This is a genomic window from Prescottella equi, assembly GCF_020171745.1.
Lineage (GTDB): Bacteria > Actinomycetota > Actinomycetes > Mycobacteriales > Mycobacteriaceae > Prescottella > Prescottella equi_A.
Map to the genome: position 1 here is coordinate 114,913 of NZ_JAIVAH010000018.1, position 57,671 is coordinate 172,583.

The 57,671-nt window shown below is 68.5% G+C and carries 48 protein-coding genes and 1 pseudogene (2 of these 49 only partly in view); 22 read left to right on the forward strand and 27 right to left on the reverse strand.

What is annotated here, in order from left to right:
• The 8 genes and pseudogenes from LCL87_RS15385 to LCL87_RS15420 all read right to left on the reverse strand — a co-directional run.
• A protein-coding gene (locus LCL87_RS15385) for an AI-2E family transporter (protein ID WP_225021076.1) crosses the window boundary here: on the reverse strand, positions 1–228 show its 5' portion. It extends 966 nt beyond the left edge of the window; the window shows 228 of its 1,194 coding nt (coding positions 1–228); its start codon is at positions 226–228; its stop codon lies beyond the left edge, outside the window.
• A gap of 30 nt (positions 229–258) precedes the next feature.
• Positions 259–747 carry a DUF1269 domain-containing protein gene (locus LCL87_RS15390; protein ID WP_225021077.1) on the reverse strand — a complete coding sequence of 163 codons (489 nt, stop codon included), beginning with the start codon at positions 745–747 and terminating at the stop codon, positions 259–261.
• 134 nt (positions 748–881) lie between these two features.
• Positions 882–1,505 (reverse strand): class I SAM-dependent methyltransferase, encoded by a 624-nt coding sequence (locus tag LCL87_RS15395; RefSeq protein WP_225021080.1) that lies wholly within the window; start codon positions 1,503–1,505, stop codon positions 882–884.
• Between the two features lie 23 nt (positions 1,506–1,528).
• On the reverse strand, positions 1,529–2,683 hold the full coding sequence (locus LCL87_RS15400) for an amidohydrolase (protein ID WP_225021082.1): 1,155 nt from the start codon (positions 2,681–2,683) through the stop codon (positions 1,529–1,531).
• A gap of 16 nt (positions 2,684–2,699) precedes the next feature.
• Positions 2,700–4,583: an alpha/beta fold hydrolase gene (locus tag LCL87_RS15405; RefSeq protein ID WP_225021084.1), complete on the reverse strand. Its 1,884-nt coding sequence runs from the start codon at positions 4,581–4,583 to the stop codon at positions 2,700–2,702.
• Positions 4,580–6,364, reverse strand: a complete 1,785-nt coding sequence (locus LCL87_RS15410) for an N-acetylglutaminylglutamine amidotransferase (RefSeq protein WP_225021085.1) — start codon at positions 6,362–6,364, stop codon at positions 4,580–4,582. The genes LCL87_RS15405 and LCL87_RS15410 overlap by 4 nt, the downstream gene beginning before the upstream one ends.
• A 55-nt stretch (positions 6,365–6,419) precedes the next feature.
• Positions 6,420–7,505: pseudogene (locus LCL87_RS15415) on the reverse strand (carboxylate-amine ligase); the annotation flags it as partial.
• 211 nt (positions 7,506–7,716) lie between these two features.
• Positions 7,717–8,085 (reverse strand): Rv2640c family ArsR-like transcriptional regulator, encoded by a 369-nt coding sequence (locus tag LCL87_RS15420; RefSeq protein ID WP_225021087.1) that lies wholly within the window; start codon positions 8,083–8,085, stop codon positions 7,717–7,719.
• Between the two features lie 97 nt (positions 8,086–8,182).
• Here LCL87_RS15420 and LCL87_RS15425 point away from each other — a divergent pair, with 97 nt between their 5' ends.
• Positions 8,183–8,659, forward strand: a complete 477-nt coding sequence (locus tag LCL87_RS15425; RefSeq protein ID WP_225021090.1) for an ArsI/CadI family heavy metal resistance metalloenzyme — start codon at positions 8,183–8,185, stop codon at positions 8,657–8,659.
• A 21-nt stretch (positions 8,660–8,680) separates the two neighbouring features.
• On the opposite strand, the gene LCL87_RS15430 is transcribed toward LCL87_RS15425, so the two are convergent.
• From LCL87_RS15430 to LCL87_RS15445, 4 genes are read right to left on the reverse strand one after another with little or no spacing between them, the layout of a single operon-like run.
• The gene (locus tag LCL87_RS15430; protein WP_225021092.1) at positions 8,681–9,079 is read right to left on the reverse strand and encodes an arsenate reductase ArsC; all 399 of its coding nucleotides are present in this window, start codon (positions 9,077–9,079) and stop codon (positions 8,681–8,683) included.
• A gap of 3 nt (positions 9,080–9,082) precedes the next feature.
• A complete protein-coding gene (gene arsB / locus LCL87_RS15435) occupies positions 9,083–10,177 on the reverse strand; it encodes an ACR3 family arsenite efflux transporter (RefSeq protein WP_225021094.1) in 1,095 nt (364 codons plus the stop codon).
• A complete protein-coding gene (locus LCL87_RS15440; protein ID WP_225021097.1) occupies positions 10,174–10,554 on the reverse strand; it encodes an ArsR/SmtB family transcription factor in 381 nt (126 codons plus the stop codon). Before LCL87_RS15440 ends, arsB begins: the two co-directional genes overlap by 4 nt.
• A gap of 42 nt (positions 10,555–10,596) precedes the next feature.
• On the reverse strand, positions 10,597–12,438 hold the full coding sequence (locus tag LCL87_RS15445) for a multicopper oxidase domain-containing protein (RefSeq protein ID WP_225021099.1): 1,842 nt from the start codon (positions 12,436–12,438) through the stop codon (positions 10,597–10,599).
• A 239-nt stretch (positions 12,439–12,677) separates the two neighbouring features.
• Between LCL87_RS15445 and LCL87_RS15450 the strand changes: the two genes are divergently transcribed.
• On the forward strand, positions 12,678–13,544 hold the full coding sequence (locus tag LCL87_RS15450; RefSeq protein ID WP_225021100.1) for an alpha/beta fold hydrolase: 867 nt from the start codon (positions 12,678–12,680) through the stop codon (positions 13,542–13,544).
• A gap of 21 nt (positions 13,545–13,565) precedes the next feature.
• Here the strand turns inward: LCL87_RS15450 and LCL87_RS15455 are convergent, their stop codons facing one another.
• Positions 13,566–14,834: an ion channel protein gene (locus LCL87_RS15455; RefSeq protein ID WP_225021102.1), complete on the reverse strand. Its 1,269-nt coding sequence runs from the start codon at positions 14,832–14,834 to the stop codon at positions 13,566–13,568.
• Between the two features lie 166 nt (positions 14,835–15,000).
• Between LCL87_RS15455 and LCL87_RS15460 the strand changes: the two genes are divergently transcribed.
• From LCL87_RS15460 to LCL87_RS15470, 3 genes are all read left to right on the forward strand, one after another.
• The gene (locus LCL87_RS15460) at positions 15,001–15,897 is read left to right on the forward strand and encodes a hypothetical protein (protein ID WP_225021104.1); all 897 of its coding nucleotides are present in this window, start codon (positions 15,001–15,003) and stop codon (positions 15,895–15,897) included.
• Positions 15,898–15,933: 36 nt separating this feature from the next.
• Positions 15,934–16,509, forward strand: a complete 576-nt coding sequence (locus tag LCL87_RS15465) for a sigma-70 family RNA polymerase sigma factor (RefSeq protein ID WP_225021105.1) — start codon at positions 15,934–15,936, stop codon at positions 16,507–16,509.
• 284 nt (positions 16,510–16,793) lie between these two features.
• Positions 16,794–17,375, forward strand: a complete 582-nt coding sequence (locus LCL87_RS15470) for a hypothetical protein (RefSeq protein WP_225021107.1) — start codon at positions 16,794–16,796, stop codon at positions 17,373–17,375.
• 84 nt (positions 17,376–17,459) lie between these two features.
• Here the strand turns inward: LCL87_RS15470 and LCL87_RS15475 are convergent, their stop codons facing one another.
• A complete protein-coding gene (locus LCL87_RS15475) occupies positions 17,460–18,128 on the reverse strand; it encodes a hypothetical protein (protein ID WP_225021108.1) in 669 nt (222 codons plus the stop codon).
• A 306-nt stretch (positions 18,129–18,434) separates the two neighbouring features.
• On the opposite strand from LCL87_RS15475, the gene LCL87_RS15480 reads away from it, so the two are divergent.
• Positions 18,435–18,902 (forward strand): DUF6069 family protein, encoded by a 468-nt coding sequence (locus tag LCL87_RS15480; protein ID WP_225021110.1) that lies wholly within the window; start codon positions 18,435–18,437, stop codon positions 18,900–18,902.
• A 46-nt stretch (positions 18,903–18,948) separates the two neighbouring features.
• Here LCL87_RS15480 and LCL87_RS15485 read toward each other — a convergent pair whose 3' ends face one another.
• From LCL87_RS15485 to LCL87_RS15510, 6 genes are all read right to left on the reverse strand, one after another.
• On the reverse strand, positions 18,949–20,445 hold the full coding sequence (locus LCL87_RS15485) for a hypothetical protein (protein ID WP_225021112.1): 1,497 nt from the start codon (positions 20,443–20,445) through the stop codon (positions 18,949–18,951).
• Positions 20,446–20,516: 71 nt separating this feature from the next.
• Positions 20,517–20,885 carry a RidA family protein gene (locus LCL87_RS15490; RefSeq protein WP_225021114.1) on the reverse strand — a complete coding sequence of 123 codons (369 nt, stop codon included), beginning with the start codon at positions 20,883–20,885 and terminating at the stop codon, positions 20,517–20,519.
• Between the two features lie 23 nt (positions 20,886–20,908).
• On the reverse strand, positions 20,909–22,429 hold the full coding sequence (locus tag LCL87_RS15495; protein ID WP_225021116.1) for a carboxyl transferase domain-containing protein: 1,521 nt from the start codon (positions 22,427–22,429) through the stop codon (positions 20,909–20,911).
• 130 nt (positions 22,430–22,559) lie between these two features.
• Positions 22,560–23,471 carry a coiled-coil domain-containing protein gene (locus LCL87_RS15500; RefSeq protein ID WP_225021118.1) on the reverse strand — a complete coding sequence of 304 codons (912 nt, stop codon included), beginning with the start codon at positions 23,469–23,471 and terminating at the stop codon, positions 22,560–22,562.
• Between the two features lie 727 nt (positions 23,472–24,198).
• The gene (locus tag LCL87_RS15505; RefSeq protein ID WP_225021119.1) at positions 24,199–25,230 is read right to left on the reverse strand and encodes an aspartate-semialdehyde dehydrogenase; all 1,032 of its coding nucleotides are present in this window, start codon (positions 25,228–25,230) and stop codon (positions 24,199–24,201) included.
• 6 nt (positions 25,231–25,236) lie between these two features.
• Positions 25,237–26,502 carry an aspartate kinase gene (locus LCL87_RS15510; protein ID WP_225021122.1) on the reverse strand — a complete coding sequence of 422 codons (1,266 nt, stop codon included), beginning with the start codon at positions 26,500–26,502 and terminating at the stop codon, positions 25,237–25,239.
• 135 nt (positions 26,503–26,637) lie between these two features.
• Between LCL87_RS15510 and LCL87_RS15515 the strand changes: the two genes are divergently transcribed.
• Positions 26,638–27,834 carry a low temperature requirement protein A gene (locus tag LCL87_RS15515; RefSeq protein WP_225021123.1) on the forward strand — a complete coding sequence of 399 codons (1,197 nt, stop codon included), beginning with the start codon at positions 26,638–26,640 and terminating at the stop codon, positions 27,832–27,834.
• A 3-nt stretch (positions 27,835–27,837) separates the two neighbouring features.
• Here the strand turns inward: LCL87_RS15515 and LCL87_RS15520 are convergent, their stop codons facing one another.
• The 3 genes from LCL87_RS15520 to LCL87_RS15530 are packed head-to-tail and all read right to left on the reverse strand — an operon-like array spanning position 27,838 to position 31,851.
• Positions 27,838–28,491, reverse strand: coding sequence for a GAP family protein (locus LCL87_RS15520; protein WP_225021126.1), 654 nt, complete (start codon positions 28,489–28,491; stop codon positions 27,838–27,840).
• Between the two features lie 34 nt (positions 28,492–28,525).
• Positions 28,526–30,193 (reverse strand): SulP family inorganic anion transporter, encoded by a 1,668-nt coding sequence (locus LCL87_RS15525; RefSeq protein ID WP_225021128.1) that lies wholly within the window; start codon positions 30,191–30,193, stop codon positions 28,526–28,528.
• Entirely contained in the window at positions 30,190–31,851 is a 1,662-nt protein-coding gene (locus LCL87_RS15530) for a SulP family inorganic anion transporter (RefSeq protein ID WP_225021130.1), read from the reverse strand. The genes LCL87_RS15525 and LCL87_RS15530 overlap by 4 nt, the downstream gene beginning before the upstream one ends.
• A 185-nt stretch (positions 31,852–32,036) precedes the next feature.
• On the opposite strand from LCL87_RS15530, the gene LCL87_RS15535 reads away from it, so the two are divergent.
• From LCL87_RS15535 to LCL87_RS15545, 3 genes are all read left to right on the forward strand, one after another.
• The gene (locus LCL87_RS15535; RefSeq protein ID WP_225021132.1) at positions 32,037–34,382 is read left to right on the forward strand and encodes an arylsulfatase; all 2,346 of its coding nucleotides are present in this window, start codon (positions 32,037–32,039) and stop codon (positions 34,380–34,382) included.
• Positions 34,383–34,557: 175 nt separating this feature from the next.
• Complete coding sequence (locus LCL87_RS15540) at positions 34,558–37,017, forward strand: winged helix-turn-helix domain-containing protein (protein WP_225021134.1); 2,460 nt, start codon at positions 34,558–34,560, stop codon at positions 37,015–37,017.
• A gap of 96 nt (positions 37,018–37,113) precedes the next feature.
• Complete coding sequence (locus tag LCL87_RS15545) at positions 37,114–37,347, forward strand: DUF8691 family protein (protein WP_225021137.1); 234 nt, start codon at positions 37,114–37,116, stop codon at positions 37,345–37,347.
• 20 nt (positions 37,348–37,367) lie between these two features.
• Here the strand turns inward: LCL87_RS15545 and LCL87_RS15550 are convergent, their stop codons facing one another.
• Positions 37,368–37,739, reverse strand: coding sequence for a DUF8021 domain-containing protein (locus LCL87_RS15550; protein ID WP_225021139.1), 372 nt, complete (start codon positions 37,737–37,739; stop codon positions 37,368–37,370).
• A 229-nt stretch (positions 37,740–37,968) separates the two neighbouring features.
• Here LCL87_RS15550 and leuA point away from each other — a divergent pair, with 229 nt between their 5' ends.
• The 3 genes from leuA to LCL87_RS15565 all read left to right on the forward strand — a co-directional run bounded on the left by leuA (position 37,969) and on the right by LCL87_RS15565 (position 43,521).
• A complete protein-coding gene (gene leuA, locus LCL87_RS15555; protein ID WP_225021141.1) occupies positions 37,969–39,777 on the forward strand; it encodes a 2-isopropylmalate synthase in 1,809 nt (602 codons plus the stop codon).
• Positions 39,778–39,892: 115 nt separating this feature from the next.
• On the forward strand, positions 39,893–41,344 hold the full coding sequence (locus tag LCL87_RS25915) for an AlkA N-terminal domain-containing protein (protein ID WP_510850780.1): 1,452 nt from the start codon (positions 39,893–39,895) through the stop codon (positions 41,342–41,344).
• A gap of 47 nt (positions 41,345–41,391) precedes the next feature.
• Positions 41,392–43,521, forward strand: coding sequence for an oxidoreductase (locus LCL87_RS15565; RefSeq protein WP_225021143.1), 2,130 nt, complete (start codon positions 41,392–41,394; stop codon positions 43,519–43,521).
• Between the two features lie 68 nt (positions 43,522–43,589).
• On the opposite strand, the gene LCL87_RS15570 is transcribed toward LCL87_RS15565, so the two are convergent.
• Positions 43,590–44,348, reverse strand: coding sequence for a glucose 1-dehydrogenase (locus tag LCL87_RS15570; protein WP_225021145.1), 759 nt, complete (start codon positions 44,346–44,348; stop codon positions 43,590–43,592).
• Positions 44,349–44,526: 178 nt separating this feature from the next.
• On the opposite strand from LCL87_RS15570, the gene LCL87_RS15575 reads away from it, so the two are divergent.
• A complete protein-coding gene (locus LCL87_RS15575; RefSeq protein ID WP_225021147.1) occupies positions 44,527–45,009 on the forward strand; it encodes a nuclear transport factor 2 family protein in 483 nt (160 codons plus the stop codon).
• A gap of 15 nt (positions 45,010–45,024) precedes the next feature.
• On the opposite strand, the gene LCL87_RS15580 is transcribed toward LCL87_RS15575, so the two are convergent.
• Complete coding sequence (locus tag LCL87_RS15580; RefSeq protein WP_225021149.1) at positions 45,025–45,984, reverse strand: tellurite resistance/C4-dicarboxylate transporter family protein; 960 nt, start codon at positions 45,982–45,984, stop codon at positions 45,025–45,027.
• A 128-nt stretch (positions 45,985–46,112) separates the two neighbouring features.
• Between LCL87_RS15580 and LCL87_RS15585 the strand changes: the two genes are divergently transcribed.
• The 8 genes from LCL87_RS15585 to LCL87_RS15620 all read left to right on the forward strand — a co-directional run bounded on the left by LCL87_RS15585 (position 46,113) and on the right by LCL87_RS15620 (position 56,610).
• Positions 46,113–49,832 (forward strand): nitrate reductase subunit alpha, encoded by a 3,720-nt coding sequence (locus LCL87_RS15585; protein WP_225021152.1) that lies wholly within the window; start codon positions 46,113–46,115, stop codon positions 49,830–49,832.
• Complete coding sequence (narH, locus tag LCL87_RS15590) at positions 49,832–51,499, forward strand: nitrate reductase subunit beta (RefSeq protein ID WP_225021154.1); 1,668 nt, start codon at positions 49,832–49,834, stop codon at positions 51,497–51,499. Before LCL87_RS15585 ends, narH begins: the two co-directional genes overlap by 1 nt.
• Entirely contained in the window at positions 51,496–52,101 is a 606-nt protein-coding gene (gene narJ, locus LCL87_RS15595; protein WP_225021155.1) for a nitrate reductase molybdenum cofactor assembly chaperone, read from the forward strand. The genes narH and narJ overlap by 4 nt, the downstream gene beginning before the upstream one ends.
• A complete protein-coding gene (narI, locus tag LCL87_RS15600; protein ID WP_225021158.1) occupies positions 52,098–52,865 on the forward strand; it encodes a respiratory nitrate reductase subunit gamma in 768 nt (255 codons plus the stop codon). The genes narJ and narI overlap by 4 nt, the downstream gene beginning before the upstream one ends.
• 173 nt (positions 52,866–53,038) lie before the next feature.
• Complete coding sequence (locus LCL87_RS15605) at positions 53,039–53,419, forward strand: PLDc N-terminal domain-containing protein (RefSeq protein WP_225021160.1); 381 nt, start codon at positions 53,039–53,041, stop codon at positions 53,417–53,419.
• Between the two features lie 126 nt (positions 53,420–53,545).
• Complete coding sequence (locus tag LCL87_RS15610) at positions 53,546–54,802, forward strand: MurT ligase domain-containing protein (protein ID WP_225021161.1); 1,257 nt, start codon at positions 53,546–53,548, stop codon at positions 54,800–54,802.
• Positions 54,795–55,508, forward strand: a complete 714-nt coding sequence (locus LCL87_RS15615) for a glutamine amidotransferase (protein WP_225021163.1) — start codon at positions 54,795–54,797, stop codon at positions 55,506–55,508. The genes LCL87_RS15610 and LCL87_RS15615 overlap by 8 nt, the downstream gene beginning before the upstream one ends.
• Before the next feature lie 100 nt (positions 55,509–55,608).
• Positions 55,609–56,610, forward strand: coding sequence for a hypothetical protein (locus LCL87_RS15620; protein ID WP_225021165.1), 1,002 nt, complete (start codon positions 55,609–55,611; stop codon positions 56,608–56,610).
• Between the two features lie 194 nt (positions 56,611–56,804).
• On the opposite strand, the gene LCL87_RS15625 is transcribed toward LCL87_RS15620, so the two are convergent.
• Positions 56,805–57,671, reverse strand: the 3' portion of a protein-coding gene (locus tag LCL87_RS15625) for an oxygenase MpaB family protein (RefSeq protein ID WP_225021166.1). The gene runs 36 nt beyond the window's last position; 867 of the gene's 903 nt are visible here — the last part of the coding sequence; the start codon falls outside the window, past its right edge — the gene reads right to left on this strand; it ends in the stop codon at positions 56,805–56,807.

The window sequence follows — 57,671 nt, forward strand, 5'->3', positions numbered from 1 at the left end:
CTGCACCCACGACTGGATCGGCTGAACAGCGATCGTGAGCATCAACGCAAGGAACACCGGACCGAGAATTCCGGCGAAGAGCTTGATCCCGGCGATCGAAATCACCGCGCCCGCGCCGGCGAGCAACACGATCAGTCCTCGGGGTATCGCCCACGGCGCCGGCGTCAGCGTAGGCACCGGCTCCGTGGGCACCGCCCGGCCGGATCGTGATCTTGGTGAGCCCGTCATCGTCCCTCCCGGACCGAGATCGACTACCGATCAGTCCGCGAACACCTCACGCAGGTGCGCTTCCTGTTCGTGGGACAGATTCGTGGAGATCAACTCCGCATGCTGGCCGTGGAACTCCTCGTGCACCCGGTCGAGGGTCGCGTCGGAGGTCAGCACGAACAGGGCCGAGGTGCCCGGGGTGATCCGTTCCTTGAGACTCTTGATGAAGTCGTCGTCGATCCCGACGTCGGTCAGGGCCCCGCCCACGGCTCCCACCGCGGCACCGACGGCGACACCGATCAGCGGGATGAAGAACAGAATCCCGAACAGCAACCCCCAGAACGCACCACCGAGGGCGCCGGCGCCGGCAAGGTTGGTGAGCTGATGGGTCTTCGGCCTCTTCCGCCCGTCCGGCCAGCTCACCACGGCAGCGTCCCGGACGGTGATCAGTGCCTGCTTCTGCAAGTCCTCCAGCGTCGCGATCGCGGTGTCCGCGCCGGTCGGGGATGCGAACTTCCAGACGGTCAGTGTTCCTGCCATGGTCATCTCCTCGATTCGGTGCTCCACATCTCCTTCACAAGCACCGTAGGAGGCGGATCGGCAGGAGAACTCACACCTTCCGGATGAACTGTCGACGAGCCGAGAGATGTACTCACCGTCTGCGACACCGCGGATCACATACCGCGGGGCTCCGTGATGCCCAGCGACAGGGCACCCATGATCCTCGGCGCGCCCTCCTCGTAGAAGGTATCGAGATCACTGATCTCGAACCCGGCAGCACGAACGAGGGCGGGGATGTCACGTGTGAGATGACACCCGCCCGCGACGGTCTTCTGAATCGGCTCGAATCTGCGCTGCCAGCGCTGCACCTTCGGATGGGGCGCGAGCCCGTGTTCGACGAAGTGCAGGGTCCCGCCCGGCTTCAGGACTCGCCGCACCTCGCGCAGCGCGGCGTGGGCATCGGGAATGGTGCACATCGTCCAGGTGGACAGGGCGGTGTCGAAGGTGTTGTCGGGGAACGGCAGTGCTTGACCGTCGAGCCCGGATCGTTCGACCGGAACGCGGGATCGGGCCAGGCGCTTACCGGCGAGTTTCCATGCCTCGTCGGCAGGTTCGACCGCGCTGACGGTCTCCACCGCGTCCGGATAGAAGGGGACGTTGAGCCCCGACCCGAACCCGATCTCGAGCACGCGTCCGTGGAGGCCCGCGCACACCCTCCTCCGGGACGCCTCGGTCAACGACATCCCGCACGACATCTCCACCAGGTGCGGGACGATCCGCTCCGTGTAGAACCCCATGGCTACCCCCCTGATCCGTTCCTTCACTCCCCCGACATTCCGCCGGCGTCACCACCGTAGGCGAGGGCGAGGAAGGTACGCACCCCGTCCACGAGGGCGCGCTCGTCCAGATCGAAATCAGGCATGTGTAGGTCGCGGCGCGGGCCGACCCCGTCCCAGACACCGAGGCGCGCCATCGCGCCCGGGACGTGCTCGAGATACCACGCGAAGTCCTCGCCGCCACTCGACTGCTTGGCCTCGGCCAGATTCTCGAGACCGACGACGGACTGGATCGCCGAGATCATCTCGGCCGTCGCCTCCGGGTCGTTGACCACCGGCGGCACGCCCTGCACGTAGTCCAGTTCGTGGTCGACGCCGAAGGGCGCCAGCAACTCTGCGACGCTGCGCCGTACCAGCGGCTCCACCGTGGCCCATGTCCGGTGCGACGCGCTGCGAAGCGTGCCCACCAACTCCCCCGATTCCGGTATGGCGTTGTGGACCCGGCCGGCCCGGATCCGCCCCCACGTCAGGACGGTGGCGGTACGCGCGTCGACCCGGCGATCGAGCACCGCCGCCAGCCCGGTCACCAGTACGGCGGCCGCGTAGATCAGATCGCCCGTCAGGTGCGGACGCGCCGAATGCCCACCCGGAGAGAACAACCGCACCGTGAGCATGGCACCGGACGACGTGATCGGGCCCGCCCGCGTCGCGAGTTTGCCGGCCTCGAGTTGTGGCGCGCAGTGCAGCGCGAAGATTCGCGAGACGCCCTCGAGCGCGCCGGCGGCGACGACCCCGAGAGAACCTCCGGGCGTCGTCTCCTCGCCGGGCTGGAAGATCAACCGCACGCGTTGCCGGGGCGGCTCGGCCGCGAGCACGGTCGCGGCCTCGAGCAGCATCGCGGTGTGCGCGTCGTGCCCGCACGCATGACACACCCCCTCGACCGTGGATGCGTACGGCGCCCCGGTGATCTCCGTGAGTGGGAGCGCGTCGAGGTCGGCGCGCAGCGCCACGCACGTCGGGGCGGGCGGGCCGACGTCGCACCACAGTCCGGTCCCGCTCGGCAGGACCACCGGATCGAGCCCGAGCGAGCGCAGGTGATCGTTGACGAGCGCGGTCGTCCGGAACTCCTCGAAGGACAGTTCGGGGTGCGCATGCAGATCCCGTCGCCACGCGACGAGTCGGTCGTGGTCGACTGGCATCGCCAGGGCACCTCCGTCAGATCGCCGAGACCGGGGTGGCAGCGCTCGCCAGCCGGCTCGTCAGCCAGTTCACCATGGTCCTCGCAAGCGTGTCCCGGTTCTCGCGCTTGACGATGTCGTGGCCCTCGTCGCCGAACAACAGGAGTTCGGCGACCCCGCCTCGGGCCCGCACGGACGCCACCACCTGCTCGGACTCGCTCACCGGCACGTTCGTGTCGTGCGCGCCGTGGACCACGAGGACCGGCGCCTTCAGGGCGTCGACGCGGTGGATCGGCGACAGCTCGGCCAGTAGTTCCCGGTCGTGCTCGGGGTGCCCGTATTTGGGGTACGCGGCGGCCGCGATCCACGGTTCGGTGTTGGCGTAGAAGGTTTCGAGGCTGCTCATTCCGCAGACGGCGATGCCCGTCGCGAACAGATCCGGGTGGAACGTGAGTGCGGCGAGCGTCAGGTAGCCGCCGTACGAATGTCCGGCGCACGCGATGCGCGCGGGGTCGCCGACTCCGTTGTCGACGACATACCGCACACAGTCCGCGACGTCATCGATTCCGGCGAAGCGGCCGTACCGCTCGTCTGCGTGCACGAAGGTACGGCCGAATCCACCCGAACCGCGCACATTCGGCGCGAAGACCGTGATGCCCGCATCGACGAGGGCGGGAAAGTAGTCGCTGTAACCCGGGCGTTCCTGCAACTCCGGTCCGCCGTGGAACCACAGCATCACCGGCCCGGGCCCCTCCCCCGCCGCCGGGTACAGCCAACCGGTGAGGGGTAGCCCGTCGCGCGCGGTGAACTCGGCGAGTATCGGGGCGTCGGCCCGGGCGATCCGCGTCCGGGCCGGTTCCACCGGTCCCCACTCGCCGGTCCGCGGGTCGACGATCTCCACCGACGGCGGCATCCCCGGGCCCTCGACCGTGACCGCCAGCAACGAGCCGTCCGCGCTGATGCTCAGCTCCGACGCCACCAGGCCCGGCAGTTGGATCGGCGAATCGAGCGTGCCGTCCGCGAGATGCAGGATCTGCAACTCGCTCAGTCCCTTGTAGTTCCACAGCAGCGCCACGGTGGTGTGGTCGTCGCTGACGACGAACTCGTCGAGTCCGCAGTAGTCCCGTTCGGCCAGGACCCGGTAGGAGACGCCCTCCTCGGAGACGGCCACTCCCAGCAGACGGGCGAACTCCGCACCGTTGTCGCTGCGCACCAGCGCGCGGATGTACTGCGCCGGCTCGCCCTCGCTCGACGCCCAGGGCGATCGGTACCGGCCGAGCACACCGCGCAGCCGATGGTCGTCGAGCAGGACGCCCATGTCGGTGGTCGACCCGAAGTCCGACGGCAGCAAGGGGATCCGACTTCCGTCGTCCCGCTGCAGCAGCAGTTCACGGTGCCCGCGCGGACCCACCCGCAGCAGCGCCGATCCGGCCCACGAATCGACGAGAAACGAACCGACGCGACGATCGAGCGTGACGGAGTCCTGGGTCTGCGGATCGACCAGCCGGGCCTCGGCCACGCCCTCCTCGTCGGTTGCCGTGAGGGCCAGCCGATTCCCGTCCCAGCCGATCAGCTCGGTCGAGCACGCATGTTGCGCGCCGACGATGCGGGCCGACCGATCCTGTGGGTCGGTTCGCACGACCCACACCTGGGTGCGGTTGCCGCCGTGGGGTGCGACCTGACACGCGAGCCATCCGCTGTCCGCGGAATGCACGATCCGCGTGACCGGACCCGGCACGGGCAGTTCCACCCGACGGTCCGTGCTGCCGTGCCGGCCGGACAGGAACCGCTGGACGGCCCAGGGATAGCCGCCGTCGTCGACGAGGTGCGCGAATCCGGTCGCGTCCGGGGAAACCGACGCGCCCGATGTGAAGCGGATGTGCTGTCCGCCTCGAGGTTCCGTCGACTCCTCGGTGGTCACAACCGTTCCATCGCCTGCAGCCACATCTCCAGCAGCCCTACCTGCCACAGGGTGTTCACGCCGCGGGCGGTGCGGATGCCGTTGGGAGAAGCGAACAGCGCGTCGAGTGCCTCCGGCCGGTACAGGTGACGCTCGCGGGCGCTGCGGCTGCGCAACGCGTCCTGTACGAGGTCGAGGACGCCACCCTCGAGGTGCCGGATTCCGGGCACCGGGAAGTATCCCTTGGTCCGGTCGATCACCGCGTTCGGAAGCAGGCCGCGGCTGGCCTCCTTGAGCACACCCTTGCCGTCGCCGGCCAGCTTGAGATCCGGCGGGCAGCTCGCCGCCAACTCCACGAAGTCGTGGTCCAGGAACGGCACCCGGGCCTCGAGCCCCCACGCCATCGTCATCGTGTCGACACGCTTGACCGGGTCCTCGACCAGCATCACCGTGGTGTCGAGCCGCAACGCGGCGTCGACGGCGGTGTCGGCGCCCGGCGCGCTGTGGTGCCGGACCACGAATTCCGTGCTGACGTCACGATCGACGCAGTAGTCGGGGTGGAGCAACAGCGCGATGTCGTCGTGGGTGCGGTCGAAGTACACCTTGGCGTAGGCCTCGGCGGACTGTTCGCGGGCCACACCGACCAGGGGCGGATACCAGTGGTAGCCACCGAGGATCTCGTCCGCGCCCTGACCGGACTGCACCACCTTGACCGACTTGGAGACCTCTTCCGACAGGAGGAAGAACGCCACGCAGTCGTGGCTGAGCATCGGTTCGCTCATCGCTGCGATCGCCTTCGGGACCGCCGCCGGGAGCCGCGACGGATCGATGTGGATCTGCCGGTGATCGGTACCGAACGTCCGCGCGATCAGGTCGGAGTACACGTACTCGTTTCCGGATTCCCCTCCCGCCGAGTCGAATCCGATACTGAAGGTGGCGAGATCCCGCTGCCCCTGTTCGGCCAGCAGTGCCACGAGCAGACTCGAATCGATGCCGCCCGACAGCAACACCCCGACCGGTACGTCGGCGACCATCCGGCGCGACACCGCCGTGCGCAGCGAGTCCATCAGGGCCTGCTGCCAATTCCCCGGCGTCCACGCCGCCCGTTCCGGATCCGGTTCGAACCGAGGTTCCCAGTAGCGCCTTTCGGTGGCGGATCCGTCCGGCTGCACCACCCGGATCGTCGCCGGCGGCAGCTTGCGCACACCCGCGAACATGGTGTGCGGTGCCGGGACCGCGGCAGCGAAGCTCAGATAGTGGTGCAGCGCAACCCGATCGACCGTGGTGTCGATGCCGCCGCCGCGCAACAGCGCCTGCACCGTCGAGGCGAACCGCAGCCGCTCCGGCTGCTCCGCGAAGTACAGGGGTTTGATCCCCAGACGATCCCGGACGAACGTCACCACGCCCGAGTCGATGTCGTGCACCGCGAACGCGAACATGCCCTTGAAGCGGTGCACGCAATCCGCGCCCCAGCGGTGGAAGCTCTTGAGCACCACCTCGCTGTCCGCCGTCGAGAAGAAGCGGTAGCCGGCCTGCTGCAGTTCCTCGCGCAGTTCCTTGTAGTTGTAGATGCAGCCGTTGAACACCAGCGACAGCCGGAGCTCGCTGTCGACCATCGGCTGACCACCGCGCGCGGACAGGTCGATGATGCACAATCGGCGATGGCCGAACGCCACCGACTGCTGGGCGTACGCGCCGGCCGCATCCGGCCCGCGCGTCACCATCGCGTCGGTCATCCGGGCCACCGCACCTACGTCGGGCGACGTCCCGTCGAAACGAAGCTCACCGCATATGCCACACATGCTCGGCAACTCCTCCCGGGATGTCGTCCCCGGTCAAGGTCCAAGGATCCTCGGTGCCGGCGGTCTCGGCCACCAACAGATCCACGACATCGGTCAGCCGGCCGCGACGGTGCAGGGTCCGCCGCTGCCGCGCCGACGAGCTTCCGAGCCACAGGGTCCTGGCCGCCAGCGCGGAGACCACGTCCCAGTCCCCGGCGTCCTCGAGGTGGGGTCGCAGCGACCCGATCAGCCCCTCGACGACCTGCGGGGCCGGAAGCGGCGTCACCGCTTCCACATCGACCAGGTCACCCTCGAGGCCGGAACGCGCCGCCCGCCACATGGCGGCGCGTACCAGCGTGGGCGAGACCTCCAGTGGCGGCCTCCCCTTGCGCAGTGCCTCCGCCTCGCGGTCGACGAGGGCGCGGAACAGTCCGGCGACGAGTGCGATCGTGTCCAGCGACGGGCAGCTGTCACACACCCGCAGCTCGAGCGTCGAGTACCGATCGGACGGTCGCAGATCGAAATAGACCATTCCGGGGCCGCTGATCACCCCGCTCGCGACGAGGTCGGCGATCAGTCGGTCGTACTCCGCGGCGGAGTGCACCGGCGCCGCAGGACCCGTGGTGGGCCATCGGCTCCACACCAGGGATCGCATGCTGGCGTACCCGGTGTCGGTGCCGTCGGCCCAGAACGGCGAGCTCGCGCTCAGGGCCAGGAAGATCGGCAGATACGGGGCGACACGGTTGGCGATCCGCACGGCCTCGTCGCGGTCCGCCACGTCGACGTGCACCTGGGTGCCGCAGATCAGCTGCTCGCGGGCGAGGAGCTGATAGTCGGCCAGCATGCGCCGGTACCGGGGCGTCTCGGTGACGGCCATCTCGGCGGGCACCGAGAGCGGCACCGCCCCCGCGGCCACCACCCCGACACCGAGTTCGGCGGCGGTGTCGACGAGTACCCGTCGCCGATGGGTCAGGTCGGCGCGCAGGTCGGCCAGGCGCGGGAAGACACCGCTGTTGACCTCGACGACACAGCGCTGCAGTTCCTCGACGTAGACGTCACCGGGTAGTCGCCGGAGCAGATCCGGCGCGCGTGTGACGAGTCGCCGGGTCTCGGCATCGATGAGGTGGAATTCCTCTTCGACACCGAGCTTGCGCCCGCTCATACAGGGTCCTCCCTGTCCGTCGACGAGTGATCCGGGTAGTGCGCGACGTTCCGCACGCGACCGACTCGTCGATCGCTTACCCCGGCCGCCAGGATTTCAACCAGGCGCCCGAATCAGTGTTCGCACCCTCGCGACCGCCGACACGCATGTTTCGGCGTTCGTTGGCATGTTGATACCCAGCCGCGACCTTGCGGCACCGCGACGCACGGAGCTATCGAGACCCGCCGCAGCAGTTCGGGTCGAGCACCAGGCGGAGCGCGTCCAGCGATTCACCGCGCGCCCGGTAGTAGACGTTCATGCCGCGGCGCTCGGACTCGACCATGCCGGCTTTCCGAAGTTGGCCGAGGTGGTGGCTGACGGTCGACTCCGCGAGGCCTACACCGGTGGCGAGGTCGCATGTGCAGACTTCACCGGCGTCCGTGGTGAGCAGGATCGACACGAGCTTGATCCGGACCGGATCCGCGAGCGCTTTCAGCCGGAGCGCGACCTGGAGCGCGGCGTCGTCGCTCATCGGCGCAGCCGATACCGGCGCGCAGCAGATCGGTGCGCTGACGTCGACGATGGGCAGGGACTTCGGCATGCCGCCGATCCTAACCAGCTCCTTGACTTATGTCGAAAAGGTGGCACCCTGAACTCCGCAAGGAATTCGATATATGTCGCATAGCCCGGAGGCTCTCATGTCACGCGCCCAGCTCGCACTCAACGTCGACGACCTGCAGGAGGCGGTCGACTTCTACTCCAAACTGTTCGGCACGCAGCCCGCCAAGCTGAAGCCCGGCTACGCCAACTTCGCGATCGCCGAACCGCCGCTGAAACTCGTACTGCTCGAGAACCCCGGCAAGGGCGGCACGATCAACCACCTCGGCGTCGAGGTCGAATCGAGCGCGAAGGTACACGCGGAGATCGCCCGCCTCACCGACGAGGGCCTGTTCACCGACGAGGAAATCGGCACCACGTGCTGCTTCGCGACCCAGGACAAGGTGTGGGTCACCGGCCCGGCCGGCGAGAAGTGGGAGGTCTACACCGTGCTCGCCGACTCCGAGACGTTCGGCTCCAGCCCGCAGCACCTCGAGGACGAGACGTCCGGTGGCGGAGTGTGCTGCGGAACAGCCGCTCCGGGCGAATCCGAACCGACCGGATCGTCCTGCTGCTGAGCAGAACTCCCCTCCTGCCGGCTACGGCAGGAGCTCGGCGATCAACGCCTCCACCCGCGTACGGATCTCGTCGCGAATGGGTCGCACGGCGTCGAGCCCCTGTCCGGCCGGATCGTCGAGAACCCAGTCGCGGTAGGACTTTCCGGGGAAGACCGGGCAGGTGTCGCCGCAGCCCATCGTGATCACGACGTCGGAGGCCTGCACCGCGTCGACGGTGAGGATCTTCGGGGACTGCGTCGAGATATCGATTCCGAGTTCCGACATCGCCACGACCGCGGCGGGGTTGACGGCGTCGGCCGGAGCACTGCCGGCGGAACGAACCTCGATTCGGCCACCGGCCAGCGCCGCGAGGAAACCGGCCGCCATCTGGGATCGGCCGGCGTTGTGGATGCAGACGAAGAGCACGCTGGGGATCGACACGACTCAGGACTCCTTCGACGCCGACATGGCGGTCGGCATTCTTCGATCGAAACGCTTACGCAGCGCGAGGGACACGTAGACCAGGCCGACCAGCACCGGCACCTCGATCAACGGCCCGACCACTCCTGCGAGCGCCTGTCCGGAGGTGACGCCGTAGGTGGCGATCGCGACGGCGATCGCGAGCTCGAAGTTGTTGCCCGCCGCGGTGAACGCGAGTGTGGTGGTGCGCTCGTATCCCAGCCCCATCGCCGCGCCGAGCAGATAGCCGCCGCCCCACATGATCGCGAAGTACGCCAGCAGCGGGATCGCGATCCGTACGACATCGAGTGGCTGCGAGGTGATCTGGTCGCCCTGTAGCGCGAACAGGATCACGATCGTGAACAGCAGGCCGTAGAGCGCCCACGGGCCGATCCTCGGCAGGAACGTCGACTCGTACCACTCACGCCCCCTGGCCTTCTCACCGAAGTGGCGAGTGAGGAACCCGGCGAGCAGCGGGATGCCGAGGAAGATCAGTACCGACTTCGCGATCTGCCACGGCGAGGTGTCGATCGTCGTCTGCTCGAGACCCAGCCAGCCGGGCAGCACCGAGAGGTAGAACCAGCCGAGGACTGCGAACATGATCACCTGGAAGACGGAGTTGATCGCCACCAGGACCGCGGCCGCCTCCCGGTCGCCGCAGGCGAGGTCGTTCCAGATGATCACCATCGCGATGCAGCGTGCGAGGCCGACGATGATCAGACCGGTCCGGTACTCGGGCAGATCCGACAGGAAGATCCAGGCGAGCGCGAACATCAGCGCCGGCCCGAGGACCCAGTTCAGCAGCAGCGAACCGGCCAGCAGTCTGCGGTCGCCGGTGACGGTGTCGAGACGGTCGTAGCGCACCTTCGCCAGCACCGGGTACATCATGATCAGCAGACCGAGCGCGATCGGCAGCGAGATGCCGTCGAGTTCGACGGCACCGAGTGCGTCGCCGAGTCCCGGGATCGTCCGGCCGAGGAGCAGTCCGGCGATCATTGCGACACCGATCCACACCGGCAGGAAGCGATCCAGTGTCGAGAGCTTGCCGACGACAGCCGGGGACACGTTCGCGGCGCTCACAGCGCGGCCTCGACGGTCGGCGCGCAGGCCGAGCCCGCGACGACGCCTACAGTCGGCGACAGTACCGACGAAAGCTGTTCCAGCGCAGACGGAATCACCCGATAGTACACCCAGGTTCCGCGTCGCTCGGAGTCGAGCAGGCCCGCCTCCCGCAGCACCTTCAGGTGGTGGGAGATCGTCGGCTGGGACAGGTCGAAGGCGGGCGAGATGTCACAGACACAGCTCTCCCCGCCCTCGTGTGCGGCGATCAGGCTCAGCATCCGCAGCCGCACCGGATCGCCGAGCGCCTTGAACATCCGGGCCAGATCGGCCGCCCGGCCCTCCGCGAGGGGCTGCCCCCCGATCGGTGCACAGCACTCCGCGCCTTGATTCGACATACATCTATATTGACATCTATCGAATCAGTGCGATCCGGCGGGTCACTCCGCGACCGTCCGGAAGCCGAGCATCATGTCGTGATCCTCGTGGTCGAGCATGTGGCAGTGCCACACGTAGCCCTGCAGCGGGCCGGATGCGGCCGGCGCCGGGTCGTGCCCGGCGTGTGCAGGCGTGCCGTGGCCGGAGTGATCGGGGGCCGGCGCCGCCACCTCGCCGACACCGAAGGTCGCGTCCGGGTCGAACCCCAACCGGTCCGCGGTCGGGAACACCGCGACGATCCGGGTGACCGTCCCCGGGTTGGCGACGACAGTGTCCTTGCGCCCGGTTTCCCACGGTTCCGGCGGGATCAGCGGGCCGGTGACGAAGGCGTCGATCGGCGGCGCCCACTTGGTGCCGACCGGCGGGGCCGGGTTCTCCCGGGTGTAGCGATCCAGGTCGAAGTCCTGCCGACCGAGAACCCGAAAGTTCACCAGGTGCAGGTGGATCGGATGCGGTTCGGGCGTGACGTTGACGATGTCCCACTGTTCGACGGTGCCCTGCCGCGGCATCTCGATGTCGGGGTCGCCGAACCGGAGGTTGTTGAGCGACATGAGCACGCTGCCGGTCGACGGGTCCGGCAACTGCATCACCGTGACGGTCCGGTGCACCTGCGGGGTCGGGACGGGCTCCAGGTCGGCGGGCTGTCCCGTGCCGCCCCGCAACGTCTCTGGGACGGCGCCGGCGAAGCCGCGCCCGTCGGCCACCCGGAACCGACAGAACAGCGGCATCGCCCGCGCCCCGCGCTGCGACGCAGCGAGCGGCGGCGGCTCGTCGTTGCACAGCTCCACCGTCCCGCCGGGCTCGAGAGCACCGAAATCCACGAGCAGGTCTACGCGCTCGCCGGGGGCGAGCCGCACCCGCGTCGTGGGTACCGGCGCGTCGAGCATGCCGCTCTCCATCCCGAGCACCCAGAAGCGCATCCGGTTGCCGAAGAACAGATTCCACACGCTGAACGATGCCGCGTTCACCACCCGCAGGCGATACATCCCGCGCGCGACCTCGAGTTCCGGCCAGATCTTGCCGTTCACCACGCCGACGTCGCCGGGGGTGCCGCCGTCCCAGCGGCCCTGCGGCACGACCGGTGTGGCCCGGATGCTCTGCCGTCCGTCCGCGGTGAAGATCTTCTCCTGCAGGACCAGCGGCAGCTCGAACTCGCCGGACGGCAGTCCCCATGCGTTACCGGTTGTCCCCGTGTCGAATTCGTCGCGCAGCAGGAACATGCCGGCAAGCCCGGCGTACACGTTGAGCCGGGTTATCCCCATCGCGTGGTCGTGGTACCAGAACTGGGTGGCCTCGTGGACGTTCGGGAACTGGTGCACGTGCCCCTGCCCGGGCCGCTGCAGGAACGCCGGGTGTCCGTCGTGTTCGGGCGGGGTGACCGACCCGTGCAGGTGCATCGACGTCGGCACCGCCGTCCGGTCCTGCTCGGTGACGCCGTGCAGCGTGGTGTCGAAGTCCGCGGCGAGCGGGTGGACGCCGATCTCGTTGCGGTAGGCGACGGTCAGCGCGTCACCGGCGTGCGCCTCGACCGTGGGACCCAGGTAGTCCATCCCGCCGTACGCGAGGGCCGGCGACGGCTCCAGGTCGCGGTGGAACCGATGCGTGGTGCTCGCGGCCCGCAGTTCGAGCTGCGAACCGGTCAGCACCGGGATCCGGGGCAACGGATCGACGAACGGCTCGAGCTTCGGCGACGCGAACAGCAGCGGGCGGGTCGGGTCGATGTCCCCGAGACTGCCGAAATCCTGGGCCCGCACCGCGGCCATCCCCGCCGCACCGGCCCCGATCGCCCCGGCCGTCCAGGCGAGTCCACGATTGAACGCGCGTCGCGAGATCCGTCCGCTCATGTCACGTCACACTCCCCCGTGGTCGCCCTGCCGGAGCACGCTCGCCCGACGGTACGCCGGAACCGTCTGCCGCCCTGACCCTTTGCGGGCATCCACCCGGATTCCCCCTCCCGTTCCCGGCGAGCCGGACGAATCACCTCGTGGAACGTTTCCATTTCGCGGGAAGTCATGTGGCGAGTGGCAGCGACTCGAGACAGGCTGGTGACCCGGATGACATTTGCGACAACCAGAGGCGGACGATGACTACTGAGATCAGTTACGAGGACTCCAAGCGGGAACTGCACACCGATCAGGGTGTGCTCCGGTACCACCAGGCCGGCGACGGTCCGCCGCTGCTGCTGCTGCACGGTTCCGGCCCCGGCGTCACCGGCTGGCGCAACTACCGCGGCGTCCTCGCGGACTTCGCGGAGCACTTCACCTGCTACGTCCTCGAGTTCCCCGGCTTCGGCGTGTCCGATCCGTGCGACGGCCACCCGATGGTCGAGGCCGTCAACGCGGTCCCCGTCTTCCTCGAGGGCCTGGGCCTGGGTCCGGTCGACATCATCGGCAACTCGATGGGCGGCGGCGTCGGCGCGAACATCGCGATCTCGCACCCCGAGCTCGTCAACAAGCTCGTCTCGATCGGCGGCATCGGCAAGAACGTCCTCTCCCCCTTCCCGGGTGAGGGCATCAAGCTGCTCACCGAGTTCACCGACAACCCGTCCCGCGAGAGCCTGATCCGCTGGTTGCAGTCGATGGTCTACAACCCCGCCATGGTGACCGAGCAGCTCATCGAGGAGCGTTGGGCGCTCGCGACCGAGCCGAAGACGCTCGAGATCGCCCGCCGCATGTACAGCAGCAATGCGATGAAGGCGATGGCTGCCGCTGCCGCGCAGGCCGACGTCACCCCGTACTGGGCGAAGCTCGGCAAGATCAAGGCTCCGACCCTGATCACGTGGGGGCGGGACGACCGCGTCAGCCCCGTCGACATGGGTCTGCTGCCGATGCGCGACATCCCCAACGCCGAGTTCCACGTGTTCCCGAACTGCGGCCACTGGACCATGATCGAGGCCCGCGACGCCTGGCTGGCGTCGGTGCTCTCCTTCCTCCTGCGCGACCGCAAGTGAGCTGACGGCGATCTCCGCGGGTCACCGGGCGTCCGGTGACCCGCGGAGATCGCGAATCGTCATCGTCGGGCGATTCATCACCAGCAGATACACCGGCAGCACCGCGAGGCACAGGATCGGCAGCACCGACACCGAGCCCACCATCGCCACCGGAATGAAGATCCCGAGCCAGTAGCTCCGCACCGCGACCACCACCGCGCCGAGCACCCCGCACGCGATCGCGAGCGTCACCGGCACACTCGGAACGAGCGCGTGCCCGATCAGGCCGGCGGTCACGCCGAGGGCGGCCGACGCGATCACGCGGCCGCCGCGGAATCCGCTCGCGGCGGCCACCGCGAAGGCGGCGAGACTGCACCCGCCCAGCACGAGCAGTCGCGGAATGGACGCGTCCGGCGCCGACGCCGCGAGGTCCCGCATCGTGCCGACGTCCTTGAACATCGACTCGCGCCCACCGAGCGCACCCAGCAGACCCAGGACCACACCACCGAGCCCCGTCATCAGCACCGGGTTGCGGATGCGGTGGAACGACCCGTGCAGGACGCGATAGGCGTACACCGCGCCGAGCACTGCCGCGGCGGAGGCCGTCGCGATCACGACACCACCGAGCACGTCCCGCAACGTCATCGTCGAGTAGCCGGGCACGTCGAGCGCCAGGACCGGCCGGTCGAGGACCGCCATCGTGACCGCTCCGGCACCGGCCGCGACCAGCGGCGCCAGGATCGCGTCCCACAGGTTGCCCCGCACCCGCCGCCCGGTGAGTTCGAGGTACGCGAGCGGGGCCGCGACTGGGGTACCGAACTGCACCCCGATCGTCGCGGCCGTCGCGAGCACGGCGACCCGGTCCGACGCGATCGAGGGCACCACTCGCGCGACCAGCCACACCGACAGGGCCGCGTTGACCGAGACCAGGACGTTCTCGGGACTCAGGCTGACACCGGCACCGAGCGCGACGACCAATGCGAACAGCAGGCTCGGAAGCACCCGCAGAGGCACCGGCGGCCCGATCAGACCCGCGGTCGCCGTATCCCGCCCGCCGTGTCCGGGCACCAGCCACACGATCAGGCCGACGGCGATGCCCGCGGACGTCAGCACGATCGCGATCCACCAGCGGGCGTCGCCCGGGAACCCCAATGCGCGCGGGAGACTGCCGTAGAGAACATCGGCGAGCACCCGCGCGGCCGCGAGGACGGCGATCGGCATCACCGTCGCACCGATACCGACGAGCAGAGCGAGCACCGCCTCGCGCGCGATCACGCGGGCGTCCGGATGCTCCTCGTCCTTCAACGGCACCTCCGACTGCTCGGGGTGGGCGCCCCGTCACCGTACTGCGCGAATGCGGTGCCCGGGCGCGTCATCCGATTCGCCTGACCGCCGGCAACGGCCGGTTCGCCTACGCTGTCGGAATCCGTCGGGGTGGCGACCGCCTCCCGGCGCTGTGTGTTTCGAAGGGGATGCCGTGCGGTCGTCGAGGTTCAATGTCGCGCTGGCGCGGGAGGCGCTCGCCGCCCGATCGGAGTCCGCACAGGGTTGGCTGCGGGGAACCGCACCCGGCCGGACGGTACAGCGCGCGCTGTCCGGTTTCATCGACGTCGAATGGGCGGACCGGTCCATGACGCTGGCCGCCCAGTCGTTCACGTCGGTCCTGCCGGTGGTGATCGTGGCGTCGACGATCGGCAGTCACGACACCTTCACCAAGGGGTTCTTCGACCAGTTCGGCATCGACATGGACAGCGTCGACGTGAGCACGGACGGCCTCGGCGTCGACGACCCGTCGTTCGCCGCGTTCGGGATCGTCGGCCTGCTGATGGTTCTGCTCGGCGGCACCTCCTTCGCCCGCGCACTGGGCCGGATGTACGGACGGGTGTGGCACGTCCCGACGCTGAAGTTCGCGAGTTGGTGGCGGTGGATCGCGGTGCTGCTGTCGGTGGCGGCGTGCGCCGCTCTGATCGGCGCCACCCGGGTGTTGCTCGGCGTGCCGTACCTGGGCGGTTCCCTGGTCCTGGTCGCCCAGTTCGTCGTGTGGGCGGGGCTGTGGACGCTGGTGCCGTACCTGCTCACCGAGCGCCGCCTGTCGGCCCGCGTGTTGTGGTCGACCGGTGCGATCACCGCCGCGGGGCTGACAGTTCTTCGGATCGGCGGCAACGTCGTCCTGCCGCGGACGGTCGTCGCGGCCGAATCCAAGTTCGGGGATCTGGGCCTGGTCTTCACCGCGATCGGCTGGATGTTCGTCGCGTGCGGCATCGTCGTCGGCGCCTCGGTGATCACGAAGGCACTCGCGCTGGACGAAGGGCCGATCGGGCGATACCTGCGCGGACCAGAGGAGCCACTCACAGAAACCTCCATGATTCGCTGAAGGAACGCGCCAGCTTTCCCGGGTTACCTGTTCCGTGTGAGTTCCAGCTTCGCCCCCTCCCCCGTCACTGCCGGTGACATCAACGGCATCGCTGTCTCCGCTTCCGCCGGGCACACCGACGCGTTGGCGGACCTGATGGCGCACATCCGCCCGATGGTGCTGGGCTTCTGCAGGTCGCGGTTGCGCTCGTCGCGGTGCCTGTCGGCCGAGGACGTGACGCAGGAGGTGTGCATCGCGGTGATGCGCGCGCTGCCCCGCTACGAGGACCGCGGCCGATTCACGGCGTTCGTGTTCGGGATCGCGTCCCACAAGATCGTCGACGCGCTGCGGGCGGTCCACCGGGACAAGTCCGTTCCGGTCGACGTCGTCCCGGATGTCGTGACGACGGACGACTCGGCGGACGGACGCCTACTCCGCTCCGACGACCTCCGCAGGATCGAGTCCGTCCTCGGCGTTCTCTCCGCGCGCGAACGGACCATCCTCCACCTGCGGATCATCGAGGAGCGGAGCGCGGCCGAGACTGCCGACGTGTTGCACACGACCGCCGGCGCCGTCCGCGTCGCACAGCATCGGGCGCTGAACAAGCTACGCGCGGAGCTCCCGCCGATCTGATCGACGAAAACGCAAGCGTCACAATGGCTGATCGAGCGTCCAGGTCAGACCGTTGCAGCATCGTTACCTAGCAGTCGGACCGCTCGGTTCGCCCTGTTCATGGCGCCGGACGGGCGAATCCGGCACCGCCCCGACACCCGTCTCCGCGTCCCCTTTTTCGTATTTGACCGGCTTTGCTGTTGCAGCCCCGGCGTCCAGCGTCAATGGTGGGAGGGTGATCTTGGTCGGGAGATTGCGTCAACCTGGATCACGTTCCGATGGTTCACATTTGGAAGGGGATGAACATGCAGTTGCGTAATCGGAAGACACTCGGTCACGCGGTCGGTGGGGCTGCGATCGTCGCCGCGGCAGCGCTCGCGGCACCGGCTCTGGCCTCGGCCGAACCGGTCGAGCTGGCCAGCCCGACGGTGACGACCGGCGTCGAGGGCAACACGCTCTCGGTCACCGTCGCCAACACGAACGAAGATCCCACCACCAGCTGCGGCGCCTTCGCGCTCGAGGCCACCAAGCTGCCCGCGCTGCAGGAGGATCCAACCAAGATCACGGAACCGGGATTCCTGTCGTGGCAGACGGATGTGGCCCAGCGGGTCGGCCCGGGTGCCGAGGAGACGTTCACGACCGATCTCGAAAACGGCGTGTACGCGGTTGTGGGCGAGTGCATTTCGCTGACCAACCCGGAACTGCCCGCTGTGGGTGACCCGCAGATCGTGCCCGTGGGCGGCCTGCTCGGCAGTGTCGACCTCGGCAGCCTGCAGGACATCCTGCCGGTCGACCTCGACCTGGGCAGCCTGCAGGATCTGCTGCCCGCCGACCTCGGCGATCTGCTCGCGGGCCTGCCCCTCGGTTCCACGGGCCCGGACGCGTAACGCAGAGTTTCTTCGCGCTTCCCCGGGCGGCGCCGACACCCGATCGGGTGTCGGCGCCGTTTCCCTCCCCAGGGAATCCAGTGGTCAGCTACCGAAGGCGAAGCCGGAGAAGACGCTCTGGAACGAACCCGCGTACTGCGGGACGAGCTGGAAGTCGACGAGGCTCGCGTTGCCCAGGTCCAGGTCGATCGAACGGGTCGCGTCGTCGGCGCCGCAGCCGGCCGGCGGAACAACCTCGACGGTGTAGTCGGTCTTGGCCTCGAGCCACTGGACGAAGTAGAAGCCGAACTCGTTGGTCTCGGTGGTCGCAAGGAGGCCGCTGTCGTCGCTCACATTCACGGTGACGCCGGGTGTACCCACACCCTCGCGCTCGGGGCACCCGGTCACAGTCCCGGTGATGTCGTGGATGGTGGTGACACGGAAGTCGACGTCGTAGACCGGGCCGTTCGCGGTGTCCACTGCTCGGGTTCCGGGGAACGCGCCGCAGCCGGCACCGATGTACGGCTTGACCACGTAGCTACCGGGAGCCTTGTCGACGAATTTGTAGTAGCCCTCGGCGTTGGTGGTCACCGAATCGATCTGCCCCGAGTCATTCCACAGCTCCACCCAGATACCGGCAGCGTTACCCGCCGGGTCGCAGGTGTTGACCAGCGTTCCCGCGACCGAGTCGTCGGACCGCGCCGACGCGATACCCGGAAGGGCCGCGACCAGACCCACGCCCAGTGTCAGTGATGCCAGAGCGATGCGCTTCATGTCGAGTGTTCTCGCTTCGATCGAAGAGATGCCACACGGTGGCAGGCGCGTCCCCGTCGTTCGCGCCGATGCAAAAGTTTGCACGGGTCACGATTGTCGCGTCAATGCGATTCGGCCAAGCGGGGCAATGATTTTCGATCCCACCCAAACGCGCGAACAGGACAGATTTCACCCTCCGATTTCACCCACCGGCGATGTTCGGTTCGGTCCGGCCACGATTCTCACCGAGCCCGCCCGCAAACCACAGCTCCCGGCCTAGCCTGAACAGCACGGCACATCCGGTTCGAGATCCGTAAGGAGTACTCGATGAGCCACTCGACGAGCGCGGAACCGACGGTGCGAGTCACCCGGACTTCGGTCAACTGGAGACGACTCTGGGCGGGCGGTGTCGCCACCGCGATCGTCGCGGCATTGGCCGGCGTGGTGGGGGTGCTGGCCGTGCGCGGCCCGATCGACACCCCGGTGATCACGCCGCCGCACACGCCGTGGGATTCGCAGGTCACCACCGTGGCCGTCTACTCCGCGATCGCAGCGCTGATCGCGACCGGACTGTTGCACCTGCTGTTGATCTCGACGCCGCGCGCGTCCATCTTCTTCGCGTGGATCGGCATTCTGGCGACGGCAGCGACGGCACTGTGGCCGTTCAGCGTCGACGCCACCACCAAGTCTCAGGTCGCCAGCGGCGCCATCTACCTCGTCGTCGGCATCGCGATCGTGTCGCTGCTGTCGGGGGTCGCGGCGTCCGCGCAGAGCACGTTCACCGCGCGACCGTGACCGACACTCACGGTGGACTGGCCCACCGTGAGTGCGAACATTTCGGTCATCCCCGCTCCTCGTCGAGCAGCGCCGCCACGTCGATCTGTTCGGGCCACCGCATCGTCTCACCGGGGATGACGCGAACGCCGTCGGCGATCAGCAGGACGGTGCCGTGGTCGTCGATGGTCACACGTGGATGCGTCGTGAAGACCGGTGTGCTGCTGACAGGTTCGAGAGTGCGTCCGTCCAGGAGTGTGAACAGCCAGAACTGACGTGTGCTCTCGCACGTGGCGGGCTCGGCCAGCGGCCACCACCCCGATCGCCCGGTTCCGTCCGGCGGATGACCGGTGAACCACACGAACGGCCCCACCCTGCCGCCGCCCCACAGCGCCTTCGGCAGCGTGTGGGACGCCCCGAGCGTCAGGTCCTCTCGGACGAGAGTCGCCCGGTCTCCGCCGAACAGTCGCAGCGGCGCCCCTGCAAGAAACATCCGATACCCCCGACCGGTCACGGTGAGAGCCGAGCCGATGGTCACCCGGCCATCCGGGGAGATGCTCACGAGTCGCAACGCCGAGCCCTCGACCCGCACGGCGGCAACGAAACGATCGTCCTCCGCGACAACGGATATGACATGCCCTTCGGGTCCTGCGACGTCGATCCGATCGCGGTCGGGTTCGTGCACGACCCATCCGCCGTCCGGACGGCAGACCAATAGCGTCTCCCCCAGCACCGCCGCCACCTGCACGTCGGTGTCGTCGACCTGGGTCGGGGATTCGCCCTGCTCGCAACGGAACACCCCGTCAGCGCCGGTGACCCAGCATCCGCTGGGGGTAGCCCAGATCTGGCGCGCCATCCCGATCGCGGCCGGCAGGACGTGCTCGCCCACAACGTGATCGGCGCCGATACTCACCACCAGCGGCAGCGAACTGTCGGCCACCCAGAGCACCCCGCCGGCCGCGGACACGTCGCCGGGGACGATGCTCGGTCGAGCCGGCAACTCCGGGACGTCGTCGAGGTCGAGGTCGACCAGGGCCCCGACGTCACCGTCGGCCTCGTCGCTCTCGCTCTCGCTCTCGAACAGCGCGTCCCGGTCGAAGAACCGCGGCGCCGCGTCGACGTCCCGCAGCCGCCGATGTCCCGGCACGATCTCCCAGCCGCCCGGAGTCCTGCGGCGGAAACGTGCGCTGACGATCCGGACACGGGTGACACGGCCGCGAACCCGGCCGTCGTCGTTCCCCAGGACTCCGTAGAACCTTCCGGTGAGTTCGACCCGCCCGGTCAGCAGCCGAAAACCCCGCCACGACGCGGTCCAGCCGTCGCCGCGCAATAGCCCGGACCATTCCCAGCCGCGCGGGGTGTCCTCGCCCGTGTACTGCCGGATCGGGGGCCGGGTACTCGGTTCCAACGGCACCCGCACCGTCACCACGTCACCGGCGGACTCGGGCAGTTCGACGAATCGAAGCGGGAACGACATCACCTCCCCGACCCGCGGGGGCGCAATCTCACCGTCCTCGATCGCGATCTCTTCGATCTGAACGACAAGCGTTCGACGGCTCGTCATGAGCCTTTCTGCACTGTAGCCATGTGGCCGATGGTAGCGGCTGTCGGCGCCGCGCAAAGGACGCTTCCGGGTCAGGCCCCGCGAATCCGGGCCGTCGCCTTCACCTCCACGAGAACGCCGGGCATACCGAGGGCCGCCACGCCCACCGCGGTCCACGCGGGCCGGGCGCCGTTCTGGAAGCGTGCCTTCGCGGCCATGAACTCGGTCATGTGCTGTGGGAAGTCGACGTGGAAGCTCGTGAGTTCCACCAGATCCGCCGGCCCCGCACCGTGTTCGGCGAGCAATTTGCCGATCGTCTCGAACGCGAGGTCGTACTGCCGCGTCGGATCGGCGGGGGCGCTCCCGTCCGCCTCGAGCCCGACCTGGCCGGAGCAGAACAGCAGGTCGCCGCTGCGCACCGCGTTCGAGTAGCCGTACTCTTCTTCCCAATTCTTCGACACGTCGTGTTCCTTTCGATTCCAGGTCAGCGCAGATAGCCGTGGTGCGTGACGGGTTCGGCCGCGCCGTCCCGGACACTCGAGTGCAGCCCGCGGATCAGGATGTTCCGCAGTTCCCGCGGGTCGATGACGTCGTCGTAGAACAACGTCTGCGCCAGCGCCCACGGGCCCGACGCCTCGTTCTCGACAAGGGCCCGGCGGGTGTCGTCGTCCTCCTTGGCGGTGCGACCGCCGACGTCCGCGGGGATGCCGCCGAGGGTGACCGCGGGAAAGGCGAGCGTCATGGTCTGGTTGTCGTACGGGTTGGCGCCCATCACCGAACTGCCGAACCCGAACGCCTTGCGCACCGTCACGTGGAACTTCGGGGTCCGCAGTCGGTGCTGCGCCGCGAACATGCGCGCGCTGGCCTTGAGGATGCCGGCCTTCTCGGATGCACTGCCCGCCATCACGCCCGGGTTGTCGGCGAGGAACAGCACCGGCAGGTGGAAAGCCCCCGCCAGTTGCACGAACGCCGCGGCCTTGTCTGCGGCCGCCACCGTCACCGCGCCCGCCATCACGGTCGGCTGGTTGGCGACGACGGCGACGGAGTGTCCACCGATGCGCGCGAGCGCGGTGATGATCGACGTCCCGTAGGTGGGCTGGATCTCGGTGACGGTGCCGGCGTCGGCCAGGGCGCCGAGCATCGTCCGCATGTCGTAGGGACGCTTCTGGTTCACCGGGATCAGGTCGAGGAGCTCCGGCAGGGACCGCTCGCCGACGTCGTGGTTGCCGCCGTCCGGGCCGACCCATGGCGGACGCTGCCACGCGCTGCTCGGGAAGTACGACAGGTAGCGGCGGGCCAGGGCCAGCGCGGCCTCGTCCGACTCGGCGAGGTTGTGCGCGACACCCGAGGTGTCGATGGCGACCTGCGGCCCGCCGAGTGTTTGTTTGTCGGTCTGTTCGCCGGTGGACGCCGCGACGAGCGGCGGGCCGGCGGTGAACAGCGCACCGTGCCCGTCGACCATGATCACGAAATCGGAGAGCGGTGCCGCGAGTGCGCCGTGGCCGGCGGACGGGCCGGTCACGATCGCCACGGTGGGCACAAGTCCCGACAGGTCGGCCATCGCCTGAAGGTCGTTGGGCGCCGGACGGTTCCGCTCCAGCGCGTTGGTGGCGCGATGCCCGGCGCCCTCGAGCATCATCACCAGCGGTATCCGGTTGCGCAGCGCGAGTTGCGCGGCACGGGCACGCTTGGACGCCGCCGCGGTGCCGATCGACCCGCCGGCGACGGTGAAATCCTCGCCGCCGACCATCACCGGACGGCCGTCGATCGTCCCGGATCCGGCGACGAACGCATCGGCGGGAATCGCGGGATCACCTGTGAGCGGCCCCAACTCGACGAACGACCCGGGATCCAGCAGACCGGCAACCCGGGCGCGGGCGTCCAATCGCCCGGTGCTGCGGTAGCGCGCGACCTTATCCGCACCACCCATCACGCGGGCCGCGACCTTCCGCTCGGCGAGGCGCTCCAGGAGCGGCGCCCAGTCCCGACTGTTCCCAGCCTCCACGTCGATGCCCTCCTCGATCCGCGCGTGAGCCGGATCACATCGGCCACCGTCCAGCCGAATGTACGAAGGAAGACGCTCGACCGCAACAATGCCCACCACTGATCGAGACTGGCGGCGAACGCGGGTCAGATCAGACGTAAACCGCCTGGTCCACCCTCGGCTCCAATTCGGGAACACCGCGAATCTGACCGCACGAGCGGATCAATCCCTCCAATGAATCCCTCAGCGCAGACATCTGCGACACCGAGGCGTTCCGCGACAGTTCGAAGCGCTCGAATTCACGTCGATAGTTCTCCACGAAGAAATGCGCTTTCTGCATGAGCGCAGCGGCTTCCACCTTCGCCGTTGCGACGATTTCCTCCGCTGCGCGGAGTGCCTCGTCTTCCTGCTCGCGCATCAGCGTTTCGGCTTGCTGCCGATTCCGCTCCACTTCCGATCGCAGCATGGCGTCCATGTGCTCGCGCCGAAACTTCGTCTCGGCTTCGATTTCGTCCCTCAGTCTCGCAGCGTCTGCGGCAATGCCCCGAGCCGCTTCGCGAGCGTCGCCGACCAACCTGAGGCACTCGCTCTCCGCTTCCTCCAACTTGCTGTCAGCGGCTGCCAGGCGATCCTTGGAAGTCTTGATCAGTTCGCGGGACTCTTCGGTGGCGGCCGCCGCAATTCCGTCGGCAACGCTTTGCGCTTCGTGCACCACCGACCGCGCTTCTTCCTCTGCGAGAGTCAGCATCTTCTGGATTCGCGTGCCCGGGGCGACATTCGAAGCCACGGGTCGTTCCAGATCGCTCAGCTCTTCGGTGAGCTGCGCGATCCGATTCTGGAGGGAATCGATCTGATTCTTCCGATCCGTGGACAGCTGGCACTCCCAGTCACGTTGCCGCACCAGCAGGGTCATCTCGTGCTCGAGTTGACGAATCCTCGACAGGTGACTTCTCTCCCGGGTATCGATCTCCCTCAGGCGATCCTCGACCTGTCGAGTCGAATACCCCCGGCGTTCCCTCTCGAAAAGGCCTCCGCCGTCGACGAACTTGCTACCGATCCTCATCTCGTCCTTCTACCCGTACCATTCGACACCTCCGGAAACCCCACGAACAGTGAGGATCATGGCGCTCAGCCGCAGTGCGCGTCATCGCCGAAGAATTCGGCTCGCGCTCTACTGATCGCCGGTTCTGACATTGGGACACGGCGTCGGATCCGCCTCGAAGGCGTCCGACATTCACATCCGCGAATCGCCCAATGTCGTTGGAAACACTGGTTTCAGCGATCGGGGTGAGTTCGTGCTCTACAGGGTGCGCACCGCCGAGGTGGCCCGCACAGTCGTGCGACCGAAATCGGTACCCGCTCTACTTCGCATCCAGCCCGAGAGCGTCACATCGTGGGGATGCGGAGCTCATCCCGGTGGCGTCGGGGCCCGACGGAGGGAACGTCTCAGCCGCGGGTACCCGCCGGGGCGACCGGTAACCCGGTCGTCGCTGCCGGCGCAACGCGATCAGAGAACGAACCCATCACTTGACTCCTCGAGGCGAAAAAGGTTGCACGGCAGAACTCGCCGCGTACCGACACGAATGTTAGCGCCCGACCAGGCAGAGAGCGACCGGTCGTTACGTGAGGAGTATCATCAGAGCTCGCTACAGGCCCAGGACCTGGAAACCTCGCCGGTGGCGGCTGGTGTCGGAATCCGTGAGAAGTTCCGTTCAACGGCAAACGGTCCGGTGCCCGACACTATGAGCAGTGTCGCGCACCGGACCGCCGGGCAAACCGAAGACGTGCTTCTAGACGAGCAGCTCCGCGATCTGAATGGTGTTGAGCGCCGCACCCTTACGCAGGTTGTCGCCCGAGACGAACAGTGCCAGGCCGCGACCCTCGGGGGCACCCGGGTCCTGACGGATCCGGCCGACGAGGGACACGTCGCCGCCGGCGGCCGCGAGCGGGTTCGGCACGTCCACCAGCTCGACGCCGGGGGCGTCGGCGAGCAGTTCCTTGGCGCGCTCCACCGACAGCGGGCGCTCGAACTCGGCGTTGATCGCGAGCGAGTGGCCGGTGACGACCGGGACGCGCACGCACGTGCCCGACACCAGCAGATCCGGGAGGCCGAGGATCTTGCGGCTCTCGTTGCGGAGCTTCTGGTCCTCGTCGGTCTCGCCACTGCCGTCGTCGACGAGCGCACCGGCGAGCGGCACGACGTTGAACGCGATCGGCGCGACGTACTTGTCCGGCGCCGGGAAGTCCACGGCCGAGCCGGAGTGCACCAGCTTCTCGGCGTCGGCGGCGACGGCGCGCACCTGGCCGACGAGCTCCTCGACACCGGCGATGCCGCTGCCGGAGACCGCCTGGTAGCTGCTGACGATCAGGCGCTGCAGGCCCGCCTCGTCGTGCAGCACCTTGAGGACCGGCATCGCGGCCATCGTGGTGCAGTTGGGGTTGGCGATGATGCCCTTCGGCGGGTTCTTCGTCGCCTCCGGGTTCACCTCGCTGACGACGAGCGGAACCTCGGGATCCTTGCGCCACGCCGACGAGTTGTCGACGACGATCGCACCGGCAGCCGCGAAGCGCGGGGCCTGCGCACGCGAGAGCGTCGCACCGGCCGAGAACAGCGCGATGTCGATGCCCTTCAGGTCCTCGTCGGAGGTCGCGGAGGCGTCCTCGACCACGATGTCCTCACCGCGGAACGGCAGCGTCTTGCCGGCCGAGCGCGCGGACGCGAAGAAGCGGACCTTGTCGGCCGGGAAGTTGCGCTCCTCGAGCAGGGTGCGCATGACGATGCCGACCTGGCCGGTGGCACCGACGACAGCGATGGTGGTCATCTCGAATTACCGTCCCGTTCCTGCGTGTACGACGGCCTCTTCCTCGCCGCCGAGTTCGAAAGCTGCGTGGATCGCGCGCACGGCGTCGTCCAGATCGGTGTCCTTGACGAGCACCGAGATGCGGATCTCCGACGTCGAGATCAGGTCGATGTTGACGTCCGCCTCGGCCAGCGCCTCGCAGAACTTGGCGGTGACGCCCGGGTGGCTCTTCATGCCGGCGCCGACGAGCGACACCTTGCCGATGAGGTCGTCGAACAGGATCTGGGTGAAGCCGATCTCCGACTGCAGGGCCGTGAGCTTCTCCACCGCGCGCGGGCCGTCGGACTTGGGCAGCGTGAAGGTGATGTCGGTCTTGCCGGTCTCGACCTTGGAGATGTTCTGCAGCACCATGTCGATGTTGATCTCGGCGTCCGCGACGGCCCGGAAGAGCTTGGCGGCGTGGCCCGGGGTATCGGGCATACCGACGACGGTGACCTTGGCTTCGCCGCGGTCGTGGGCGACACCGGTGATCAGGGCTTCTTCCACGGGAATGTCCTCCATCGATCCGGACACGATCGTTCCGGGCTTGGTCGTGTATGACGAGCGGACGTGCACGGGCACGTTGTAGCGGCGGGCGTACTCGACGCAGCGCAGCATGAGCACCTTGGCGCCGCACGCGGCCATCTCCAGCATCTCCTCGAAGGAGACGGTGTCGAGGCGCTGGGCGTCGGGCACGATGCGCGGGTCGGCGGTGAAGACGCCGTCGACGTCGGTGTAGATCTCGCAGACGTCGGCCTTCAGGGCCGCGGCGAGGGCGACGGCGGTGGTGTCGGAGCCGCCACGGCCGAGCGTGGTGACGTCCTTGCTGTCCTGGCTCACGCCCTGGAAGCCGGCGACCAGGACGATCGAGCCCTCGTCGAGCGCGGTGCGGACGCGGCCCGGGGTGACGTCGATGATCTTGGCGTTGCCGTGGCTGCCGGTCGTGATGACACCGGCCTGCGAGCCGGTGAACGACCGCGCCTTCGCGCCGAGGGAATGGATCGCCATCGCGACGAGCGCGTTGGAGATGCGCTCACCCGAGGTGAGCAGCATGTCCATCTCGCGGGCCGGCGGCACCGGGCACACCTGCTGTGCGAGGTCGAGCAGCTCGTCGGTGGTGTCACCCATCGCCGAGACGACCACGACGACGTCGTTGCCCGCCTTCTTCGTCTCGACGATCCGTTCAGCGACGCGCCGGATGCGCTCGGCGCTCGAGACCGAGGATCCCCCGTACTTCTGGACGACGAGAGCCACGCGTGTGTACCTCCGAATAGATGGATTGATGCAGTCCAGTTGTCGAGCTTACCGAGGGGTGTCCGCGTCAGTGCAGGGCGTCCTCACCGAGCGTTCGTCCGACGAGTCACCCGGACGGGTGGCAGCATCGGCGCCGTGGACATCACCCGTCGGTTGACTACCCGCCCCACCGAGGAACGCGCTTCGGTCTCCCCGCTCGAGCTCTTCTTCGACCTGGTGTTCGTCTTCGCGCTCACCCGGGTCACCGACCTCATGGCCGACGATCCCACAGGGATCAATCTCCTGCACGGCATCCTGGTGATGGCGGTGCTGTGGTGGAGCTGGGTCGGCTACTCGTGGCTGGCGAATCTGGTACGCGCCGACGAGGGCGTCGTGCGGGTGGTGATGCTTGCGGCGATGTCCGCGGTGTTCGTCGTCGCACTCACGATCCCGGAGGCGTTCGACGACCTGCCCGGCGGGCTCGACGGTCCCATGATCTTCGCGCTCGGCTACTTCACCGTCCGACTGCTGCACATCCTGATGTTCCTGGTGATCAGCAAGGACGACCCGCAACTGCGCGGCCAGGTGATGCGGTTCGTGCCGTCGATGCTGACGGGCACGACGTTCCTGCTCATCGCGTCCCAGCTGACGGGCCCGTGGCAGACGGTGATGTGGTTCCTCGCTCTGGCCGGGGACTACCTGGGCACGCTCTTCGGGGGCACCAACTGGCGGCTGCGCTCGGTGAGCCATTTCGCCGAGCGGCACGGGCTGTTCGTCATCATCGCGCTGGGCGAGTCGATCGTCTCGATCGGCATCGGCGTCGCGACGCTGCCGATCACGTGGGCGATCATCGTCGCGTCGCTGCTCGGGCTGGCGGTGACGTCACTGCTGTGGTGGGCGTACTTCGACGTCACCTCACTGATGGTCGAGCACGCCTTCGAGGAGGCTCGGGGCCGGCGCCGCATCCAGATCGCGCAGCGCTGCTACAGCTACGCGCACCTGCCGATGGTGATCGGCATCGTCATGCTCTCCCTCGGGCTGAAGAAGATCCTGTTCTACGTCGGCGACGGCAACCATCATCGGCTCACCGACCCGCTGCAGGGCTGGCCGCTGGTGGCGCTGTTCGGGGGCGCGGCGCTGTACCTGGCGGCGCTGGTCGTCTTCAAGCTGTTCGGCGTCGGCGCGTTCAGCGCCCCCCGCACCGTCACCGTCGTCGTGCTGGTGGCGCTGATTCCGGTGGCCTGGCAGCTGCCCGCACTCGTCACGCTCGGCATTCTCACCGCGGTACTGCTCGCGCTGATCGCCTACGAGACACGCGCGTTCGCGGAACACCGGCGCCGCATCCGCGCCTGACGGTCACACCAGCGCCACCACGTTCCGGATCACGAACAGCGCACCGAACCCGAAGAAGACAGCGAGTGTGAGCGGCCGCTCGTGCGTGAGCATCCAGTCCTTCGCCGTGGCGAGGATGGTCTTCGCCCTGTCGCCGAACGCCAGGTACACCCCGATCGGCACCAGGAAGTCGAGAGCCGCGGCCAGGAGCAGCAGCACCGTCCCGAACACCGCGGATCCGGGTGAGGTGTCGGAGGCCGCGATGACCGTCATGCCGGAGATCATGATCGCGAGATTCGGGTTCACGATCGACAGCGCGGCCCCCATCACGAACGCACCCCTCGGCTTCGCGTTCGTGAGCTGCTGCATCCACTCCGGCCCGGTGTCGGACGGCACCCGCCGCCGGATCAACTGGGCGATACCGAACGCGACGAACACCAGTCCGACGGCCAGGCCCGCCCAGTGGCTGACGACATTCGACCGGGTGCCGTGGGCGGCGCCACCGAGCAGCGCCGCCACCCCTATCGCCGTGTACGCGACCATGAACGCTCCGAAGAACGCGAATGCGTTCGGGAGTGCCCGTTTGGTCTGCAACAGCAGCACACACCCCGCGATCGCGGCCGGAGTGACTGCCATACCCGCCAGCTCCGGAAGTAGTTGCAGCAACAGCTCTCCCATGAACGAAGTCAACTCGTCCGGCGTGGCGACGTCCTCACCCGCGAGGAATGAAGTGCAACACCGCGGACTCCACGTCCGGGAAAACCCTTCCTCGGGACTCGTATTCGCGTCCGAGCGTGGTGCGCCGCACGGTCGCGAGATTGCGGCGCGGCAGCGCGGCGAAGTACACCTCGACGCCGGTGTCCGACAGTTCCTTGGTGAGGTCGAGGAAGCTGCGCATCACCGTCGTCGTCACCTGGGTGAGACGCGAGCAGTCGATCACGAGGCGCGACGGCCCGATCTCCGCGACCCGCCGCGACACCTCGCGGGTGTTGGCACGCACGTTCGCGGTGTAGAGACCGGTGTCGATCCGCAGCACCAACGGATCCGACGGCACCGGAGCCTCGTCCGGGTCCAGTGCCCGCCAGCCGTCCGAATCCCCTCGAACGAGTTGGGAGACGTGCGCGCGATCCAGTTCGCGCAGCACCAGATACAGCGTCAACAGCACACCCGCCAGCACCGCGGGCAGCAGGCCTGCCGTCAAACCGATCACTGCAGTCGCGGACGCGATCCAGAACTCGATGCGATTCACCCGCCAGTACCGGGCGAACGCACCGAGATCCACGAGCCCCAGCGTCGCGACCACCACCATCGCCCCGAGTGTCGCCTGCGGCAGGTCGCCGAGGACCGGGGCGAGGAACAGCGCCACCAGCACCGCGAGCAGCGCGGTCACGATGCCGCTCAGTTGGGTTCGTGCCCCGGCCCGCAGCGCGACCGCGGTCTGTGAGAAGCCGCCGGCCGGTGGGAGCGTCTGGAAGAACGAACCCGCGACCGACGCCACGCCGTTCGCGAGCAGTTCGCGGTCGCTGTCGATCTGCGGCTCCTCCGACCGGCGCACCCCGCGGGCCACCGCGACCGTCTCGAGGAACGCCATCACCGAGATCGCCAGCGCACCCGGCAGCAGTGCTCCGATGTCGTGCAGGGAGGGCAGGCCGGGAAGGGGAATACCCTGGGGCACTTCCGCGATCAGCGCGACTCCGCGATCCCGGAGTCCGGTGAACGCGATGAGCACGATGCCGGCGGCCACCACGACGAGCGGCCCCGGAATGCGCGGCACCAAGCGGCCCATCACCAGCAGGGCGCCGATCGATGCGATCGACAGCACGACGGTCGCCGTGTTCGCGTCACCGAGCTGGCGCAGGACACCGTTCAGGACGTGGAAGAAGCCGGTGGCATCCGGGTCGCCGGGGACGCCGAGCAGTTTCGGCAGCTGACTCGCCGCGACGGTCAGCCCGACGCCGGCCTTGATCCCGGACATCGTTGCTTCGCTGATGTTCTCGATGATCGCCCCGAGCCGCAGCAGCCGTGCCGCGACAAGGATGAGACCGACCATCAGCGTCAACGTCGTGAGGGCCGACAGCGCGTCGTCGGATCCGGCCGCGATACCGGCCCCGATCAGCGTCGATGCAGTCAGCGTCGCGATCGTCGAGGTCGTGCTGACACTGGCGGTGCGGGATCCGCCGAGCAGCGCGTACACGATCATCGGCACCATGCAGGTGTAGAGGCCGATCTGCACGGGCAGGTTCGCGATCGTCGCGTAGGCCATCGCCTGCGGGATCACCACGGCGCCCGCGCTGACCCCGGCCACGACGTCGGCCCGCAGCCAGGCCTTCCGATAGCCGACGAGCGTCGGCGCGAACACTGCTTCCCTGACGGCCGTCATGCGCCCTCACCGACCGGACTGTCGGCGACCGCCTCGGCGACCGTCGGGTAGACCTCGACCGAGTCGGTGTGCCGGAGAGTGTCCCGGAACTGCCCGATATCGCGAGCGACACGCAGTGCAATTCCACGTTCCGACAGCGTGTTCCGCAGCTGCACCAGCATCTCCGCGGCCGTCACGTCCACGTAGGGGGACGTCTCGGCGTCCAGCACCACCATTCGTGTCCGATCGGTGCAAAACTCCTCGATCCGCGACTTCACGTGGTCGGAGTTCGCGAAGAACAGTCCTGCCTCCACCCGCACGACGAGTACGTCCGGACGGGTCGGCAACTCCGGGTGTCGTTCGGCGTCGACCCACAGCGTGTCCTGCTTCGCGAGCGACGCGACGTGTGGACGCGACGCCCGGTAGAGCAGGAGCAGCATCGACACTCCGATCCCGATCACGAGCCCGGGCAGGGTGTCGAAGAACAGCACCCCGGCCATCGCCGCGATCGCGGCCGCGAAATCCGCCCGGGCGGCGCGCCCGTAGATGCGGCCCAGCCGCTCGGTCCACACCCCGTACAGCCGCCGCAGTGCCGCGATGTCGACCAGTTCGACGACGGCCGCGATCACCACGGCGGCGAGTGTCGCCTCGGGCAGTTTCTCGAACAGCCCCGTCAGGAACAGCAACGTGACGATCGTCAGAGCCGCCACGACCAGCCCGCTGACCTGTGTCTTCGCACCGGCGCCGCCGTTGACCGCGGTCTTGGAGAGGCTGCCGTTGACCACCATGCCCGACGCCGTTCCGGCGCCGAGGTTCGCCGCCCCCAAACCGAGGAGTTCCCGGTTGGCGTCCACCTCGTAGCCGGCCTTCGCCGCGTACGTCTTGGCCGCGCCGAGGCCCTCCGCGAACCCGATCAGCAACACGCCGACGGCCGGCCCGAGCAGATCGACGTAGTCGTCGAAGCCGATGCCGTCGGGCAGTCCGACGGCGGGCAGCCCGGAGTCGATGTGCCCGACGATGGCGACGCCCTTGTCGTCGAGTCCGAGCAGGGACACGGCACCGATCCCCAGCAGCACCGCGAGCAGCGAGCCGGGGATCAGCGGCAGCCACCGTTTGAACGCGAGGACCACCGCCAGGCTCAGCGCACCGACCGCCAGCGTGCGCCAGTGGGTGTCGCCGAGGTGGCCGATCACGCCCCATGCCTGTTCGAAGAAGTTCCCGCTCGTCTTCTCGACCCCGAACAGCTTGGGCACCTGCCCGATCACGATCGTGAGCGCCAATCCGACGATGAAGCCCTTGAGGACCGGTTCCGAGATGAACGATGCGATGAACCCGAGCCGGAGCAGGCCCGCGAGCAGACCCACCAGCCCGGTCGCGATCGCGAGCACCGCCGACAGCGCAACGAACCTGCCACCGTCCGCACCGGCGAGCGGGGCGACGATCGCCGCGGACAGCGCGGCCGTCGCCGACATCGGGCCCACCACCAGATGGCGCGAACTGCCCACCGCGGCATAGAGAATCAACGACGGAATCGCGGCATACAACCCGACGACCGGCGGTACACCGGCGATCGTCGCGTACGCCAACGCCTCCGGCACGAGAACTGCCCAGACCGTCAGCCCTGCAATCACATCGGGACGGATCCATCCACTCCGATAGCCCTGGAGGGAGCCGAACACAGGCCAGGGCCTGTGGGTCTTCGAGGTTGCACTCACCTGTCGCCGATTCCCTTCCGCTCGGGGACCACCGGCCTCATTGTCGATGCTCGACGGCGCATCGGATTCACCTGACGCGGGTGAGTCGAAGAGCACCCCTCTACGCCGACCATGGGACGACTGGAGATCTGAGTGGCGAAGGAGTAATCGTGGCCAAGGAATTCGAAGGCACCATCAACCTCGATGTGCGTGACTCGGTCTCGGACTGGGACGCGTTCCTGCCGGACAAAGCACCTGCAGGCGCACCGAATGTGCTGGTGGTCCTCTACGACGACACGGGCCAGGCGTCCTGGTCGCCCTACGGCGGCCGGATAAACATGCCGACGATGGACCGTCTCGCCGAGAACGGGCTGACGTACACGCAGTGGCACACGACGGCCCTGTGTTCGCCTACCCGTTCCACGTTCCTCACCGGGCGCAATCACCACCTCAACGGATTTGCCTCCATCTCGGAGTCGTCCACGGGCTTCCCCGGTTACAACTCGCACATCCCACCGTCGAACGTCACGATGGCAAACCTGTTGCGCGACGCCGGGTGGGCGACGTTCTGGGTGGGCAAGAACCACAACGTCCCGATCGACGAGTGGACGGCCGGCGCATCGAAGAAGAACTGGCCGCTCGCGCAGGGTTACGACCGCTTCTACGGGTTCATCGGCGGCGAGACCAACAACTGGTTCCCGTCGCTGGCCGAGGACAACCACTACATCGAACAGCCGTACACGCCCGACGAGGGCTACCACCTGTCGAAGGACCTCGCGGACCAGGCACTCAAGATGATTCGCGACGTCAAGCAGACCGAGCCGGAGAAGCCCTGGTACCTGTGGTTCTGCCCCGGCGCCAACCATGCACCGCACCACGCCCCGCAGGAGTACATCGCCAAGTACGAGGGCATGTTCGACGACGGATACGAGGCCTACCGCGAGTGGGTCCTGGCCCGGATGGTCGAGAAGGGCATCCTCCCCGCCGACACCGACCTCACCCCGCTGAACCCGATGCCCGAGGGCACGTTCTCGCCCACCGACGAGGTGCGGCCGTGGGACGAACTGAACGACGAAGAGAAGCGGATGTTCAGCCGCATGGCCGAGGTGTTCGCGGGCTTCTCCGAGTACACCGACGCCCAGGTCGGGCGGATCGTCGACTACCTCGAGGAGTCCGGCCAGCTCGACAACACGCTGATCGTCTACTGCGCCGACAACGGGGCGTCCGGTGAGGGCAGCCCCAACGGTTCGGTGAACGAGGGCAAGATCTTCGGCGGCTACCCGGACGACGAGGCACAGAACCTCACGATGGTGGACAAGCTCGGCAGCCCGGACACCTACAACCACTATCCGACGGGTTGGGCCGCGGCGTTCTCCACGCCGTACAAGATGTTCAAGCGCTACACCTATCAGGGCGGTGTCTGCGACCCGCTGGTGATCCACTGGCCCGCCGGGATGAAGGCCCGCGGCGAGGTCCGCCACCAGTACCACCACTCGACGGACATCGTGCCGACGATTCTCGAGGCGTGCGGCGTCACAATGCCGGACACCTACAACGGTGTCGAACAGACACCGCTGTCGGGTGTGTCGATGAAGTACTCGTTCGACGCGCCGGCCGACGGACCGACGGCCAAGGAGACGCAGTACTACGAGATGTTCGGACAGCGCGGCCTGTGGCACAAGGGGTGGAAGGCCGTCTCCCTCCACGGTCCGGTGTCCGGCATGGGCAACTTCGACAGGGACGAGTGGGAACTGTTCCACACCGACGTCGACCGCGCCGAGGCCCACGATCTGGCCGCCGAGCACCCCGACAAGCTCGAGGAACTCGAGGCTCTGTGGATGGAGGAGGCGAAGGCCAACAACGTGTTGCCGCTCAACGACCTGCAGATCATCGGCAACCCCAAGGATTTCGAGACGTTCATCGGGATGGAGTTCCACCAGCCGGTGCCGCCGAGCGGTCAGTACGTCTACTACCCCGGCACCAGCGAGGTGCCGGAACGATCTGCGGCCAACGTGCACGGCGTGTCGTACAAGATCCTCGCCGAGGTCGACCTCACGCCGGACACGCAGGGAGTGATCTTCGCGAACGGTTCACGATTCGGCGGGCACTCCCTCTTCGTCAAGGACGGGACCGTCACCTACGCGTACAACTTCCTCGGCATCCCACCCGAGGACCGCATCTCGGCTCCGGTAGCGACGTCCGGCAGGCACATCATCGGGGTGGAGTTCGTCAAGGAGAGCATGGGACCGAACCGTGAAGGCATCGGACCGCTGCGGCTCTACATCGACGACAAGCTGGTCGCCGAACAGAAGATCCGCACCGTGCTCGGGCATTTCTCGCTCTGCGGCGAGGGCCTGTGCATCGGTTACGACAGCGCCGATCCCGTCTCGAGTGCGTATCCGGAGCCCCGCTTCGCGTTCCGGGGCGGCGAGATTCGAAAGGTCGTGTTCGACGTCGCGGACGACGCCTACATCGACGTCGAGAAGCACATGGCCGCGGCAATGTCACGGGACTGAGCGCTTTCCGGGGGTACGAACCGCCTGCGCGGGTTAGACTTTCCCCGCTGCAGGCGGTTCGTCCAGTTGTTCCGGATGATTACTCGTTATGTGGGAGGCATGTCGGGTGTCGATCGCGCAGGACGGGAGTGTCGCTGCGAGCGCCGAAATTCCGGTGTTTCGCAGCGATCGCGTCGTGCCTCGCACACGTCTGTTCGACGCACTCGACCGCACGATCACCGATCCCGACGACTCCGCTCCGGTCGTACTGGTCTGCGCCCCAGCAGGATCCGGAAAGACGACGTTCCTCGCAGATTGGGCGCACAGAACACTCGCACGGCCGGAAGCCCCGACCATTGTGTGGGCGTCGATCGACGAGGAGCACAACGCACCGCACGTGCTGCGTGCGGAACTCGCCAGGGCGCCGGCAGATCCGGACCGGGCCGCCTGGCTGATCCTCGACGACGCTCACCTGCTCCACGACGCGGGCGCTCTGGCGGAGCTCGAGGTGCTCCTGCGGACACCGCGCGACCACCTGCGGATCGTGGTGTGCGGCCGGTTCGAACCGCCGCTCGCCTTCCAGAAACTGCGGCTCGACGGCAGGGTGCTCGACGTGACGTTCGACGACCTCGCCTTCACTCCCGAGGAAGCGACAACGATGCTGGCCGAGCACGACGTCGCGCTCGGTGGCGACGACCTGGCGGCGCTGATGGAGCGAACCGAAGGCTGGGCCGCGGGCCTGCGGCTCGCCGGGATGTCACTCGCGGGCCACCCTGATCCGACCGCGATGATCGAGAGCTTCTCGGGGTGCCGCCGCGCGGTCGCCGACTACCTGATCGAGCAGGTCCTTGCCGGGCAGAGCCCGGAGATCAGAGATTTCCTGGTCAAGACCTCCGTGCCTGCGACGTTCACGGCCGCCCTCGCCGAGGAACTCACCGGGTGTCCCGACGCCCACTCGACGATCGACTTTCTCGAGCACCGAAACTTTCTGATCAACCGCATCGAGGGCACGCCCACGCTGTTCCGCTATCACCCGCTGCTCCGCAGTTATCTGCGCGCCGAGATCAGCCTGCTCGGCCGTAGAGCGGTCGCGGATCTCGAGCACATGACCGCCCGCTGGTACGCCCGGTTCGGCGACGCCCTGCTCTCCCTCGAACACGGGGTCACCGCCGGCGACGTGTCCGACGTCGAGTCCGTGCTGAACGAATCCGGCCTCGCGCTGGTCCTGGACGGACACGGCGACGCGATCGAACGCCTGCTCGCCGATGCGCCGCACTCGATCCGCGACCGGACCATCACCCATCTGGTGCGCGCCGCGACGCACCTGCACGCCGACAACCCCGTGGTGGCGGAAGCGATACTGGGCGCAACCGGTGACGACGCATACGGAGGCGGGAGCGACGCGCGCACAACACTTCTCGAGAATTCGCTGAGACTGCAGATCGCGGTCTGCACCGGGGTCCCGCTCCCGGTCGCGCACCTACCGAACGTCGACGCAACCCCTTCCGGCGACCTCCTGCTGGATGCCTACGCCGGGCTCCAGGACGGTCGCGCGCACCTGCACGCCGGTCACCTCGATGCGGCAGCCGAGAGCCTGGGCCGCGCCCGCGTCCACGCCCGCGAGGCCGGGTCGCCGACCCTGGCCGTCCAGACGTCGACCGCGCTCGGGACCGTGGCGCTGTGCCGGGGACTGCTCGCCGATGCGGTCACCCTGGTCGCCGAGAGACGGCCCGCGGCAACGGATGCCGCCGGCTCCAGTGCCACGGACACGCGCCGGGCAACACTGCTCGAGGCCCTGTGCCACTACCTTCGCAACGACACCGCCCGCGCCGTCGATCTCGCCGCCGGCACCCAGGAACCCGGCACCCCGACGTCCGGTGCGAGCGTCGCCGCAACCGCCCTGTTCGGCATCGACGCCGCTCCGGATCGACGCACCGCCGTCGCCGCCCTGCACACGGCGACCGCCACGAGCGGGCCGGCGCCTCACCCGCCCGGCTTGATCGCGGCCTGCCTGCCGTCGATCCAGTTCGCGTATCTGCACATCGGCGAGACCACGTGGGCCCGCGAACTGACCACCAACGCGGCCACGGCCCTGGGCCGGAACGGCGATGTCGCGCTCCTCGAAGCCGTCCTGCATCTGTGCGCCAACCAACTCGAGCGGGCGCGCACCATTCTGCTTCCGGTGCTCGAGGGCGAAGTTCGCTGCGCCGCAGCGACCAATGTCGTCACGGCGTGGCTCGTCGAGGCCGAAATCGCCCGTCGCCGCGCCCACGACGCGCGCGCCCACGACGCCGTCGGAGAGGCACTGCGCCTCGCCGAACCGGAGAGCGTCCTGCGGCCATTCCACGACATGGCGGCCGCGAGCCAGGAACTGTTGTCCGCCAGCCGGGGCCGCTTCGGAACCCGCGACGGCTTCGCCGAGCGGGTGTGGACGTCCCTGCCGCGGACTCCGGTCGCCACCGCCGAGCGGCTCACCCGGCGCGAACTGCAGTTGCTCGCGGAGTTGCCGACGTGGCGTACCGCCGAGGAGATCGCGGCCGACCTGTGCGTGTCGGTGAACACCGTCAAGACCCATCTGCGCGGCATCTACCGAAAACTCGGGGTGACCAACCGACGCGACGCCGTCAGCGCCGCGCACACCCACGGGCTGCTGTGAACCTCGGATTCACCATCGACGGGTGAGGTGCGCGACGCCCACGGGCGGCATTCTCGACAGATCAGGTGGGGACCCGATCGGCAGAGGGGAGACGTCATGGCCGCATCCGACTCGGCCTGGCCCGCCACCGTGCGATACGCATTCCTCGTCGGCGGCGAACTGTCCGAGCGGGTGCTCGCAGCCTTCCCCGAGCTAAGGGTCTCGGAGACGGCACACGCCCACACGACGCTGTACGGCCCGGTCCGCAGCCCCACCGAACTGCGCGGCATGCTCGCACGCTTCGACGCACTCGGTCTCACGCTCGTCGAGATGCGGCGACTCCCGGACTGACTCCCCGACCGCGACGCGGGCTACCTTCCGACCAGTCCGATCTTCGCCTCGATCCGGTGGATGCGCGGGTCGCCGGCAGGAATGAGGAACGTCTCGTGAACACGTGCCGTCACCATCGTCCTGCCGAACAGACCGGCGTCGATCAGATAGTCGGCCACCACCTCGTCGCCGTCCACCCGGTACTCCTCGTCGCGGATGGCGCGGATCACCCGGAACTGCGGACCGCGCGAAAGGCTGCGGCGCAGATGGTTTCCCGAGAACCCGGTCTTCAGGCCCACCTCGTAGCGCACCGCGTGGGGCGCGTAGGGCACGGAGTCGCCGTCGTGGCTGAGCAGGGCGGCCACGTACGCGCGGGCCGCGTCGAGCTGGGCGGTGTCGAGCTGTGGTGTCATGCGGACAGTCGACCACGTCCGACCCACCCTGAGTGTGAATTTGCTCCCCACTCCTCCCGTGCTATCCGGGGGCAGGGGTACAGTGCTTTCTATGCAGCGCGCGCTCCTTCTTGGGTGCCGCGGCGGGGTCTGATCCAGACTGGCCACCCGTCGCGGGTCCTCTCCGTGCGCCGGTCGCCTCAGCTGTCGGGCTCTCTACAGTCCACAACCAACCTGGAGATCGATTCCCATGTCCCCCGCTGACGCCTTCACTTCCGGTTCGCGCACCATCACGCCGCCGTCCAAGCCGGCGCCTGCCGACCAGCCGGCCTGGAACACCCAGAAGAACTCGTCGATGCCGACCTTCCGCTACCGCCCGTTCGGTGAAGAGGTCGAGACGGTGTCGCTGCCGGACCGCACCTGGCCCGACAAGGTCATCGACCGCGCCCCGCAGTGGTGCGCCGTGGACCTGCGCGACGGCAACCAGGCCCTGATCGACCCGATGAGCCCCGCCCGCAAGCGCCGCATGTTCGAGCTGCTCGTACGGATGGGTTACAAGGAGATCGAGGTCGGCTTCCCGTCCGCCAGCCAGACGGACTTCGACTTCGTCCGCGAGATCATCGAGGACAGCGCGATCCCGGACGACGTCACCATCCAGGTGCTGACGCAGTCGCGCCCCGAGCTGATCAAGCGCACCTTCGAGGCCTGCGCGGGCGCCAAGAACGTCATCGTGCACTTCTACAACTCGACGTCCATCCTGCAGCGACGCGTCGTGTTCCGCGCCGACAAGGAGGCGATCAAGAAGATCGCTACCGACGCCGCCGCACTGGTGCTGGAAGAGGCCGCGAACCACCCCGACACCAACTGGCGCTGGGAGTACTCGCCCGAGTCCTACACCGGCACCGAGCTGTCGTACGCCAAGGAGGTGTGCGACGCGGTCGTCGAGACCCTGGGCGCCACCCCCGACAACCGGGTGATCATCAACCTGCCGGCCACCGTCGAGATGGCGACGCCCAACGTGTACGCCGACTCGATCGAGTGGATGCACCGCAACCTGGCGAACCGCGAGAGCATCATCCTGTCGCTGCACCCGCACAACGACCGCGGCACCGGTGTCGCGGCCGCCGAGCTGGGCTACCAGGCCGGCGCCGACCGCATCGAGGGCTGCCTGTTCGGCAACGGTGAGCGCACCGGCAACGTGTGCCTGGTGACGCTGGGTCTGAACATGTTCACCCGCGGCGTCGACCCGCAGATCGACTTCTCGAACATCGACGAGATCCGTCGCACGGTCGAGTACTGCAACCAGCTGCCGGTCCACGAGCGCCACCCGTACGGCGGCGATCTGGTCTACACCGCGTTCTCGGGCAGCCACCAGGACGCGATCAACAAGGGACTGGACGCGATGAAGGTCGCGGCGGACGAGCAGAACGCCGACGTCGACGACATCGTGTGGGAGGTTCCCTACCTGCCGATCGATCCCAAGGACGTCGGCCGCACCTACGAGGCCGTGATCCGCGTCAACTCGCAGTCCGGCAAGGGCGGCGTCGCGTACATCATGAAGGCCGACCACGGGCTGGTGCTGCCACGCCGCCTGCAGATCGAGTTCTCGCAGGCCGTCCAGAAGATCACCGACGGCGAGGGCGGCGAGGTCTCGCCCAAGGAGATCTGGGACGTCTTCGCCGACGAGTACCTGGCCCCGGTCAACCCGCTCGAGCGCATGCGCCAGAAGGTGACGGCGGCCGAGGAGGACGGCGGCACCGATTCGATCACCGCGGTCGTCAAGGTGAACGGCACCGAGCATGAGATCTCCGGCGCCGGCAACGGCCCGCTGGCCGCGTTCGTCGACGCGCTGGGCACCGTCGGCTTCGACGTCCGCGTCCTGGACTACTCCGAGCACGCGATGTCCGCCGGTGACGACGCCCAGGCCGCCGCGTACGTCGAGTGCGCGGTGACCCTGCCTGACGGCACCAGCAAGGTCGTGTGGGGCGTCGGCATCGCCACCTCCATCACCACCGCATCGCTGCGCGCCGTCGTCTCGGCGGTCAACCGGGCGCACTGAGTTCGAACTCCACGAAGGAGCCGCACCCGTCCGGGTGCGGCTCCTTCGTCGTTCCGCCGGGCGCGACGTCCGATTTCCGCCAGCCCGCCGCGGCGCTCCCCGGCATGCTGGTCACGTGATCGGCGACGACGGCAGGTACGAGGCGGTGTGCAGCCGCGACGCCCGCTTCGACGGGGAGTTCTTCTTCGCCGTCTCCACGACCGGGATCTACTGTCGGCCGAGCTGTCCCGCCACCACACCCAAGCGTCGGAACGTCCGCTTCTACTCGACGGCCGCGGCGGCGCAGGGCTCGGGCTTCCGCGCGTGTCGGCGGTGCCGTCCGGACGCGGTGCCCGGCTCCGCGGAGTGGAACGTCCGCGCCGACGTCGTGGGACGGGCGATGCGGCTGATCGCGGACGGCGTCGTCGACCGGGAGGGCGTCGCCGGTCTGGCCGCGCGTCTGGGCTACAGCGCCCGGCAGGTGCAGCGCCAGCTGACGACGGAACTCGGGGCGGGCCCTGTCGCCCTCGCCCGCGCCCAGCGCGCCCACACCGCACGAACCCTGCTGCAGACCACCCCGATGCCGGTCACCGACGTCGCGTTCGCGGCGGGATTCTCCAGCGTCCGCCAGTTCAACGACACGATCCGGCAGATCTACGCGGTCACGCCGAGCGGGCTGCGGGCGACCGTGCCGGGCAGCGCGGCGCGGTTCGGCTCCGTGGCCCCCGCGAGCGGCGCGCCCGGCATCGCCCTGCGCCTGCCGTTCCGCGGACCGTACGACGCGGCCGCCGCCTTCGACTACCTCGCGGCGCGGGCCGTCACCGGGGTCGAGGAGATCACCGGTCCGCGGGGCCGGCGTCACTACCGACGCACCCTGCGGCTGCCGCACGGAGTCGGTGTCGCCGATGTCCAGGAGGCGCTCGGCGATTCCTGGATGGCATGCCACCTCTGCCTCGCGGATCTCCGCGATCTCACCACCGCCACGCACCGGATACGGCGGGTGTTCGACCTCGACGCCGATCCGTACGCGGTCGCCGAGCACCTGAGCGGTGACCCGGCGCTGGGGCCGCTGGTGGCCGCCCGTCCCGGGGTGCGGGCGCCGGGCACCCCGGACCCGGACGAATTCGCGATCCGGGTGGTGGCGGGGGGACGCGCGGCGGCCGCCGAGCTGGTGCGGCGGTACGGCAGGCCGCTGCCGGTTCCGCGCGGCGGCCTCACACACGTGTTCCCGTCGGCCGCCGAGCTGGCGGACGCGCCGATGACGGAGTTGACCACCGAACGCCGGCGGGCCACCCGGGCCCTGGCGCGCGCCCTCGCCACCGGCGCGGTGCGTCTGGATCCGGGTGCCGACAGGAAGGCGGCCGAGGCGGCGCTCGCGCACCTCCCCGGTGTCACCGTCGAGATGGCGCGCTACATCCGGATGCGCGCGCTCGGCGACCCCGATGTGCTCTCGACCTGCGATATCGCCGATCTCGAGCGTCCGGGTGCGGCGTTCGGGGACACCGAGTCGTGGCGGCCGTGGCGGACCTACGCGATACATCATCTGGCCGCGACACGCCCGGGCGTCGTGCTCGCGGAGTCCCGCTGAACGGGAACCCCGCCCAACGCGCAGGCGCCGGGAAATAGCTTCTGGGCGTGACGATCCGACAGCAGACGACGTTCCCCCGACTCCTCTCGCCCGGAAGGATCGGGCCGATCACGCTGGACAACCGGGTCGTGCTCCCGGCGATGGACATGAACCTCTGCGAGGACGGCGAGATCCACCAGGGCGACATCGACCACTTCGCGGCCCGCGCCCAGGGCGGCACCGGAATGATCATCACGGGCTGCTGCGCCGTCGCCTATCCGGCGGGCTGCACCAGCCGCAAGGAGCCGGGGCTGTCCGAGGACCGGTTCATCCCGGGTCTGAAGGCGCTCGCCGATGCCGTCCACGAGGCCGGCAGCAAGCTGTGCGTGCAGATGACGCACCACGGCAAGGTCGCCCGGATCGACAACCTCGACGGCCGCCCCCAGCTGGTGCCGTCCATCCCGAAGCCCCCGGGCGACATGAGCGCGATGATGGACTGCACCCCCGAGGAACTCGGGAAGATGGCCGCCATCCAGGAGGGTAAGAAGGCCACCTACCGCGAGGCCACCCACGAGGACCTCGAGTGGCTGGCCCGGATGTTCGCCGAGGCAGCGGGCCGGGTCCTGGCCGCGGGCGGCGACGCCGTCGAGATCCATGCCGCGCACAACTACGTGCTCGGCGGCTTCCTGAGCCGCTACTCGAACCAGCGCACCGACGAGTACGGCGGATCGCTGGAGAACCGGGCGCGGTTGTCGTGCGAGGTCATCCGTGCAGTCAAGGCCGAGGTCGGCGACGGCCTCGCCATCATCGTGCGTCTGGCCGGCCAGGAGTACGGCGAGTCCGACGGCCTGACCCCCGACGAGTCGGCCCGCGCCGCCGCCATGTTCGAGGAGGCCGGCGCGGACGCCATCCACGTCACCGGCACCGCGCTGAACGCATTCGCGAACTTCACCGACGGCCCGCTGCCCAACAAGGTGGGCTTCTACACCGACAACGCCGCGGTCGTGAAGCGCGCGGTGTCCATCCCGGTGATCACCGTCGGCCGCATGCTGCCCGAGGTCGGCGAGCAGATGATCACCGAGGGCCACACCGACTTCGTCGCGATGGGCCGCCAGTTGCTGGCCGACCCCGGACTGGTCAACAAGCTCAAGGCCGGCCGCAGCGAGCAGGTCCGTCCCTGCATCAACTGCTACGTGTGCGTGCAGGAGAACTTCTGGGACGACACCCCGCTGTGCGCGGTCAACCCGGCGCTCGGCAACGAGACGCTGCTGCCCTTCCCGAGCGTGACCAAGCGCAAGCACGTCGTCGTGGTCGGCGCCGGCCCCGGCGGCATGGAGGCGGCCCGCGTCGCCACCGAGCGCGGCCACCGCGTCACCCTGCTGGACAAGACGGACCGTCTCGGCGGCACGCTCTGGTTCTCGACGCTCACCACGCCCGACAACGAGCGCCTGCTGAACTGGCTGAGCAACGAGGTCCGACGCGCGGGTGTCGACGTCCGGCTGAAGACCGACGCGACGGCCGCGACGATCAAGGCCCTCGCGCCCGACACCGTCGTCGTCGCCACGGGTGCGGTGCGCGCGCGTCCGAGCGTGCCGGGTGGCAACCTGCCGCACGTGCACACCGGTGACAGCCTGCGTGGCCTGATGACCGGCACCGGCGACGTCTCCGACCAGGCGCTGTTCCTGCGGATCGCCGGCAAGCTGGGCGGCCTCGTGGGGATCACCAAGAGCCCCGAGAAGATCCGCACCCTGAGCCGCAAGTTCCTCAAGTTCCTGCCGATGAGCAAGAACGTCGTCGTGATCGGCGGATCGCTCGTCGGCCTGGAGCTGGCGGAGTTCCTCGCCGAGCGCGGCAGCCGGGTGACGCTGATCGAGGAGGGCCAGCAGCTGGGTGTGCCGATGGCGATGCCGCGCCGCTGGACCGCCGTCAAGCACGCCAAGGAGCTGGGCATCGACATCCAGCGCAACGCGACCGTCGAGCGCATCACCAAGAAGACCGTCGAGTTCTCGGCCGGCGGCAAGTCGCTGTCCGCGCCGGCGAGCATGGTCGTGGTGGCGTCGGGTGTGTCGGCGTCGGCGCCGCTCGCCGACGAACTGGCCCGCGCCGGTGTCGACGTCCGCGTCGTGGGTGACGCCGGTGAGGTCGACTACATCGAGGGCGCGATGCACTCGGCGTGGAAGGTTGCCACCGAGATCTGATCTCACCGCCGACGGCCGACCCCGAAGCTCACCTCGGGGTCGGCCGTCGGCGTCTTCACCGAAACCGTTCAGCGCGTGGTGAATCCGCCGTCGATGGCGAGCGCCGCACCGGTGATGAACGAGGCCTCGTCGCTCAGCAGGAAGGCGACGAACGGCGCGATCTCCTCGGGTTGCGCGATCCGGTTCACCGGGTGCAGCGACTCGATGTGGGCGAGCGCCTCGGCGGTGGTGGCCATCGACCCGCGCGCCAGAGGTGTGTCGACGCCCCCGGTGGTGATGGCGTTGACGCGCACGCCGCGGTCGGCGACCTCGAGTGCCACGGACCGCGTCAGTCCCACCACAGCGTGCTTGGCCGCCACGTACGGCGCCGCCTCGGGCAGCGCGACCACGCCCATGTTCGACGCGTTGTTGACGATCGCGCCACCGGTCTCGAGGACGGCAGGGATCTGATGCTTGAGGCAGTTGAAGACGCTGGTGACGTTCTGTGCCAGTTCGGCGTTCCAGGCGTCGGCGTCGACCGTCGAGATCGGGCCGGACGCGTTGACGCCGCCCGCGTTGTTGAACGCGCCGTCCAGGCGGCCGAACTCGGCGATCGCAGTGGTGACCAACAGCGCGGCGTCGTCCTCGACCGTGACGTCGGCGGGAACGAAGATCGCCGTGCCGCCGGCGGCGCGCAGACTCTCGGCGGCCGCCTCCCCGACGTCCTTGCGCCTACTACCGATGACCACCGCGGCACCCTCTGCGGTGAGACGACGAGCCACCGCGAGCCCGATGCCGGACGACCCGCCGGTGACGATGAAGACCTTGTTTTCCAGACGTGCAGACATGCGTGAGTTCCTTTCCACGACAGGTGTTGAATGCGACCGGCCGGGCCTGACGATCGCCGTCGTCGACATTGCTCGGTGCCGTCGCGCGGCGCTGGCGGGAATCGGACGATGCGCTCGGATGCCGATCTCTCGACACGACACGTTGACGCAGGGGCAGCGGGTGGAACAGGCTGCAAGGATGCGATTCGGATTCCTCGCAGGCTGCGCGACTGCCGTTCTCGGTCGAACCGCACTCCGTGAACTGTTGCTGTTCAAGTTCCGCCACGACGTCCAGGCTCTGAACGGTGGCGACTATCGGCCGCTGTTGGCGTCGTACCGCGACGACGCGGTGCTGCGATTCGCCGACGGCGATCACCGCTGGGCCGGCGAGCATCGCGGCCGTCCGGCAATCGCGGCCTTCCTGCAGTCCTTCGTCGACGCCGGCCTTCGCGGCGAGATCTCCGCCGTCTACTTCGGCGGCGCACCCTGGCGGATGACGATCGTCGCCCGCTTCGACGATCGCGCGGACGCACCGGACGGGTCGCCGCTGTACCGCAATCGCACCGTCCTCCTCGTCCGGACCCGGTGGGGCAAGATCGTCGAGCAGGAGGACTTCTACGTCGACACCTCACGGATCGACGAGTTCGACGCGCGACTGCGCGAACTCCACGACGACGCCTGACGGCGGCGTGCGCGCTCAGGCCGCCACCGGCCGGGCCTCGACCGCGAGGTGTCTTCCGGACGCAACCAGCAGGATCAGGCACACCACGACGGCCGGCCACACCAGGACGTCACCGATCGGCCGCAGCCAGTCGGCGTCGGACGCTGCCGCGACCGTGAGCGACGCCGCCGACGTCATGCCCATCGGGAAGGCGGTGGACCAGCGGCGCACGTCGTACTGCAGCCGGGGCCAACGTATCTCGGAGATCACCAACACCAGGTAGTCGACCAGCACGATGCACACGATCACCACACCGGCCACCGCGATCGCGTCGTGGACGCCCTCCGGCCATCCGGCCGCGAGGGCCGCGGGCGCGAGCTTTCCGGCGGCCAGAGCGCTGATCGCGAGACCACCCGCAAACACCCACTGATCGCCGGCGCCGACACGGAACTGGTCGTACGAGAACCGGATCAGCACCATCAGATAGAAGAACAGCCCGAGCAGGAACGCCACGAACGCCGGCCCGACGAGCCAGTGCGCCGACGCCGCGACCGCGAGCGATGCGCCCAGCACCGCGAGTCCCTGCGTGGAGACGCAGAGCAGGAAGTGGACACCGACGGTCGGCGACGCCCAGTGCCGCACCACCGCGGGGATCAACACGACCCACGCGACGAGCGCGATACCGAGCGCCGCCCAGCCCAGGTGGTTCCAGTCGAGCAGGACGCACCGCGCGCCCAGCACACACGTCGCGGCGACGCCGGTGAGCGCGGGCGGAGTGTCTGCCTCGTTCGCCCAGCGCGCACGGTCGTCGAACAGGCGGCGAACGAAAACCACCACGAGCAGCATCCAGATCAGCCCGCCCACCACGAGCCAGAAGCGGGAGAACCACTCGAATCCGGCGAGGTGCAGGGCCACCGACACGATGCCCGTCGACATCGCCGCAGCACCCGCCCCGGCCGGAATGGCGGTCAGCGCGCGGCCGGTGCCTGCCCTCACACCCGGTCCGTCGGACACCTCCCCATGATGCGCGTGTCGTGCTGCGCTCGGTCCCGATTCGACGGTTCCGGTCGAGTTTCGCTGCGGGCCTCCGCCGTTTGCGCCATCCTCGACGAAGGGAGGCAGCCATGTCGCGTGCAACCGATGAACCCGATCGCTCCGCCCCGACTTCGCCCGCGCCGATCGAGGGTCCGCTCGGCGCGGCCCTGATCGAGACCGGGCGCTTCTTCACCCGCGCCACCGTGTCCGCCGACCAGCGTGCGGTGTACCGGACAGGTGGACGCGAGGGCGACGTGTTCTACCGTGACCGCTGGAGTCACGACAAGGTCGTCCGGTCCACCCACGGCGTCAACTGCACCGGCTCGTGCTCGTGGAAGGTGTACGTCAAGGACGGCGTGATCACGTGGGAGACGCAGGCGACGGACTATCCGTCGGTTGGTCCGGATCGTCCCGAATACGAACCGCGCGGGTGTCCCCGCGGCGCGGCCTTCTCCTGGTACACCTACTCCCCCACCCGGGTTCGTTACCCGTACGTGCGCGGGCTGCTGCTCGAGATGTTCCAGGAGGCGCGCGAGCGGCTGGGTGATCCGGTGCTGGCGTGGGCCGATGTCGTCGGCGATCCCGACCGCCGCGCCCGGTACCAGCGGGCACGCGGCAAGGGTGGACTGGTGCGGGCGTCGTGGGAGGACGCGGTGGAGATGATCGCCGCGGCGCACGTCCACACGATCGCGAAGTACGGTCCCGACCGGGTCGCCGGGTTCTCGCCGATCCCGGCCTTCTCGATGGTCTCGTTCTCGGCGGGTTCCCGGTTCATCGAACTGCTCGGCGGGGTGATGGCCTCGTTCTACGACTGGTACGCCGACCTGCCGGTCGCGTCTCCGCAGGTGTTCGGCGACCAGACCGACGTGCCCGAATCGGGCGACTGGTGGGATGCCGCCTACCTGATCATGTGGGGCTCGAACGTCCCGGTCACCCGCACCCCGGACGCGCACTGGATGGCGGAGGCGCGCTATCGCGGGCAGAAGGTGGTGGTGGTCTCCCCCGACTACGCCGACGCCACCAAGTTCGCCGACGCCTGGCTGCCCGCGCAACCCGGCACCGACGGCGCCCTCGCGATGGCGATGGGACACGTGATCCTCCAAGAGAACTACGTCGACCGGCGGGTCCCGATGTTCGCCGACTTCGCCTCGCGCTACACGGATCTGCCGTTCCTGGTCACGCTCGACGCGCGTGACGGCGCGTACGTGCCGGGCCGGTTCCTGCGGGCGTCGGACCTCGGGGACGCCGGCGAGGGTGCCGAGTGGAAGACGGTGCTGTTGAACTCGGCTGACGGCGCGGCCGTGGTCCCATCCGGCAGCATCGGGTTCCGGCACACCGAATCCGGTGCGGGACAATGGAACCTCGACCTCGGTGACATCGTTCCCGCGCTGAGCGTGCGCGACGCCCCCGGTGAGACCCGGGACGTCGAACTTCTGTTGCCGCGCTTCGACGTCGGTGAGCGGGGCGAGGTGATGCGGCGCGGTGTGCCGGTGCGCGAGATGGGCGGGCACCTGGTCACGACCGCACTGGATCTGATGCTCGCGCAGTACGGTGTACGCCGCGACGGACTGCCCGGCACCTGGCCCGAAGGCTTCGACGACCCCGCCCAGCCGTACACGCCGGCGTGGCAGGAGTCGCTGACGTCGGTCCCGGCCGGCGCCGTCGTCCGGATCGCCCGCGAATTCGCCCGCTCGGCAGAGAGATCCGGCGGCCGCTCGATGATCATCATGGGCGCGGGCATCTGCCAGTGGTTCCACGGGGACGCCACCTATCGCGCGGTGCTCGCCCTGTTGATGCTCACCGGCAGCATGGGGAAGAACGGTGGCGGGTGGGCGCACTACGTGGGCCAGGAGAAGGTGCGGCCGTTCACCGGGTGGGCGACGATGGCGATGGCCACCGACTGGTCCCGGCCGCCGCGACAGGCGATCGGCACGGCGTTCTGGTACATGCACGCCGACCAGTGGCGCTACGACGGCTATCGCGCCGACGCCCTCACGTCCCCGCTCGCGGAGGGCCGCCTCGCCGGGCAGCACACCGCGGACACCATCGCACAGTCCGCGCGGCTGGGGTGGATGCCGTCGTACCCGCAGTTCGACCGCAACCCGCTCGACCTCGCCGACGAGGCAACAGCCTCGGGTACCGACGTGGGTGACTGGGTCGTCGACCAACTCCGCAGCGGCAAACTGCATTTCGCCGTCGAGGACGTCGACGCCGAGGAGAACTGGCCGCGGGTGCTGACCCTGTGGCGGGCGAATCTGCTCGGCGCGTCCGCGAAAGGCAACGAGTACTTCCTCGAGCATCTCCTCGGTGCGGGATCCAGCCTGCGGGCCGACGAGACACCGCCGGACGGCCGGCCCACGACCGTGCGCTGGCGGGACGACGCACCGCGCGGCAAGCTGGATCTGATGGTGTCGCTGGACTTCCGGATGACCAGTTCGACACTGCTGTCGGACATCGTGCTGCCCGCCGCCACGTGGTACGAGAAGTACGACCTGTCGAGCACCGACATGCACCCCTTCGTGCACGCCTTCACCCCGGCCGTCGACCCGCCGTGGGAGGCCCGCAGCGACTTCGACGCGTTCACCGAGATCGCCCGCAGGTTCAGCGAACTCGCGAGGACGCATCTCGGCACCCGGCACGACCTGGTGGCGACCGCACTCGGTCACGACACCCCCGGCGAGACCGCGCAACCGTTCGGCGAGGTACGCGACTGGCGCGCCGGCGAGGTCGACCCGGCGCCGGGCCAGACGATGCCGGGCCTGACGGTGGTCGAACGCGATTACACCGCGATCGCCGAGAAGATGGCCGCGCTCGGTCCCCTCGTCGAGAGACTCGGACTGAACACCAAGGGCGTTACGTTCCACCCGGACGCCGAGGTGGCGGATCTGGCGCAGCGATGCGGGGTGATGTCGTCCGGGGCGGGCGCCGGGCGGCCCGCGCTGGACACCGACGCCAAGATGGCCGAGGCGATCCTGGCACTGTCCGGGACCACGAACGGACGTCTCGCGGTCACGGGCTTCGAAGAGCTGTCGCGGCGGGTGGGAAAGCCGTTGAGTCATCTGGCCGCGGGCAGCGAGGAGCGCCGGATCCGGTTCGCCGACACGCAGGCCCAGCCCGTCGCCACCCTCGCCAGCCCCGAATGGTCCGGCAGTGAGGCCGGGGGCCGGCGGTACGCGCCGTTCAGCATCAACGTCGAGGAACTCAAACCGTGGCACACCCTCACGGGCCGAATGCATTTCGTTCTCGATCACGAATGGATCCGCGAGTTCGGCGAGGTCCTCCCGATCTACCGACCCCCGCTCGACATCACGCGCCTGTTCGGCGAGACCCGACTCGGCGAGTCCGACGGCAAGGCCCTGTCGGTGCGGTACCTGACTCCGCACTCCAAGTGGTCCATCCACTCCGAGTACCAGGACAACCTGCTGATGCTCTCGCTCTCCCGCGGCGGGCCGAACGTGTGGATGAACGTCGACGATGCCGCGGCGATCGGCGTCGCGGACAACGACTGGGTGGAGGCCGTCAACCGCAACGGCGTCCTCGTGGCGCGGGCGGTCGTCACGCACCGGATGCCGCCGGGCACCGTGTTCGTCCACCACGCCCAGGAACGATTGATCAACGTGCCCAAGTCGGAGACCGACGGCCGGCGCGGCGGCATCCACAACTCACTCACCCGGGTGTTGGTGAAGCCCACCCACCTGATCGGCGGGTACGCGCAACTGTCGTTCGCCTGGAACTATCTCGGCCCCACCGGTAACCAACGCGACGAGGTCACCGTGATCCGGCGCCGCAGCCAGGAGGTGCAGTTCTGATGCAGGTGGCAGCGCAGATGGCGATGGTGATGAATCTCGACAAGTGCATCGGCTGCCACACGTGCTCGGTGACGTGCAAGCAGACGTGGACCAATCGGGGCGGCACCGAGTACGTGTGGTTCAACAACGTGGAAACCCGTCCCGGACAGGGCTACCCCCGCAAGTACGAGAACCAGGATCTGTGGAAGGGCGGCTGGACGCTGAACCGTCGCGGGCGGCTGACGCTACGCGCCGGCGGACGGGTCAAGAAGCTGCTGTCGATCTTCGCGAATCCGCTGCTGCCCAACATCCGCGACTACTACGAGCCGTGGACCTACGACTACGACACCCTCACCTCGGCCCCGCTCGGCGACGACTTCCCGGTGGCGCAACCGATCTCGCTACTGTCGGGCAAGCCGATGCCGATCGAGTGGAGCGCCAACTGGGACGACGACCTGGGCGGCACCGCGGCCACCGAGGTGCACGATCCGATCCTGGCGCAGATGCGGGAGCAGGCCACCGAGAAGGTCCGGCTCGAGTACGAGAAGACGTTCATGTTCTTCCTGCCCCGGATCTGCGAGCACTGCCTCAACCCGTCGTGTGTGGCGTCGTGCCCGTCCGGCGCGATGTACAAGCGCGCCGAGGACGGCATCGTGCTGGTCGATCAGGACCAGTGCCGCGGATGGCGGATGTGCGTCACCGGATGCCCCTACAAGAAGGTGTATTTCAACCACCGCACCGGCAAGGCTGAGAAGTGCACCTTCTGCTACCCGCGCGTCGAGGTGGGCCTGCCCACGGTGTGCTCGGAGACGTGCGTCGGCCGCCTGCGGTACATCGGGATCGTGCTGTACGACCTCGACCGGGTGGGCGAGGTCGCGTCGACCCCCGACGAGCGCGACCTCTACGACGCACAGCGCGGCCTGCTGCTCGATCCGGAGGATCCGGTGGTGATCGAGGCGGCTCGTGCTGCGGGCATTCCCGAGGACTGGATGGATGCGGCCCGCCGCTCGCCGGTGTATGCGCTCATCGAGAAGTACCGGGTGGCGCTGCCGCTGCATCCGGAGTTCCGCACGCTGCCGATGGTCTGGTACGTCCCGCCCCTGTCACCGGTGGTGGACGTCCTCACCGAAACCGGCCACGACGGTGAGGAACTCGACAACCTCTTCGGTGCGATCGACACGCTGCGGATCCCCATCGAGTACCTCGCGGGGCTGTTCACGGCGGGCGATCCGGAGCCCGTCACCGCCGTGCTGCACCGTCTCGCGGCGATGCGCTCGTACATGCGTGACCTCAACCTCGCGGACGAACCGGACGAGTCGATCGCCACGGCGGTCGGGATGACCGGCGAGCAGATCTACGAGATGTACCGACTGCTCGCGATCGCGAAGTACGACGAGCGGTACGTCATTCCGACCGCGCACGCCGAGCAGGCGCATCAACTCGAGGAACTCGGCTGCAGCCTCGACTTCGAGGGCGGCCCCGGCATGCTGGACAGCGGGCCGTTCGGGGAGGCGTCGGGCCGGCCGATCCCGGTCGCGGTCGAGACGTTCCACGCGCTCAAACACCGGCAGACCGCCGAGAACGTCGCCGATCCCCGGGATCGGGGCGCCCGCGTCAACCTCCTGAACTGGGACGGCAAGGGCGTCGTGGACGGGATGTTCCCGAAACGGAACGGGGACAGCCGATGAGGGCCGCCGACCTGCGCGTGCTCGACCAGGCTGCGGCGCTACTGCTCGACTATCCGGACCGTGCGCTCCTCGATCGACTGCCGACGGTCGCGGCTGCGCTGGCGGAGCTGCCGCGCAGCCCAGCGAGCGGATCACTCATCGAGTTCGTCGAACATTTACGCACACAATCACTTCCGGAGCTCACGCGGCACTACGTCGAGACGTTCGACCTGCGCCGCAAGAGCTGCCTGTATCTGACCTACTACGCCGACGGCGACACGCGCAGGCGCGGGGTGACGCTGGTCCGGCTCAAGCAGCACTACCGGCGGGCCGGTGTCGAGTTCGCCGCCGCGGACCTGCCCGACTTCCTGCCGGTGGTCCTGGAGTTCGCGGCGGTCACCGGCGATCGGTCGCTTCTCGTGAAACACGTACTGGGGCTGCAGCTGATCCGACTCGGCCTCGCCGAGATCGGGAGCCCGTACGTCGTGGTGCTCGAGGCACTGCTGTCGACGCTGCCCGGGCCCACCGCGCAGGACCGGGATGCGGTGCTCGCCCTCGCACGCAGCGGACCACCTCAGGAAGAAGTAGGCCTGGATCCCTTCCCGACCGGAGGTGCGCGATGACCGACAGCAGTCTCGTCGACATCCTGCTGTGGGCGGTCCTGCCCTACGTGATGGTCGCGATCTTCGTGACCGGCGTGGCGTGGCGGTACCGGTACGACCAGTTCGGTTGGACCACACGCTCGTCGGAACTGTACGAATCGCGGCTGCTGCGGATCGGGAGCCCGCTGTTCCACTTCGGTCTGGTGTTCGTCGTCGCCGGCCATGTCCTGGGACTCGTGATCCCCGACGAGTGGACCGCCGCGCTCGGGGTGTCGGAGACCCGCTACCACTACGTCGCGTACGTCCTCGGCGGGATCGCGGGCTTCTGCACGCTCGTCGGGATCGGGATCCTGCTGTACCGCAGACGCACCAAGGGTCCGGTGTTCATGGCGACGACCCGCAACGACAAGATGATGTACCTGGTGCTGGTCGCCACCATCTGCGCCGGACTGTGGACCACCGTCGCCGCCAACTCGCTGCACGAGGGCTACAACTACCGCGAGACCATCGGGCCGTGGTTCCGCAGCCTGTTCATCCTGCAGCCGGAGATTCACCTGATCGCGTCGGCGCCGCTGACCTACCAGGTGCACGCGCTGATCGGGATCGTGCTGTTCATCCTGTGGCCGTTCACCAGACTCGTCCATGCCTTCAGCGCGCCGGTGAAGTACCTGTTCCGGCCGTACATCGTCTATCGCAGCCGCGACGTCGGGGGCCCGGCGCGAACCGAGACACCCGGGCGCGGCTGGGACACCGGCGCGACACGTCCGCCCCGCACCCCGCGATAAGTGCGCAAAGCGCGCAAAGCGCCGTCCCCGCCCCTCCGAAAGCGCGATAAGTGCGCAAAACGCGGGATTCGGAAGTGACGTGGATTTCATCCGCGGCGAATGAGCCAATTGTGGCGTCCGATGTGTCAAAGTCAGGTGCACTTTCGACAGGACACGTGAATGGAGCTCTACAGATGGACTCTTTCTGGGATTTTCTCTGGGTGATTCTCGTCAGTTTCGCGTTCGTCGCGTACCTGATGCTGTTGTTCTCGATCATCACGGACCTGTTCCGCGACCACAAGACATCCGGCTGGGTCAAGGCGATCTGGGTGGTCTTCCTGATCATCCTGCCGTTCATCACCGCGCTGATCTATCTCATCGTCAACGGCGACAACATGACGAAGCGCTCGATCCGCGCCGCCCACGACATGCAGAGCGCGCAGGACGCCTACATCCGCAACGTCGCGGGTAAGTCCGGCCCCGAACAGATCGCCGACGCGAAGGCCCTCCTCGACGCGGGCACGATCACGCAGACGGAATTCGAGTCGCTCAAGGCGAAGGCCCTCGCCGGCTGACCCTGGCACTCGCCGCTCCGCTCTTCGCGATGCCGCGCTCCCGATCGGGGGCGCGGCATCGCCGTTTCCGGAGCGGCACCGCAGCACCGGACGACGGCCCACACGGACCTGTGGAAAACTCGTCACGTGGGAACCAGCACTCGTATCAACCTGCGTGGACGCCTCGCGATGCGCGCCGCCGCCGCCGCGGCCTGGGCGTCGCAGAAGGCCGGACGCGGCAAGGGGTCGATGATCGGTGGCCTCATCGCGCTGAAGATCGACCCGACGCTCATGCAGCAGCTCGGGCGTGGACGGCGCACCGTGGTCATCACCGGCACCAACGGCAAGTCCACCACCACCCGAATGACGGCGGCCGCCCTCGCGACCCTCGACGAGGTCGCCACCCAGGCCGACGGCGCCAACATGGATGCCGGCATCGTCGCCGCGCTCACCGCCCGTCCGGACGCCCCGCTGGCGGCGCTCGAGGTGGACGAGCTGCACGTGCCGCACGTGTCCGACGCGGTGAACCCCGAGGTCGTGGTGCTGCTGAATCTCAGCCGCGACCAGCTCGACCGGGTCGGCGAGATCAACATGATCGAGCGCGCACTGCGCGCCGGCCTCCAGAAGCATCCCGACGCGATCGTCGTCGCGAACTGCGACGACGTCCTCGTCACGTCGGTCGCGTACGACTGCAAGAACGTGGTGTGGGTCGCCGCCGGCTGCGGCTGGGCCAACGACTCGGTCAGCTGCCCCCGCACCGGCGAACCGATCGTGTGGGACGGTCCGCACTGGCGCAGCACCGGGTCCGACTTCGCGCGTCCCGAGCCCGACTGGTGGCTCGACGACGACAACCTGCACGGCCCGGACGGGCTCGTGATCCCGATGAAGCTGACGCTGCCGGGCAAGGCGAACCGCGGCAATGCGGCGCAGGCCGTGGCCGCGGCGGTCGCGATGGGCGCGAAGGCCGAGGACGCCGTAGCCGCCGCGTCGATCGTCGAGGAGGTCGCCGGCCGCTACAGCACGGTCCAGGTGGGCGCGCACTCGGTGCACATGCTGCTGGCGAAGAACCCGGCCGGCTGGCAGGAGGCGCTGTCGATGATCGACCACAGCGTCGACGGCCTCGTCATCGCGGTCAACGGCCAGGTCCCCGACGGCGAGGACCTGTCCTGGCTGTGGGACGTGCGCTTCGAGCACTTCGAGGGCGTCAAGGTGGTCGCCGCGGGTGAACGCGGTACCGACCTCGCGGTCCGACTCGGATACGCGGGCGTCGAGCACACGCTCGAGCACGATCCGATGCGCGCGATCGCGTCGTGCCCGCCCGGACGGGTCGAGGTGCTGGCGAACTACACCGCGTTCCGTGACCTCAACACCGCGATCGCGAAGGAGAACAGCCGCGATGTCTGAGTCGACGGTCCGCATCGGCCTGGTCCTGCCCGACGTCATGGGCACCTACGGCGACGGCGGCAACGCCCTGATCCTGCGTCAGCGCCTGCGCATGCGCGGCTACGACGCCGAGATCGTCGACATCACGCTCAGCGATCCGGTCCCCGAGTCACTCGACGTCTACACGCTCGGCGGCGCCGAGGACTCGGCGCAGCGCCTCGCCACGCGGCATCTCACCACCTACCCGGGGCTGCAGCGCGCCGCCGAACGCGGCGCACCCGTGCTGGCGATCTGCGCGGCCATCCAGGTCCTCGGACACTGGTACGAGACGTCGTCGGGCGAGCGGGTCGAGGGCGTGTCGATGCTCGACGCCACCACCTCCCCGCAGGCGACCCGCTCGATCGGCGAGGTCGTCACCACGCCCCTGATCGACGGTCTCACCGCTCCCCTGTCCGGCTTCGAGAACCACCGGGGTGGAACGACTCTCGGCCCCGACGCCAAGCCGGTGGGACGCGTCACCCGCGGCGTCGGCAACGGTGTGGGCGACGGACTCGAGGGCGTCACGCAGGGCTCGGTGATCGGCACCTACATGCACGGGCCGGTGCTCGCGCGGAACCCGGAACTGGCCGACCTGCTGCTGAAGCGGGCCCTCGGTGTGGACGAACTCGCGCCGCTCGATCTGCCCGAGGTGGATCTGCTGCGCCGCGAGCGGTTGCGGGTGCGCTGAGTCGGAGTCGTCGCGCGGGGGCGGCCGCCGGAACCGGCGCCCGATGTCGGGGCCTGCGGTTAGCATCCGGAGCGCCGGATCTTGCGAGGGGAGAACGCCGATGACTGGCGAGACTGAGTCGTGGCTGGTTCCCGGGGCGGAGGGCGTGATCCTCGGCGACAGCCAGACCGACGAGTTCGGTGCCGTCACCCACGACGTGCTCCGTCTCCGCTGTGTCGAGTGGACGGCCGACGGGCGGGTCGCGATTCTCGACAACGGCTACGAGGTGTTCCTCGACCGCCGCACGCCGGACGGCAACCATCTGCTCGGCACCAAGTTCTTCCGGTTCCTCGACAGCCGCATCCTGCGTCACCCCGACGACCCGCAGGTCGCGCGGGCCGAGTTCGACAATCGCTTCGGCTCGGATGCCGGCACGCGGGCGTTGCTGAGCGAGGTCGATGTGCGGTTCCGGATTCCGTGGCCGGATGCGGATGCCCGCCGACGCCTCGCGGCGCAGCAACACGGGCAGACCGTGCTTCGCGTCTGGATGGACACGCCACGCGACGACACCCGACCTCCGTCCGGGTCGTCGATGGCGGAACTGGTCCGAACTCCGCAGGGGCAGTTGGCGTTCGCGGCCGCCGCCGCGGCAGCCGCGATCGAGTCGAGCCGTTCGTGGCATCACCAGATACTCGACGACGGGCCCGTCCTCCGCATCGATCTGTCCGCGGAGGTCGCTGCCGTCGCCGAGAGTGCCCGATCGCTCCGGACTGCCATCGACAGCCTGGGGCCGAGACCGAGCGGAGTGCTCGCCACCGATCCCGAGGTGCGGGCCGAACACGGCTGGCGCGCCGATCTGCTCGAGGAACGACACCGCGCACTCCGGGACCGGGTGTCGGCCCTGCACCGCTATCGGGACGGCATCCGGGACCTCGATCCGCGGCTGGAGCGGCTGGATTGGCTCGAGCAGACCCGGACGGAGAGCGAACTGCCGCATCACGTCGCGTTGGTCTCGGACCGACTCGCCTCGGAGTCGTTGTCGGACCGCGAGGCCCTGACGTCCTCCGCGATGGACAGCCTCATCGAGGACGCTCGGACCCTGTCACGTCTCCTGCGGGAGTAAAACACCCCAGACAGGGGTGTGGCCGGGAATGCTTTCACATCCTCGGCCGCATCTCTGTTTCACGAGACTTTCACCGTTACCGATTACTTACTCGATCCGCACTACTGAACCTACGCCCGCGGGCAGCGCCCGGCAATGCCTCGAGCTCCAGTTTTCCGAGTTGTGACCACAATCCGGACTTCGCGTCCGATGCGTTACACGAGGCGCTTTCCGGCGCGGATACGGCGTTGCAGATCCCGCATCAGCACGCGACTCGGCAGGTGCCGCACGAACCGGGGAACGAACCGGTTCACGAACGACACGAAAATGAAGAGGTGCTCGAATCGGCGGCGGTCGTCCTCGGTCCACTCCATGCCGAGTTGCTCGCGGAACAGCGGAGGCAGGAAGCCGGCGGTGAGGAATTGCAGCAGGCCTCCGAAAGCAAAGCGCAACGGCCACCGCACCATCCGCAGCGCGATCAGGTTGTTCAGGTAATTCCGGACGGTGTCGTCGATTGCGACTCGCTCGCAGGCGATGTTCCAGTATCGGTCGAAATCGGCCCGCGTCGCCGGCCACATGTCCTCGGTGACCTGCAGTGTGGTGCCGAGCGTCGACGACGACCGGTAGAACTCCTCGGCCTGGTCGGGCGTCATCTTCCCGTGCAGCAACTGGTGGGTGTCCTCGAACCCGATGAACAGGCACGCCGCCACCCACAACTGCAGCTCACGGTTGAATGCGTTGTAGGACACCGGGCTGTTCTCGTCGGACCGGACGTACCGGTGGGCACCGTTGACGGCCTCCCGGTACGCCCGGCGCTCGTCGTCGGAGCCGAGGATCGCCACCGACAGGTAGGTGAACGTGGTGCGGGCCCGCTTCCACGGATGCTTGGCCAGGCTGCCGGACTCGACCTTGCTCTCCGCGACGCCGTGCCCCACCTCCGGCCACGACAGCTGCATCACCACGTTCGCCGCGCCGCCCGCGAACGACCAGAAGTCGAGCGCGTCGGAGATCCTGGCCGGCCGTCCCCCGCGGCGCGGCGTGGTCGCGATGCGGATCCGGGTGCGATCGTTCGTCAGGCGTGG

Excerpts from the sequence above, each read along its gene's own strand:
- LCL87_RS15470 (WP_225021107.1), top strand. The coding sequence starts at position 16,794 with ATGCAGTTGCGTAATCGGAAGACACTCGGTCACGCGGTCGGTGGGGCT.
- LCL87_RS15545 (WP_225021137.1), top strand. The coding sequence starts at position 37,114 with ATGGCCGCATCCGACTCGGCCTGGCCCGCCACCGTGCGATACGCATTC.
- LCL87_RS15475 (WP_225021108.1), bottom strand. The coding sequence starts at position 18,128 with ATGAAGCGCATCGCTCTGGCATCACTGACACTGGGCGTGGGTCTGGTC.
- narH (WP_225021154.1), top strand. The coding sequence starts at position 49,832 with ATGCAGGTGGCAGCGCAGATGGCGATGGTGATGAATCTCGACAAGTGC.
- LCL87_RS15420 (WP_225021087.1), bottom strand. The coding sequence starts at position 8,085 with ATGCCGAAGTCCCTGCCCATCGTCGACGTCAGCGCACCGATCTGCTGC.
- LCL87_RS15520 (WP_225021126.1), bottom strand. The coding sequence starts at position 28,491 with ATGGGAGAGCTGTTGCTGCAACTACTTCCGGAGCTGGCGGGTATGGCA.
- LCL87_RS15550 (WP_225021139.1), bottom strand. The coding sequence starts at position 37,739 with ATGACACCACAGCTCGACACCGCCCAGCTCGACGCGGCCCGCGCGTAC.
- LCL87_RS15440 (WP_225021097.1), bottom strand. The coding sequence starts at position 10,554 with ATGTCGAATCAAGGCGCGGAGTGCTGTGCACCGATCGGGGGGCAGCCC.
- LCL87_RS15395 (WP_225021080.1), bottom strand. The coding sequence starts at position 1,505 with ATGGGGTTCTACACGGAGCGGATCGTCCCGCACCTGGTGGAGATGTCG.
- narJ (WP_225021155.1), top strand. The coding sequence starts at position 51,496 with ATGAGGGCCGCCGACCTGCGCGTGCTCGACCAGGCTGCGGCGCTACTG.
- LCL87_RS15390 (WP_225021077.1), bottom strand. The coding sequence starts at position 747 with ATGGCAGGAACACTGACCGTCTGGAAGTTCGCATCCCCGACCGGCGCG.
- LCL87_RS15485 (WP_225021112.1), bottom strand. The coding sequence starts at position 20,445 with ATGACGAGCCGTCGAACGCTTGTCGTTCAGATCGAAGAGATCGCGATC.
- LCL87_RS15570 (WP_225021145.1), bottom strand. The coding sequence starts at position 44,348 with ATGTCTGCACGTCTGGAAAACAAGGTCTTCATCGTCACCGGCGGGTCG.
- LCL87_RS15525 (WP_225021128.1), bottom strand. The coding sequence starts at position 30,193 with ATGACGGCCGTCAGGGAAGCAGTGTTCGCGCCGACGCTCGTCGGCTAT.
- narI (WP_225021158.1), top strand. The coding sequence starts at position 52,098 with ATGACCGACAGCAGTCTCGTCGACATCCTGCTGTGGGCGGTCCTGCCC.
- LCL87_RS15445 (WP_225021099.1), bottom strand. The coding sequence starts at position 12,438 with ATGAGCGGACGGATCTCGCGACGCGCGTTCAATCGTGGACTCGCCTGG.
- LCL87_RS15585 (WP_225021152.1), top strand. The coding sequence starts at position 46,113 with ATGTCGCGTGCAACCGATGAACCCGATCGCTCCGCCCCGACTTCGCCC.
- LCL87_RS15400 (WP_225021082.1), bottom strand. The coding sequence starts at position 2,683 with ATGCCAGTCGACCACGACCGACTCGTCGCGTGGCGACGGGATCTGCAT.
- LCL87_RS15480 (WP_225021110.1), top strand. The coding sequence starts at position 18,435 with ATGAGCCACTCGACGAGCGCGGAACCGACGGTGCGAGTCACCCGGACT.
- LCL87_RS15505 (WP_225021119.1), bottom strand. The coding sequence starts at position 25,230 with ATGACCACCATCGCTGTCGTCGGTGCCACCGGCCAGGTCGGCATCGTC.
- LCL87_RS15500 (WP_225021118.1), bottom strand. The coding sequence starts at position 23,471 with ATGAGGATCGGTAGCAAGTTCGTCGACGGCGGAGGCCTTTTCGAGAGG.
- LCL87_RS15450 (WP_225021100.1), top strand. The coding sequence starts at position 12,678 with ATGACTACTGAGATCAGTTACGAGGACTCCAAGCGGGAACTGCACACC.
- leuA (WP_225021141.1), top strand. The coding sequence starts at position 37,969 with ATGTCCCCCGCTGACGCCTTCACTTCCGGTTCGCGCACCATCACGCCG.
- LCL87_RS15605 (WP_225021160.1), top strand. The coding sequence starts at position 53,039 with ATGGACTCTTTCTGGGATTTTCTCTGGGTGATTCTCGTCAGTTTCGCG.
- LCL87_RS15620 (WP_225021165.1), top strand. The coding sequence starts at position 55,609 with ATGACTGGCGAGACTGAGTCGTGGCTGGTTCCCGGGGCGGAGGGCGTG.
- LCL87_RS15615 (WP_225021163.1), top strand. The coding sequence starts at position 54,795 with ATGTCTGAGTCGACGGTCCGCATCGGCCTGGTCCTGCCCGACGTCATG.
- LCL87_RS15425 (WP_225021090.1), top strand. The coding sequence starts at position 8,183 with ATGTCACGCGCCCAGCTCGCACTCAACGTCGACGACCTGCAGGAGGCG.
- LCL87_RS15575 (WP_225021147.1), top strand. The coding sequence starts at position 44,527 with ATGCGATTCGGATTCCTCGCAGGCTGCGCGACTGCCGTTCTCGGTCGA.
- LCL87_RS15410 (WP_225021085.1), bottom strand. The coding sequence starts at position 6,364 with ATGTGTGGCATATGCGGTGAGCTTCGTTTCGACGGGACGTCGCCCGAC.